Origin of the sequence: Bacillus sp. m3-13, assembly GCF_000175075.1 — a bacterium.
In the GTDB taxonomy this organism is placed as follows: Bacteria; Bacillota; Bacilli; order Bacillales; family Bacillaceae_I; genus Sutcliffiella_A; species Sutcliffiella_A horikoshii_C.
Window position 1 is genome coordinate 57,672 of the sequence record NZ_ACPC01000015.1, and the last position, 57,671, is coordinate 115,342.

General features: G+C 39.1%; 57 protein-coding genes, 1 other RNA gene and 8 pseudogenes (2 of these 66 cut by a window edge). 51 read left to right on the forward strand and 15 right to left on the reverse strand.

Annotated elements, in window-relative coordinates; all coding sequences use genetic code 11:
- The 13 genes and pseudogenes from M313_RS0107095 to M313_RS0107175 form a co-directional block, all read left to right on the forward strand.
- Window positions 1-1,373: the 3' portion of a flippase-like domain-containing protein gene (locus M313_RS0107095; RefSeq protein WP_010193737.1), read on the forward strand. It extends 550 nt beyond the left edge of the window; only the last 1,373 of its 1,923 coding nucleotides appear in the window; the start codon falls outside the window, past its left edge; its stop codon occupies window positions 1,371-1,373.
- A 164-nt stretch (window positions 1,374-1,537) separates the two neighbouring features.
- Window positions 1,538-1,750: a cold-inducible protein YdjO-related protein gene (locus M313_RS0107100; RefSeq protein ID WP_010193739.1), complete on the forward strand. Its 213-nt coding sequence runs from the start codon at window positions 1,538-1,540 to the stop codon at window positions 1,748-1,750.
- Between the two features lie 111 nt (window positions 1,751-1,861).
- Window positions 1,862-4,129 carry a DEAD/DEAH box helicase gene (locus M313_RS0107105; RefSeq protein WP_010193740.1) on the forward strand — a complete coding sequence of 756 codons (2,268 nt, stop codon included), beginning with the start codon at window positions 1,862-1,864 and terminating at the stop codon, window positions 4,127-4,129.
- A gap of 14 nt (window positions 4,130-4,143) precedes the next feature.
- Window positions 4,144-5,412 carry a ribonuclease H-like domain-containing protein gene (locus M313_RS0107110; RefSeq protein ID WP_010193741.1) on the forward strand — a complete coding sequence of 423 codons (1,269 nt, stop codon included), beginning with the start codon at window positions 4,144-4,146 and terminating at the stop codon, window positions 5,410-5,412.
- Between the two features lie 340 nt (window positions 5,413-5,752).
- Complete coding sequence (locus tag M313_RS25080; protein ID WP_010193742.1) at window positions 5,753-6,190, forward strand: spore coat protein; 438 nt, start codon at window positions 5,753-5,755, stop codon at window positions 6,188-6,190.
- A gap of 150 nt (window positions 6,191-6,340) precedes the next feature.
- On the forward strand, window positions 6,341-6,907 hold the full coding sequence (locus M313_RS0107120; RefSeq protein ID WP_010193743.1) for an SLOG family protein: 567 nt from the start codon (window positions 6,341-6,343) through the stop codon (window positions 6,905-6,907).
- A 71-nt stretch (window positions 6,908-6,978) separates the two neighbouring features.
- Complete coding sequence (gene gpsB / locus M313_RS0107125) at window positions 6,979-7,284, forward strand: cell division regulator GpsB (protein ID WP_010193744.1); 306 nt, start codon at window positions 6,979-6,981, stop codon at window positions 7,282-7,284.
- A gap of 62 nt (window positions 7,285-7,346) precedes the next feature.
- An RNA gene (rnpB, locus tag M313_RS25085) (RNase P RNA component class B) lies at window positions 7,347-7,737 on the forward strand.
- Between the two features lie 153 nt (window positions 7,738-7,890).
- Window positions 7,891-9,034: pseudogene (locus tag M313_RS22935) on the forward strand (THUMP domain-containing class I SAM-dependent RNA methyltransferase).
- Between the two features lie 87 nt (window positions 9,035-9,121).
- Complete coding sequence (locus M313_RS26045; protein WP_010193746.1) at window positions 9,122-9,286, forward strand: hypothetical protein; 165 nt, start codon at window positions 9,122-9,124, stop codon at window positions 9,284-9,286.
- 101 nt (window positions 9,287-9,387) lie between these two features.
- Entirely contained in the window at window positions 9,388-9,582 is a 195-nt protein-coding gene (locus M313_RS0107140) for a hypothetical protein (RefSeq protein ID WP_010193747.1), read from the forward strand.
- 807 nt (window positions 9,583-10,389) lie between these two features.
- A complete protein-coding gene (locus tag M313_RS0107170) occupies window positions 10,390-12,309 on the forward strand; it encodes an ATP-dependent DNA helicase (protein ID WP_010193753.1) in 1,920 nt (639 codons plus the stop codon).
- Window positions 12,310-12,453: 144 nt separating this feature from the next.
- Window positions 12,454-13,971: a carboxypeptidase M32 gene (locus tag M313_RS0107175; protein ID WP_010193754.1), complete on the forward strand. Its 1,518-nt coding sequence runs from the start codon at window positions 12,454-12,456 to the stop codon at window positions 13,969-13,971.
- A gap of 78 nt (window positions 13,972-14,049) precedes the next feature.
- Here M313_RS0107175 and M313_RS0107180 read toward each other — a convergent pair whose 3' ends face one another.
- Window positions 14,050-14,508: a chemotaxis protein CheX gene (locus tag M313_RS0107180; RefSeq protein ID WP_010193755.1), complete on the reverse strand. Its 459-nt coding sequence runs from the start codon at window positions 14,506-14,508 to the stop codon at window positions 14,050-14,052.
- A 169-nt stretch (window positions 14,509-14,677) separates the two neighbouring features.
- Between M313_RS0107180 and M313_RS0107185 the strand changes: the two genes are divergently transcribed.
- From M313_RS0107185 to M313_RS0107225, 9 genes and pseudogenes are all read left to right on the forward strand, one after another.
- Window positions 14,678-15,211 carry a GNAT family N-acetyltransferase gene (locus M313_RS0107185; RefSeq protein WP_010193757.1) on the forward strand — a complete coding sequence of 178 codons (534 nt, stop codon included), beginning with the start codon at window positions 14,678-14,680 and terminating at the stop codon, window positions 15,209-15,211.
- Between the two features lie 217 nt (window positions 15,212-15,428).
- Window positions 15,429-16,508 (forward strand): type III polyketide synthase, encoded by a 1,080-nt coding sequence (locus M313_RS0107190; protein WP_010193758.1) that lies wholly within the window; start codon window positions 15,429-15,431, stop codon window positions 16,506-16,508.
- A 19-nt stretch (window positions 16,509-16,527) separates the two neighbouring features.
- Window positions 16,528-17,087, forward strand: a pseudogene (locus tag M313_RS22940) (isoprenylcysteine carboxyl methyltransferase family protein).
- 338 nt (window positions 17,088-17,425) lie between these two features.
- Window positions 17,426-21,139 carry a dynamin family protein gene (locus M313_RS0107200; protein ID WP_234946550.1) on the forward strand — a complete coding sequence of 1,238 codons (3,714 nt, stop codon included), beginning with the start codon at window positions 17,426-17,428 and terminating at the stop codon, window positions 21,137-21,139.
- Between the two features lie 12 nt (window positions 21,140-21,151).
- Complete coding sequence (locus M313_RS24535) at window positions 21,152-21,898, forward strand: nucleotidyltransferase domain-containing protein (protein ID WP_010193764.1); 747 nt, start codon at window positions 21,152-21,154, stop codon at window positions 21,896-21,898.
- A 197-nt stretch (window positions 21,899-22,095) separates the two neighbouring features.
- Window positions 22,096-22,353 (forward strand): DUF2533 family protein, encoded by a 258-nt coding sequence (locus M313_RS0107210; protein WP_010193765.1) that lies wholly within the window; start codon window positions 22,096-22,098, stop codon window positions 22,351-22,353.
- Between the two features lie 17 nt (window positions 22,354-22,370).
- Complete coding sequence (locus tag M313_RS0107215; protein WP_010193766.1) at window positions 22,371-23,210, forward strand: sulfurtransferase; 840 nt, start codon at window positions 22,371-22,373, stop codon at window positions 23,208-23,210.
- A 73-nt stretch (window positions 23,211-23,283) separates the two neighbouring features.
- Window positions 23,284-23,418, forward strand: coding sequence for a protein YpzF (ypzF, locus tag M313_RS26600; RefSeq protein ID WP_010193767.1), 135 nt, complete (start codon window positions 23,284-23,286; stop codon window positions 23,416-23,418).
- 319 nt (window positions 23,419-23,737) lie between these two features.
- Window positions 23,738-24,607, forward strand: a complete 870-nt coding sequence (locus tag M313_RS0107225; RefSeq protein WP_010193768.1) for a 5'-3' exonuclease — start codon at window positions 23,738-23,740, stop codon at window positions 24,605-24,607.
- 29 nt (window positions 24,608-24,636) lie between these two features.
- Here the strand turns inward: M313_RS0107225 and sspL are convergent, their stop codons facing one another.
- Window positions 24,637-24,777, reverse strand: a complete 141-nt coding sequence (sspL, locus tag M313_RS0107230) for a small, acid-soluble spore protein L (RefSeq protein WP_010193769.1) — start codon at window positions 24,775-24,777, stop codon at window positions 24,637-24,639.
- A gap of 96 nt (window positions 24,778-24,873) precedes the next feature.
- Here sspL and M313_RS22950 point away from each other — a divergent pair.
- Window positions 24,874-25,392, forward strand: a pseudogene (locus M313_RS22950) (divergent PAP2 family protein).
- Between the two features lie 36 nt (window positions 25,393-25,428).
- The gene (locus M313_RS0107240; RefSeq protein ID WP_010193771.1) at window positions 25,429-25,701 is read left to right on the forward strand and encodes a DUF6123 family protein; all 273 of its coding nucleotides are present in this window, start codon (window positions 25,429-25,431) and stop codon (window positions 25,699-25,701) included.
- A 626-nt stretch (window positions 25,702-26,327) separates the two neighbouring features.
- Here M313_RS0107240 and M313_RS22955 read toward each other — a convergent pair.
- A pseudogene (locus M313_RS22955) lies at window positions 26,328-26,723 on the reverse strand (reverse transcriptase-like protein).
- Between the two features lie 169 nt (window positions 26,724-26,892).
- Here M313_RS22955 and M313_RS0107255 point away from each other — a divergent pair.
- Window positions 26,893-27,546 carry a reverse transcriptase-like protein gene (locus tag M313_RS0107255; protein WP_010193775.1) on the forward strand — a complete coding sequence of 218 codons (654 nt, stop codon included), beginning with the start codon at window positions 26,893-26,895 and terminating at the stop codon, window positions 27,544-27,546.
- Window positions 27,547-27,569: 23 nt separating this feature from the next.
- A complete protein-coding gene (locus M313_RS0107260) occupies window positions 27,570-27,758 on the forward strand; it encodes a zinc-finger domain-containing protein (RefSeq protein WP_010193776.1) in 189 nt (62 codons plus the stop codon).
- 62 nt (window positions 27,759-27,820) lie between these two features.
- On the opposite strand, the gene M313_RS0107265 is transcribed toward M313_RS0107260, so the two are convergent.
- Entirely contained in the window at window positions 27,821-28,102 is a 282-nt protein-coding gene (locus M313_RS0107265) for a DUF2564 family protein (protein ID WP_010193777.1), read from the reverse strand.
- Window positions 28,103-28,226: 124 nt separating this feature from the next.
- A complete protein-coding gene (gene cspD / locus M313_RS0107270) occupies window positions 28,227-28,427 on the reverse strand; it encodes a cold-shock protein CspD (RefSeq protein WP_010193778.1) in 201 nt (66 codons plus the stop codon).
- A gap of 197 nt (window positions 28,428-28,624) precedes the next feature.
- Here cspD and M313_RS0107275 point away from each other — a divergent pair, with 197 nt between their 5' ends.
- From M313_RS0107275 to M313_RS0107290, 4 genes are all read left to right on the forward strand, one after another.
- On the forward strand, window positions 28,625-28,870 hold the full coding sequence (locus M313_RS0107275) for a hypothetical protein (RefSeq protein WP_010193779.1): 246 nt from the start codon (window positions 28,625-28,627) through the stop codon (window positions 28,868-28,870).
- 103 nt (window positions 28,871-28,973) lie between these two features.
- A complete protein-coding gene (locus M313_RS0107280; protein WP_010193780.1) occupies window positions 28,974-31,145 on the forward strand; it encodes a DNA topoisomerase III in 2,172 nt (723 codons plus the stop codon).
- A 101-nt stretch (window positions 31,146-31,246) separates the two neighbouring features.
- Entirely contained in the window at window positions 31,247-31,966 is a 720-nt protein-coding gene (locus M313_RS0107285; RefSeq protein WP_010193781.1) for an ABC transporter ATP-binding protein, read from the forward strand.
- Complete coding sequence (locus tag M313_RS0107290; RefSeq protein ID WP_010193782.1) at window positions 31,963-32,715, forward strand: ABC transporter permease; 753 nt, start codon at window positions 31,963-31,965, stop codon at window positions 32,713-32,715. Before M313_RS0107285 ends, M313_RS0107290 begins: the two co-directional genes overlap by 4 nt.
- Window positions 32,716-32,909: 194 nt before the next feature.
- On the opposite strand, the gene M313_RS0107295 is transcribed toward M313_RS0107290, so the two are convergent.
- The 6 genes and pseudogenes from M313_RS0107295 to M313_RS22965 form a co-directional block, all read right to left on the reverse strand.
- Window positions 32,910-33,713 (reverse strand): ABC transporter permease, encoded by an 804-nt coding sequence (locus tag M313_RS0107295; RefSeq protein ID WP_010193783.1) that lies wholly within the window; start codon window positions 33,711-33,713, stop codon window positions 32,910-32,912.
- Between the two features lie 3 nt (window positions 33,714-33,716).
- The gene (locus M313_RS26315) at window positions 33,717-33,905 is read right to left on the reverse strand and encodes an ABC-2 family transporter protein (RefSeq protein WP_010193786.1); all 189 of its coding nucleotides are present in this window, start codon (window positions 33,903-33,905) and stop codon (window positions 33,717-33,719) included.
- 317 nt (window positions 33,906-34,222) lie between these two features.
- A complete protein-coding gene (locus tag M313_RS26320; RefSeq protein WP_010193789.1) occupies window positions 34,223-34,513 on the reverse strand; it encodes a hypothetical protein in 291 nt (96 codons plus the stop codon).
- Window positions 34,476-35,504: an ABC transporter ATP-binding protein gene (locus M313_RS0107305; protein WP_010193790.1), complete on the reverse strand. Its 1,029-nt coding sequence runs from the start codon at window positions 35,502-35,504 to the stop codon at window positions 34,476-34,478. The genes M313_RS26320 and M313_RS0107305 overlap by 38 nt, the downstream gene beginning before the upstream one ends.
- Before the next feature lie 306 nt (window positions 35,505-35,810).
- Complete coding sequence (locus M313_RS0107310) at window positions 35,811-36,449, reverse strand: FMN-binding negative transcriptional regulator (protein WP_010193791.1); 639 nt, start codon at window positions 36,447-36,449, stop codon at window positions 35,811-35,813.
- Between the two features lie 279 nt (window positions 36,450-36,728).
- Window positions 36,729-36,954 (reverse strand): annotated as a pseudogene (locus M313_RS22965) (DUF3892 domain-containing protein).
- 106 nt (window positions 36,955-37,060) lie between these two features.
- On the opposite strand from M313_RS22965, the pseudogene M313_RS26935 reads away from it, so the two are divergent.
- Window positions 37,061-37,744, forward strand: a pseudogene (locus M313_RS26935) (class I SAM-dependent methyltransferase).
- 118 nt (window positions 37,745-37,862) lie between these two features.
- On the forward strand, window positions 37,863-38,003 hold the full coding sequence (locus tag M313_RS25095) for a DUF3934 family protein (protein ID WP_010193796.1): 141 nt from the start codon (window positions 37,863-37,865) through the stop codon (window positions 38,001-38,003).
- A 43-nt stretch (window positions 38,004-38,046) separates the two neighbouring features.
- On the opposite strand, the pseudogene M313_RS25765 reads toward M313_RS25095, so the two are convergent.
- Window positions 38,047-39,228: pseudogene (locus M313_RS25765) on the reverse strand (MGDG synthase family glycosyltransferase).
- A 204-nt stretch (window positions 39,229-39,432) separates the two neighbouring features.
- Here M313_RS25765 and M313_RS22980 point away from each other — a divergent pair.
- The 4 genes and pseudogenes from M313_RS22980 to M313_RS0107350 all read left to right on the forward strand — a co-directional run bounded on the left by M313_RS22980 (window position 39,433) and on the right by M313_RS0107350 (window position 43,576).
- Window positions 39,433-41,126: pseudogene (locus tag M313_RS22980) on the forward strand (formate--tetrahydrofolate ligase).
- 19 nt (window positions 41,127-41,145) lie between these two features.
- On the forward strand, window positions 41,146-41,679 hold the full coding sequence (locus M313_RS0107340) for a glutathione peroxidase (RefSeq protein ID WP_050780664.1): 534 nt from the start codon (window positions 41,146-41,148) through the stop codon (window positions 41,677-41,679).
- Window positions 41,680-41,831: 152 nt separating this feature from the next.
- Complete coding sequence (locus tag M313_RS0107345; RefSeq protein ID WP_010193803.1) at window positions 41,832-42,689, forward strand: amidohydrolase family protein; 858 nt, start codon at window positions 41,832-41,834, stop codon at window positions 42,687-42,689.
- 44 nt (window positions 42,690-42,733) lie between these two features.
- Window positions 42,734-43,576, forward strand: a complete 843-nt coding sequence (locus M313_RS0107350; protein ID WP_010193804.1) for a DegV family protein — start codon at window positions 42,734-42,736, stop codon at window positions 43,574-43,576.
- A 3-nt stretch (window positions 43,577-43,579) separates the two neighbouring features.
- Here the strand turns inward: M313_RS0107350 and M313_RS0107355 are convergent, their stop codons facing one another.
- The gene (locus tag M313_RS0107355; protein ID WP_010193806.1) at window positions 43,580-43,831 is read right to left on the reverse strand and encodes a hypothetical protein; all 252 of its coding nucleotides are present in this window, start codon (window positions 43,829-43,831) and stop codon (window positions 43,580-43,582) included.
- A gap of 595 nt (window positions 43,832-44,426) precedes the next feature.
- On the opposite strand from M313_RS0107355, the gene M313_RS0107365 reads away from it, so the two are divergent.
- From M313_RS0107365 to M313_RS25770, 15 genes are all read left to right on the forward strand, one after another.
- Window positions 44,427-45,056 (forward strand): HD domain-containing protein, encoded by a 630-nt coding sequence (locus M313_RS0107365; RefSeq protein ID WP_010193809.1) that lies wholly within the window; start codon window positions 44,427-44,429, stop codon window positions 45,054-45,056.
- 4 nt (window positions 45,057-45,060) lie between these two features.
- Entirely contained in the window at window positions 45,061-46,968 is a 1,908-nt protein-coding gene (locus tag M313_RS0107370) for an ABC-F family ATP-binding cassette domain-containing protein (protein ID WP_010193811.1), read from the forward strand.
- 21 nt (window positions 46,969-46,989) lie between these two features.
- Window positions 46,990-48,111 carry a conserved virulence factor C family protein gene (locus M313_RS0107375; protein ID WP_010193812.1) on the forward strand — a complete coding sequence of 374 codons (1,122 nt, stop codon included), beginning with the start codon at window positions 46,990-46,992 and terminating at the stop codon, window positions 48,109-48,111.
- Window positions 48,112-48,289: 178 nt separating this feature from the next.
- A complete protein-coding gene (locus tag M313_RS0107380) occupies window positions 48,290-48,724 on the forward strand; it encodes a BrxA/BrxB family bacilliredoxin (RefSeq protein WP_010193813.1) in 435 nt (144 codons plus the stop codon).
- 58 nt (window positions 48,725-48,782) lie between these two features.
- Window positions 48,783-49,556: a class I SAM-dependent methyltransferase gene (locus M313_RS0107385; protein ID WP_010193814.1), complete on the forward strand. Its 774-nt coding sequence runs from the start codon at window positions 48,783-48,785 to the stop codon at window positions 49,554-49,556.
- 398 nt (window positions 49,557-49,954) lie between these two features.
- Entirely contained in the window at window positions 49,955-50,536 is a 582-nt protein-coding gene (locus M313_RS0107390) for a YpjP family protein (protein ID WP_029326383.1), read from the forward strand.
- Window positions 50,537-50,555: 19 nt separating this feature from the next.
- Entirely contained in the window at window positions 50,556-51,086 is a 531-nt protein-coding gene (locus M313_RS0107395) for a phosphatidylglycerophosphatase A family protein (protein WP_010193816.1), read from the forward strand.
- 489 nt (window positions 51,087-51,575) lie between these two features.
- The gene (locus tag M313_RS22985) at window positions 51,576-52,325 is read left to right on the forward strand and encodes an anthrax toxin lethal factor-related metalloendopeptidase (RefSeq protein ID WP_010193817.1); all 750 of its coding nucleotides are present in this window, start codon (window positions 51,576-51,578) and stop codon (window positions 52,323-52,325) included.
- A gap of 107 nt (window positions 52,326-52,432) precedes the next feature.
- Window positions 52,433-53,227, forward strand: coding sequence for a thymidylate synthase (locus M313_RS0107405; RefSeq protein ID WP_010193819.1), 795 nt, complete (start codon window positions 52,433-52,435; stop codon window positions 53,225-53,227).
- Complete coding sequence (locus M313_RS0107410; protein WP_010193820.1) at window positions 53,224-53,718, forward strand: dihydrofolate reductase; 495 nt, start codon at window positions 53,224-53,226, stop codon at window positions 53,716-53,718. The genes M313_RS0107405 and M313_RS0107410 overlap by 4 nt, the downstream gene beginning before the upstream one ends.
- Window positions 53,719-53,742: 24 nt before the next feature.
- A complete protein-coding gene (locus M313_RS0107415; protein WP_010193821.1) occupies window positions 53,743-54,450 on the forward strand; it encodes a lysophospholipid acyltransferase family protein in 708 nt (235 codons plus the stop codon).
- A 78-nt stretch (window positions 54,451-54,528) separates the two neighbouring features.
- Window positions 54,529-55,194: an SOS response-associated peptidase gene (locus M313_RS0107420; protein WP_010193822.1), complete on the forward strand. Its 666-nt coding sequence runs from the start codon at window positions 54,529-54,531 to the stop codon at window positions 55,192-55,194.
- Between the two features lie 91 nt (window positions 55,195-55,285).
- Window positions 55,286-55,537 (forward strand): DUF2535 family protein, encoded by a 252-nt coding sequence (locus tag M313_RS0107425; RefSeq protein ID WP_010193823.1) that lies wholly within the window; start codon window positions 55,286-55,288, stop codon window positions 55,535-55,537.
- A gap of 124 nt (window positions 55,538-55,661) precedes the next feature.
- Entirely contained in the window at window positions 55,662-56,504 is an 843-nt protein-coding gene (locus M313_RS0107430; protein WP_010193824.1) for a DegV family protein, read from the forward strand.
- 95 nt (window positions 56,505-56,599) lie between these two features.
- Entirely contained in the window at window positions 56,600-56,737 is a 138-nt protein-coding gene (locus M313_RS25770) for a hypothetical protein (protein WP_157182431.1), read from the forward strand.
- Window positions 56,738-56,952: 215 nt separating this feature from the next.
- Here the strand turns inward: M313_RS25770 and M313_RS0107435 are convergent, their stop codons facing one another.
- Entirely contained in the window at window positions 56,953-57,468 is a 516-nt protein-coding gene (locus M313_RS0107435) for a PCYCGC motif-containing (lipo)protein (protein ID WP_029326384.1), read from the reverse strand.
- A 121-nt stretch (window positions 57,469-57,589) separates the two neighbouring features.
- A protein-coding gene (locus M313_RS0107440) for a hypothetical protein (RefSeq protein WP_083800888.1) crosses the window boundary here: on the reverse strand, window positions 57,590-57,671 show its 3' portion. It continues 179 nt past the right edge of the window; the window shows 82 of its 261 coding nt (coding positions 180-261); its start codon lies off the right edge, out of view — the gene reads right to left on this strand; its stop codon occupies window positions 57,590-57,592.

The following is a 57,671-nucleotide window of genomic DNA, read 5'->3' on the forward strand; positions in this document are numbered from 1 at the left end:
ATTTTACGAAAAGCTTGAATATAAGACAACAGTTAATCCTGATAGGCATTTCTTTTTTGGAATGGTTTTTTGCAGGAATCGTGTTCTGGCAGACTTCCGTTTTGTTGAATGTAGATGTTCCAGTTCTCATTACTTTCACCATATTCTTCATGGCAGCCATTGCAGGTGTATTAAGCACAGTACCAGGTGGAGTAGGTGCATTTGACTTTGTTGTTCTTGTGGGGTTTGCTTCTTTTGGAGTATATGAGGAAAAACTGGTCGCACTGCTTCTTTTGTATCGGTTAGTATATTATGTTGCACCTTTTCTCATAAGTTCAGTTGTTTTTTTCACTTTCATGTTCAAGGAGAAAGCATGGAAATCACTTTTACCAGAAGGGCGCTCCTGGTCGATAGTATGCCATCGAATTCTTTCCATTTGGGTACTTATTGTGGGAGCATTGTTAGTCTTGTTTCCGGTCATTCCTGCTATTGTGCGCAAAATTACCATTGCTAATGAATTCTTATCCATGGAGATGATGCAAGTCTCCCATCAGTTTTCTATTACTATTGGGATCACCTTACTTGTTTTGGCCAGAGCTATTGAAGATAAGGTAAAGAGGGCGTATTATTTTACATTTTTCATTCTTGCTTTCGGAACACTAGTTAGCTTTTCGAAAGGATTTCATTTCTGGGAAGCGGTTCTTTTCCTTGTCGCGATGCTACTATTGTATTTTTCAAGAAGGCTTTTTTATAGAAAAAGCAGTCAATATACCTTTGTAAAAGGACTTATTGACGGGGTTATCCTTTTGGCAATCGCTTTGATTTATGTCATTGTGGGTTCTCTACAGATCTCGTATATTCAACGGATTGTACCGAAGAGATTACAAGACCTATTTTCTCTTGATACACAATCGCTGTGGCAAGACGTAGGTTTTGGGGTGCTGTTGGCAATTGCACTTATTTATTTTGGTTTGTTCTTTAAAAGATGGAAGGAATCTGGTTCTTTGTTTCAGACTGTTCCAGAGAGTGATGAGCATATTGCGCAACCTCTACTCAACAATAAACCTATCTATTTCTACTCCTCTGATCAAGGAAATATCTATTATCAAAAATGTATGGACAATCTTATTGTGATGGAAAGGATAGATTGTGAACCGGATTCACATTTACAAAGTGTTTTTCTGTGTCAAAAGTTTGAAAATGAGATGGATAGATACGGTTTTACCGTTATTATACCGAGTGTTAAAGAAGAGGAGGTTTCTTCTTTTCGTGATGCGGGGTTTCAGATTATCGAAGAAGACGAAAAAATCTATGCTTTATCGAATAATGTTCCGCAAATTGTCGCAAAAACGAATATAAAATGGTTAAATCGTATGGTGAATAAAATGGCCTGAAGCATGCTTTTTTACTAGATATATGTTATAATTTTATGGAAGAGATTGTATGACGAGGATGCTTTTTTTATTTTTTTCTTATTTTTTCCTCGTATATTGGCATACTAAGAGTATATTAGTGAGGATAAACTGCGCCCCACCTCAAAAGATAGGAGAGTGGTACTATGGCTTTTGGAAGAAGAGAAGTTGAAGAGATCGTTACCGAGGAAACGAAAGTATGGGTTTGTGAATCAGAGGATTGCAATGGCTGGATGAGAGATAATTTCAAAAACAGTGAAAGCGACATTCCGACATGTCCTTTATGCCACAGCAGCATGACACAATCCACCAAAGTGCTAGCAGTCATCAATAACTACAGTCAAAATCAGAAGATGTAAATATAGTCAAAAGAAACCAAGTACCTTACATGTGCTTGGTTTTTCTTTTTGGACTTTACGAACCGAACGCTTATTCGCTAAAATAGAGAATAGACAATGAGGTGAGTTGTAATGAAATGGAGAAAAACAATATATGAAGTTATTGATTGGATGAAAAGTGAGGAATCAATAGCAAAAAATATCGTACATTGGGAAACAGTTCCACCAAAAGAAGCACAAACTGTTCCGTTTCCTGCCCAAATAGACAAACGTTTGTTGAACTCCTTGACTGAAAGAGGAATCAACTCTTTATATACCCATCAAGCAGCAGCATTTGAGGCTGCAACCAATAAAAAGCATTTTGTTGCTGTCACCCCGACAGCCTCAGGAAAAACTTTATGCTATAACTTGCCAGTACTTCAGAAAATTGAGCAAAACAATGATGCACGAGCACTATACTTGTTCCCTACAAAAGCACTTGCGCAAGATCAAAAGAGTGAATTGAACGAAATTATTACGCAAATGGGTGTGCCGATTAACAGTTATACATATGATGGAGACACGGCCCCTACTATCAGACAAAAGGTAAGAAAAGCAGGGCATATAGTTATTACTAATCCTGACATGCTTCATTCTGCTATCCTTCCACATCATACAAAATGGGTCTCCCTTTTCGAAAATTTGGAATACATCGTGATAGACGAATTGCATACGTATAGAGGTGTGTTTGGAAGCCATGTAGCAAATGTCATTAGAAGGTTGAAACGGATTTGTAAGTTTTATGGAAGCAGCCCTACATTCATATGTACATCTGCAACGATAGCGAATCCGAAAGAACTCGCTCAGGAGCTCACTGGAGAGTCCTTTGAACTAATTAATAATAACGGAGCTCCATCCAGTAAAAAGCATATCGTCTTTTATAACCCTCCAATCGTTAATAAACCGCTTAATATCCGGAGGAGCGCAACGCTAGAGGTAAGAAAGCTAGCTGCAGAGTTTCTTCAAGAGAAAATTCAAACCATCGTCTTTGCCAAAAGCAGGGTGCGAGTAGAAATTTTATTAACATACCTTAAAGAGCTGGTTAAAAATCAACTTGGCGAAAAGTCTATTCAAGGTTACAGGGGAGGATACCTTCCAACCCAACGGCGAGCGATCGAAAAAGGTTTAAGAAACGGTGAGATATACGGTGTAGTAAGTACAAACGCGTTGGAGCTTGGTGTGGATATCGGCCAATTGCAGGTTTGTATCATGACAGGATACCCCGGAACGATTGCAAGTGCTTGGCAGCAGGCGGGCCGTGCCGGACGCAGGCAGGGGGAAGCGGTGATTGTTATGGTGGCGAGCTCTAATCCCTTAGATCAATACGTTATTCAACACCCGGAGTTTTTTCTGAAAAGCAATCCAGAATCAGCCAGGATCAATCCAAACAACCTTGTTATCCTTGTAGATCATATAAAGTGTGCTGCATATGAGTTGCCTTTTAAAGAAGGCGATACCTTTGATGGTGTGGAACTGGAGGATATTTTAGATTATTTGACAGAAGAAAGAGTACTCCACGAAAACGGAGGGAAATGGCACTGGATGAATGATGCCTTTCCGGCACATAACATCAGTTTGCGTTCTGCCTCTCAGGAAAATGTCATTATCATTGACCAATCATCAGAACCTGCAAACAAGGTGATTGGGGAAATGGACCGTTTCAGTTCAATGACTCTTCTTCATGATGAAGCGATATACTTGCATCAGGGTGTACAATACCAAGTAGAGAAGCTTGATTGGGAAGAGAAAAAAGCATTTGTAAGAGAAGTAAATGTCGACTATTTTACCGATGCAAATCTCGCTGTTTCCCTTGATGTACTTGAGGTGGACAAACAGACCGATTACCAAGCAGGCACCATTTCGTTTGGGGATGTATCAGTCCGTGCGATGGCGACTATTTTCAAAAAGATTAAATTTGAAACGCATGAAAACATCGGGTCTGGGCCCATTTACCTCCCAGAAGAAGAGCTGCAGACAAGTGCAACATGGATTACGCTTGAAGAAGAGATTACAGAGCGTTTAAAAGGTGATGATTTAGAAAAAAGTCTATTAGGCATTGCTCATGCTCTGAAACACGTAACTCCGCTGTTATTGATGTGTGAACCGATGGATATGCAAGTTGTCCCTCAAGTCAAATCGACTCACGATGAGAAGCCTGTGGTCTATTTTTATGATCGCTATCCTGGAGGAGTCGGGTTAAGTGAAAAAGCGTACGACTATATAGACCAGCTGCTTACTAGAGCAGGTGAACTAATAGGAAACTGTCCATGTCGCTCTGGTTGCCCCTCATGCATAGGTGCAGATTACCCTGATGAAGACTCTAAAGAATTGGCGCTCTCTCTGCTTCAAAAGCTTGTGTAAAGGGGGATAAGCATATGAGCATGAAAAATAAATTAAACAGAATGAAACAGCATCTTCAATCGAAACCTTCTGAAGCAAGGCTTGAAGAAGGAGAAAAAGAAAAGGTGAAGAAGCTGCCAGAGACCTCTGTTATCGATATCCCCAACTTAAAAGAATGGGAAGCCTATGGCGTTAAACCATACTATGCAAATGGTGAGTACTGTCTTATACGGGAAGTCGAGTACGATTTAGATTATAAGCACGGTACGTATCGGTTAGGGGATCTGTTGCCTGTTATGGATGAGTGGCAAAAATGTGAAGTAGAGCATCCGTTGTCTGCAAAAGGTCATCAGGCAAAAGATCTTTTTTTCTTTGATACAGAAACAACTGGGCTCAGTGGTGGCACAGGTACAACTATTTTCTTGCTAGGATATGCAAGAGTGTTACCAGATAAGGTAATAGTCAAGCAACACCTATTACCTGGACCGGGAAATGAAGTTGCCCTTTATCAGAGCTTTCTTGAGGAAGTCGATTATACGACGCTTGTAACTTACAATGGCAAGGCATTTGACTGGCCTCAAGTAAAAACACGGCATACTCTTATAAGAGAACATGTCCCGAAACTGCCGGCCTTTGGACATTATGACCTTTTACACGCGTCAAGAAGACTATGGAAGAATAAATTAGAATCAGTGAGACTTGCGAATGTAGAAAAAGAAATCCTAGAAATTGAGCGGCAAGACGATATCCCTGGATATTTGGCACCGATGATATATTTTGATTTTGTAAAAACACATGAAATGCAAGGGATAAAAGGAGTAATGAAGCACAATGAATGGGATGTCTTGACCCTGATTACCTTGTATGCGCATCTGTCTTCGCTCCTGTTAGTGGATAACAAGCAAAGAGATAAAATGGAAGAGTATGAAATAGGGCGTTGGTATGACGTATTGGGAGAGAAGGAAGCGGCTAAAGCATTATATACCAATATTTCTGACTCTTCTCCCCCAGCCACCTTTAATTTAGGTATGTTAAAGAAAAAGGAACAGAACTATAAAGAGGCAAAAATATTATTTCAAAAATGTTTTGCGGATGAGAATAATCTATATAAGGAAACAGCCGGAATAGAAATTGCTAAAATACTTGAGCATAAAGAAAAAGACTACACTCTTGCTTTATTTTATGCGGAGAAATCACTCGAATTTTATAAGTCATCTAATAATAAAACTTCAAAAAATAAAAGTGCAATGTTAGCTGATTTTGAAAAAAGAATTAAGCGTCTTAAAAATAAATCAAGAAATTGAAAATATTTTCACATTTTGTCTAAATTTCTGCAAAACATATATTGTCAACGTGCTTTTTACCATGTAAAATTAACTATTGTGAATGACAAAATTACTATTAGTTATATGGGAGAGAGAGCACGTTGTCTAGATTTATTTTATGTTTGTTTTTTGTTGTTATCGGTCTTACGTTATTTGGACTTTCCAATTTAAAGGATAATATCTACACGATTTTACTATAAAAATGGTAGGGAAATGTATTTAAATTAAGAAAATAGGTGTTTGTATTAGTACATGTATCTCACTTCTTTCATAGTTTGTTAATGTAAAGAGAAAAACAAATTGAAAGGAGATCGAAAGTATGTACAACTGCAGACCTAACATGATGGGACCAAACTCGATGGGACCAATTGTCCATCCTACAAAATGTTGTGTAAAAAATCTTTATTCTACTACTGAGGTTCCTCACATTCATCCTTCACACACAACATATGTAAACAACCAACAGTTCCAACACAAACACTATTTCCCGCACACAGATTCCATGGTAGATTCTGTGTCACACCAACACTTCAACTGTGGCCCAGGTGGCCCTGGAATGGGTGGAGCACCGGGTCAAGTAATGGGTGCACAAACCGGCCCTGGATATGGTCAAATGGGAATGCCTGGTCAAGTGATGGGAGCACAAACCAACGCTGGATACGGTCAGATGGGAATGCCTGGCCAAGTAATGGGAGCACAACAAGGTCCTGGAATGGGCCATGGCGGAATGCCTGGTAAATGCGGCTATGGAAGATAAGCAAGTTTATACTTGCTTTGCATGATAAATGTCGAAAGAGAACTGGCTTTAAGTCAGTTCTTTTTCATTACATAAAGAGTCTTACTTAACATATTGGTTAACACTTGCGCTTTTCCGGCTTTCTATTTATTATTTTAAGTAGAGGTGCTTATGAAAGTATTAGTAATTACAGGGTATAAACCCCAGGAACTGCAGATATTTAAAAAGGATGATCCTGCCATCCACTACATTAAAAGAGCGATTCAGAAACGCTTGACTGCTTTACTAGAAGAGCATAATGAGTTAGAATGGGTTGTCATTAGCGGGCAGTTGGGTGTGGAACTTTGGGCTGCAGAAGTTGTTTATGACCTGCAAGCAGAATTTCCAGATTTAAAACTTGCCGTTTTTACACCATTTTTGGAACAGGAAGAAAAATGGAGCGAACAAAATAAGGAGTATTATGAGTCTATTTTGTCGCAAGCTAATCATATTGACTCTATTACCAAAAAGAAATATGAATCCCCACTTCAACTGAGATTAAAAAATCAGTTTGTTGTGGATAAATCGGACGCCTTATTGGTGGTTTACGATGAAGAGGGCCCGGGTAGTCCTCAATATATAATAGACATGGCACATAAAAAGTCAACTCAGACAGATTATCCTATATATACAATTGACAGCTATGAACTTCAACTAGTCGTTGAAGAAGAACAGTTCAATAACAATCAAGAGTGGTAAGAATGGAAAATAGAGAAATTGAGAAGTGACCCATCAACTAATGTGGGCACTCGCATAGAGGTGAGGAACTTATGCTATCAGATAAAATTAAATTAACGTCAAAAGAAATTCTAGAAAAAGAGTTCAAATCAGGCATGAGAGGCTATAAAGCAGAAGATGTGGACAAATTCTTAGATGTTGTCATTAAGGATTATGAAACCTTTTATCAAGAATATGACTTGCTTGTTCAAGAAAATGCGAGACTTAAACGCCAAGTGGAAGAAGCGGGGAAAAAACCCCAGCCTTCTAACACCAACAGCGGATCTACAAATTTTGATATCCTAAGAAGGTTATCAAATTTAGAAAAGCATGTATTCGGCAGTAAATTATACGACTGACAGTAATTTACAGTTGCAATCATCGCTTAAATTTACTATACTATATCTTGCTGACATCAATAGTGATTGGGTAACCGCTACAGTTTCGGCTGTAGAGGAAAGTCCATGCTCGCACAGGCTGAGATGCTTGTAGTGTTCGTGCCTAGCGAAAAAATAAGCTAGGGTAGCTTGGTTTTTGGACGAAGCTAACGGCAGGGAACGCACCTAAGTCTTCTTAGATATGGTGTTAATACCTTGAAAGTGCCACAGTGACGTAGTCTTACAAGAAATTGTAAGAGTGGAACGAGGTAAACCCCTCGAGCGAGAAACCCAAATAATGGTAGGGGCACCTTCTCTAAGGAATCCAACGATGAGAGGGACAGAAACTTTAAGTTTCTGTAGACAGATGGTTACCACCTGCGTACAAGGAGCGATCCGTTTGCAGTACAAAGGAACAGAACATGGCTTACAGATCACTATTGATTGAATGTCACATCCAACTATGATTATGTAACATAAGCTCTCCTGTTGCCAGGAGAGCTTTATTTGATAGATGGGATATGGGTCGAAGATTTTGTGATAATAATACATAAGAGAATTTGAATAAGAGTTAGGGTGAATCATACAATGAAAAACTACACATTAATTGCAACCGCGGCAATGGGATTAGAGTCGCTAGTGGCAAAAGAAGTAAGAGATTTAGGATATGAATGTACGGTTGACAACGGCAAGGTCATCTTTAAGGGAGATGCTTTGGCCATTTGCCGGGCAAACCTGTGGTTACGGACAGCAGACAGAATCAAAGTAGTGGTAGGTGAATTCAAAGCGACCACCTTTGAAGAACTTTTTGAAAAGACAAAAGCATTGCCTTGGGGGGATTACTTACCTGAAGATGCCGAATTCCCGGTTATCGGTAAGTCAGTAAAATCCAAGCTCTTTAGTGTTCCAGATTGCCAAGCTATCGTAAAAAAAGCTGTTGTGGAAAAGATGAAATCGCATTACAAGATACAGTCTGCATGGTTAGATGAAAAAGGGGCCGTTTACAAAATTGAGGTTGCCCTGCTGAAAGATGTAGCGCAAATTACGATTGACGCCTCTGGAATCGGTTTGCATAAACGCGGATATCGTGCAGATCAAGGGGAGGCGCCATTAAAAGAAACATTGGCAGCAGCATTGGTAATGTTGACAAATTGGCATCCTGATAAGCCGTTTGCAGACCCTTTTTGCGGTTCCGGTACAATTCCAATAGAAGCAGCTCTCATTGGGCAAAACATTGCTCCAGGCTTCAACCGCGACTTTGTCTCAGAAGACTGGCATTGGATTGGGGATGACCTTTGGAGTCAGGCTCGCGAGGAAATGGAAGATAAAGCAAACTATGACCAGCCGCTAGATATTGCAGGATATGATATCGATCACCGCATGATTTCTATTGCTAAAGAAAACGCATTTGAAGCAGGTCTTGGAGAATTAATTGATTTCAAACAAATGCAAGTAAGAGATTTCACCACAAGAAAAGAGTATGGTGTCATTATCGGAAACCCTCCATATGGGGAGCGTCTAGGAGAGCGACCGGAAGTGGAAAAGATGTATCGCGAGATGGGGAAGGCATTCTCTGAACTAGATACTTGGTCTGTTTATATGCTGACATCTCATGAAGGATTTGAAAGCTTCTATGGAAAAGAAAGCGACCAAGAAACGTAAGTTATTTAATGGTTTCATCAAAACCGACTTTTATCAATACTGGGGTAAGCGTCCACCTAGAAAAGGGTGAAAAACGTTTATCCCCATCAGGTAGAGGGAATTACTCCTAAAAAGGAGTGATAGTGTTGAGAGACCAAACGAAAAGAAAAAACTCTACTTGAGAGAAACGAGAAAGACAAAGCTTTTAAAGGAAAACAAAAAGAATCAGAAAAACCGAGATCAACTTGTCATGCCGATTGATGAACTTCCTCTTGAAGATATTAAATATGAGAAAGAGGAAGAACGCGACAAGAAGGGTTTCCAAAGATCGTTCTTCAAGTAATGACGATTAAACAATATATAAATTCACTAAACAGCCTAGATGAATAAACTTTAGAAATTGGGCATAGAATACTCCTATGAATACTGTTTGGAGGGATTTCTATGCCTTTGCATGTGAATGATCTTATGAGGATCTCCAAAGCATTGGAAAGTAGCTATCAGCGCCTTGCAAGTGAAAACCTGCTAGATAATCATGAATGTGTAGAACGAATGAATGCTGCACGTGATGAATATACAAAAGCTATGCTGTACGCCACCCTGCTTGATGATGAGATCATCCATATTACAAAGAACTAAGCGGAAAACCTCCTTTTGGGAGGTTTTTTACTTTGGTTGGAGTAAGGGATGAAGACCTTGTTGAAGCAGGAGACGAGTTGTAGAAGTCTTGATGGAGCGAATGAAGACCTTGTTGAAGCAGGAAACGAGGGAGAGAAGTCTTCATGGAGCGAATGAAGACATCAGTGAAGCAGGAAACGAAGGAGAGATGTCTTCATGGAGCGAATGAAGACATCAGTGAAGCAGGAAACGAGTAAGAGAAGTCTTCATGGAGCGAATGAAGACTTCAGTGATGCAGGAAACGAGTAAGAGAAGTTTTCATGGAGCGAATGAAGACATCAGTGAAGCAGGAAACGAGTAAGAGAAGTCTTCATGAAGCGAATGAAGACATCAGTGAAGCAGGAAACGAAGGAGAGATGTCTTCATGGAGCGAATGAAGACATCAGTGAAGCAGGAAACGAGTAAGAGAAGTCTTCATGAAGCGAATGAAGACATCAGTGAAGCAGGAAACGAGTAAGAGAAGTCCTCATGAAGCGAATGAAGACATCAGTGAAGCCGGAAACGAAAGAGAGAAGTCTTCATGAAGCGAATGAAGACATCAGTGAAGCGGAAAATGAGGTAGAGAAGTCTTCATGAAGCGAATGAAGACATCAGTGAAGCGGTAAATGAGGTAGAGAAGTCCTCATGAAGCGAATGAAGACTTCAGTGAAGCGGAAAACGAGGGAGAGAAGTCTTCATAATGAAGACTCCCAATACCCCAACTTGACAAGCACCCTCTAATTAATAGATAATGACTAGATGCAAACTTTTTCTCGGAGGTACATAGAAATGAACAATCGTCTGCCATTTACAATGAACAAAGGGGATGCTTTTTTTGATCGCCTGAACGAATGGATTGGGGATGTGTTTTACGACATCCTACCTGAAGCTGGATTTGAATTGCGTGATGAACAGATTTTTATGGCTTTCCAACTGGAGAGGGCGTTTAAAGAGAAAAAAGTGATTTTCTCGGAAGCCGGTGTTGGAACTGGGAAGACGATGGTGTACCTTTTATATGCAATCTGTTATGCAAGGTATATGGGGAAGCCTGCTATCATAACCTGTGCTGATGAGTCTTTGATTGAGCAGCTTGTCAAAAAAGAAGGAGACATAGCAAAACTCTCTAAGGTCTTAGACATTACAATGGATGTACGTCTAGCCAAATCTCCAGAACAATACCTGTGTTTAAACAAATTAGATTATGCCGTTAATAAATATGATAACGACAACATAGATGAAGTGTATGATGCACTTCCAAACTTTGTGACGAAACCTGCTGCGATGCAATCTTTTCATCCTTATGGAGATCGAAAAGATTATGCAAAGTTGAATGACGAAGAATGGGACATGGTTGGATGGGACACGTTCCAGGATTGTTTCAGCTGCGACAAACGCCATCGTTGTGGACAAACTCTCTCCCGCGATCATTACAGAAAATCAACAGATCTGATTATCTGCTCACATGATTTCTACATGGAACATGTTTGGACATTTGAAAAAAGGAAAAGGGAAGGTCAGCTTCCTCTATTGCCAGAAGCATCAAGTGTCGTTTTTGATGAAGGACATTTACTGGAGTTTGCTGCCCAAAAGGCATTAACCTACAAAATTAAAAATCAACAAGTCGAAGAAATTCTTACCCGTTTATTAGGGAACGATTTAAGGGAAGAGTTTGCTTACTTAGTAGAGGATTCTTTACAGGCAAACGATGTGTTTTTTGATATGTTGGAAGAAAATCTGACAAACATAGAGGGCTCTGACCGTAAAGATATCACGATGGATACCCGTCTTGTGAAAGGTGCCAAAGATCTTCTGGCAAAAATAGAAGAGATAGGGAATCAGCTTGTATTTGAAGGAGAACTCCATACGGTAGATCATTACCAGCTGCATATTGTGGAGGAATACTTGGATTCTATTGAATTTTTATTAAAGTTGCTTTTATCGAAAGAAGATGTGATCGCTTGGGCGGAACATGCAAATAAGGATCTGACACTTGTGGTAATGCCAAAAACAGTCGAAGAAGTACTGAGGGAAAATGTCTTTTCTAAGAAAATTCCTTTTATTTTCTCTTCTGCAACCTTATCTGACAATGAGAACTTTAGTTATCTGGCGTCTTCACTGGGCATAGAAGATTATCTATCCTTTTCCATTAATTCGCCATTTGATTATGAGGAAAATATGAAACTTTCATTAACGGTTGAAGAGGATTTTCAGACGAAATTCAATAAGACAAGGGAATCCATCGACCGAAATGGCGGAAGAACGTTAGTCTTATTTTCCACCAAAGAGGAATTAATAAAATTCAAAGCCGAAAATGCCGACAATACTGATTATCCTTTTCTCTATGAAGGTGAAAAGGAAATCAGTGTATTGGTTTCTGAATTCCAAAATGAAGAAAGTGCGGTTCTCTGTGCTTATCATCTATGGGAAGGGTTGGATATACCTGGACCTTCCTTGTCTAATGTTGTAATTTGGTCTTTGCCATTCCCGCCAAATGATCCGGTTTTTGCGGCTAAGCGAAAAGGACTTGAGGATCCATATATGCAACTTGATGTTCCTTATATGTTACTTCGTCTTCGTCAAGGAATGGGCCGCCTTATCCGTACGACAGATGATAGTGGAGAAATTACCGTCTATCTGCCATCTGGATTGCCGGAAGCTGTACGTGCAAAAATTGAAGGTGTCTTACCGACCAGCCCAGTTACACAATAATTCACAAACACCAAAAGCACCGAAGCTAAATTCGGTGCTTTTTCCATTCTCCCTAAAACCTGTTGCCAACTAGTGAGAAAATTGTGTATTCTTAACAGTAGCTTTATTTTTATTTTGAAGTTAGAGATATAGGGGGAGATACATATGATAGAAATCAGCAAAGTAAAAGAAGAATATTTAAATCATATCAACAAAATGGATAGTTATAATGAAGCACTGTCTCTTATATTCTGGGACCTCAGAACAGGTGCCCCTAAAAAAGGAGTAGATCGTCGATCAGACGTTATCGGTATTCTGTCCTCAGAAGTATTCAACATGTCCACATCAGAAGAAATGGCAAGCTACCTAACCCAACTTCTGAATGAAGAGACTTTTAACGAACTGGATGACATTACAAAAGCCTCTCTTTTAGAAAGCAAAAAGAACTATGACCGCAATAAAAAAGTTCCAGCAAAAGAATACCAAGAATATGTAGTGCTATCAACCAAAGCAGAATCCGTTTGGGAAGAAGCAAAAGAAAAATCGGATTTCTCTCTTTTACAACCGTATTTAGAAAAACTGGTTGCTTTCAATAAAAAATTCATAGAGTACTGGGGCCATGAAGGAAACAAATATAATACATTATTGGATATGTACGAACCGGGAATCACAGTGGATAAATTGGATGAGGTGTTTGCTAAACTAAAAGAAAGAATTGTGCCTCTCGTTCAAAATATTGCAGATTCCTCCGTTCAACCAAGGGCAAATGAATTGTTGGTACCATTTCCAAAAGACAAGCAACGCGATTTCAGTTTAGAGATATTAAAGGAGTTATCGTATGACTTTGATGCAGGTAGACTGGATGAAACCGTCCATCCTTTCGCAATTGGATTGAACCCTGGAGACGTACGTGTTACGACTAAATATGACGAAGAGGATTTCCGAACGGCTGTTTTTGGAACCATTCACGAATGTGGACATGCGTTGTATGAGCAGAATATTTCCAAAGAACTTCAAGGAACAGGATTATGCACTGGAACATCTATGGGGATTCACGAATCACAATCCTTATTTTATGAGAACTTTGTAGGCCGTCATGAAAACTTCTGGAAACGTCACTATGAGAGCCTACAACGTTATGCGGGCGGCAAGTTTGATGAGATCAGCCTAGAGGAATTCTACCTTGCAATTAACGAATCTAAACCGTCATTGATAAGAATTGAAGCAGATGAATTAACGTATTCTTTACACATTATGATTCGTTATGAATTGGAAAAAGCGCTCTTTAATGATGAGTTGGAAGTGGAGGACCTTCCAAAGGCTTGGAATGAAAAATATCAGAGTTATCTTGGTATCACCCCTCCAAATGATGCCAAAGGTGTATTACAAGATGTGCATTGGTCTGGTGGAAGTTTCGGATATTTCCCTTCCTATGCATTAGGTTATATGTACGCAGCTCAATTTAAACAAGCAATACTTAAAGATTTGCCTAACTATGATGAGCTGTTAGCAAACGGAGATCTTGGACCGGTGAAAGATTGGCTAACAGAAAAAGTACATCAACACGGTAAATTGAAAAAGCCATTGGAGATTTTGAAGGATGTAACAGGGGAAGAGTTAAATGCGGACTACCTCATAAAGTATCTCGAAGATAAGTATAATAAAATTTATCAATTAACATGATAGATAACCGAAGGACCGGGGGTTAAACTCTGGTCTTTTTTTATACAAAAAAACCCGCCATATTGGAGGGTCCAATTATCACGAAGCTTCTTCCAACTCCATAATGATCTGCATGTGCAGTGTATCTTTTAAATAAACTGGGGTATGTATCCGGTGCATTAAATGAAACTCCTTTTGTTGTTCGCTCAATACGTTAGGAGGTGTGATGTCCATATTGATTCCGCTACCCGCGACTTTTGATGAAAGGGTTCCGGCAATCATATTACCAAGCTCTCCTGTAAATGATTGAAGCATTTCACCTTCTAGCTGCATGCCAAACATCATTTCTCCGATGTGCTGAAAAGCATGTTGGTCTCCTTGGATAATCAACTGACCACGAATGTCACCGGTTAGCATGATAAGCACACCGTAGGTAACATTTGTTAGGTTTTCCGTATATAAACGAGGTTGATCAAAGGTGAACTCTATTGGGATAACCATCTTAAACGAGTCTAAAGTCCTGTAAAAAATCTGTGTTAAGCTCTCTGAAAGGGACATTTGGCACCTCCTAGGATTCTTCTGAATAGTACAAATTAATCATACCATACTTCCTATTCTATTTTTCAACAAATTTCAGCAATTTCATGGTTGATAAAGAGTTTTTTGTTGAAGAATAAAGATAAATGAAGTAGGATGTAGTACCTAAAGAGTTTATAGGAGGAACATCATGTTAGATTTACGTTTTGAATTTACAGCTAAAGATGAGTCGACCGTCATTTTGCGGCCGGTGGAAGAATCAGATGCAGGAGATATTGTGACAGCAGTGGAGAGTATTATTGCTGCGGGTCAATACATACAAAAGGATGTCCCTCGAACTCCAGAGGAAGAAAAACTTTTCATTCGTGATATGAAGAAAAAGGAAAATATGTATATCGGAGTAGAACGTAATGGAAGAGTGGTCGGGATAGCCCGTGTAATACGGGGGGAAATACAAATGAAGCGGCATACAGGTTTATTTCGGACGTGGCTCGCTGAAGAAGCACAAGGACTAGGCATTGGGAAAAAAATCATGGATTATACGGATATGTGGTGTGAACAACATATCAGGAAATTATCATTAACCGTCTTCTCATCTAATCAAGTGGCTTATCAACTTTATAAAAAATATGGATTTCACGAAGAAGGAAATCAAAAAGAACAAGCCTTTATTAATGGAGAGTATGTTGATGAGCTTTGGATGGCAAAGTTCTACAAAAAGTGATTTCCAATTATTTATAGTGATAATTTTAGCGGTATTCGTTATAATAAAATTGCACAACACAACAACTCCTTTAAAACGACATGTACCTTCCCGGATTAGTTTGGGAAGGTTTTTTTGTTTTCCTCAGTGTTTTCCCTCTAAGATAGTAAACCTTTTGGTATAAATATATAAATTTTGGAAAAAGTAACAGTACCAATCCGGATGAGGTGCTCGAATTATGCCAAAAATATTGTCTGTTGGAACGTCCATTCCCAAATATCCAATCCAACAAGATACGGTAGTTGAATTTGCTAAAGAACTATTCCAAGAGTCTTTTAAAGATATTAATCGCCTCCTTACTGTCTTTCAGAATGGCCAAATAGAAAAACGGCATTTTGCGAGAGATGTTGAGTGGTTCAGGGAACCGCATACATTGCAAGAGAAAAATGATATATACATAACAGAGGCAGTTGCGTATGGAGCAGAGGCAATAAATGCATGTTTACACAACACTGCTACACTCTCACAAACCATAGCATATGAAGATATTGAAGCTATTTTTTATATATCTACTACTGGAATGTCCACACCAAGCATTGAAGCTAGAATCATGAATATCCTTCCGTTTTCACCATACACAAAAAGAATACCAATCTGGGGACTTGGTTGTGCTGGCGGAGCTGCGGGACTTTCTAGAGCATATGAATATTGTCTAGCCTTTCCAAAAGCCAAGGTACTTGTATTATGTGTGGAACTTTGCAGTCTTACCTTTCAGAAAAATGACCGTTCGAAAAGCAATCTAGTAGGAACCTCCCTTTTTGCAGATGGCATTGCCTGTGTACTCATGGTTGGAGATGAGGTGCAGATAGATAGTAAAGGGCCTTATCCTAAAGTGCTAGGAAGTCAGTCTACGTTGATGGAGAATTCAGAAGACGTGATGGGCTGGGAGATTAAGAATGAAGGACTGTATGTCGTATTCTCCAGAGATATCCCTGTTATCATCTCAAACTGGCTGGCACCTAATGTCACAAGGATCCTAGATAACCATCACGTAAAACTAGAAGAACTGGACCATTTTGTTTTACATCCTGGTGGAAAAAAGGTATTGGAAGCATACCAATCGTGTTTAGGGTTAGAGGCAGAAAAGCTGGATACCTCCTTACAGGTGTTAAAAGAATACGGCAATATGTCTTCTGCAACTGTCCTGTATGTGTTAAAGGAAATCATGGAAAAGAGTCCGGAAAAAGGGGAGAAAGGGATTGCAGCTGCACTTGGACCGGGTTTCAGTTCCGAAATGTTATTACTAGAATGGGAGTGAGGTACCATGATTTTCGCATTTGTTTTTTGCTTTTATCGTCACACAAAGGGTGGTGGAACTTGGTATTGCAAGGAAAAAATGAAAAATGGTTTAGATCAATGGGTGCTAAAGAATACGGCAAAGAGCATTACAAATACATGGTCAGTCTGCATGTTACTTTTTTAACTTTGTTTTTTATTGGAGGTCATATTGTTCGACCGAACACTAAGTCCTTTTTGGCCGGCAATCCTCAGTCTGTTTATCATGACACAATCCCTTCGAGTATGGTCTATACAGTCACTAGGTAAGTATTGGAACACAAAGGTACTGATCTTGCCAGATGCATCCATAGTGAAAACAGGCCCTTACAAGTTTTTACGCCATCCTAACTATACGATTGTCGTGTTAGAAATTCTGTTAATACCCTTAATGTTCCATGCACTTTACACTGCCATTGCTTTTACCATTCTAAACGCTTGGATATTAAGTGTACGGATTCCCCTTGAAGAAAGGGCATTAGCTGAATTGACAACCAACTATGCCACATATATGGAGGACCGAAATCGGTTTTCTCCAACTTTTCAGAAAGAATCTGAATGAAAGTCATTGTCAATTGGATTATAAGCTGATATGATTATGATAATAATTATCACTATCAACGAGGGGGACATACCAACATGACATTATTGTTGATTGGTACGACTGTGGTAGCATATTCGGTTTTAATGAAAGTTGTTTTACAGCATACATGTGAGCCAAGATCAATAAAATAATACATACAGGGTCTGCTACATTCATACATGTAGGAGGCCCTTTTTTTATAAAATTGCCTAATCGAAACCATGCACAAGTTTCTTGAACAAAAATATTAATAAATAAGGTGTCTTATGTGGGAAAATACTGCAACATCAAGTAAAATAGACTTAAGAAGCGGAGAAATGATACACACAACTAAGGGGACAGTAGAAATGGGATCAAACAATCCAAAACAGCAGATTCAGCAGCAAGTACAGGAGACAAGTCAACTCCAAATAAAATTGCAGCTAGTGCTAGATAAGCTGCACCATCGCGGTGATCAAAAAAGTGCCAGAAAAGTGGCAGAACTTTTACATAAACATACAACAAAGGAATTAAGTATAGCTTTTTGCGGACATTTTTCAGCCGGGAAGTCATCCTTTATCAATGAGATATTGGAGGAGGCAATTCTGCCGGCCAGTCCTATTCCAACTTCCGCCAATGTTGTCCAAATAAAAAATGGGGAAGAGCTTGCCCATGTTCATTTTTTTGAGGGAGAATCACTCGAGATTCTACCGCCAGTCTCATTTGAACATGTTAAAGCGTATTGTAAAAACGGAGACCAAGTAGAAGCCGTTGAGTATCAATATCCGTTTGAAAAACTTCCTTCTGATATGGTCATTTTAGACACTCCAGGGGTGGATTCTACAGATGATGCGCACCGCATTTCCACAGAATCAGCCTTGCATTTGGCAGACGTCATTTTTTATGTGATGGATTACAATCACGTCCAGTCTGAGGTAAACCTCAAGTTTATTAAAGAACTTCAAGACAAGGAAAAAAAGATCTATTTAATTGTTAATCAAATTGATAAGCATCGGGAAGAAGAAATCCCGTTTGCCACATACAATGAGAGAATAATGGAGTCTTTTGGGGATTGGGGGATTATACCTGCAAGCATCTATTTTACGAGCTTAAAAGAAACCAGCCATCCTCTTAACGATCTTTCGATTGTAAAAGAAACGCTTCAAATCCTTAGACAAGACAAGTTGGATATCCTGCCAAAAACGATCGAGCGAGCGCTCATTCAAGTAATGGATGAACATAAAGAATGGCAACTCGATCAAAGGGCAGAGGAAATGGAGCGCCATGAGCATACCATTCACTCTGTAGGGGACCTGCCAAAATATGTTGGTGAAACGTTAAGAATTAAAAAAGATAAACTAACGACCATCCATACTGAAACAGCTGAAGCGAAAGAGGATTTTATCAATCAAACAAAGCGGATCTTGGAAAATGCCAATATCACACCATTTGAGATGAGGGAGCTGGCTGAACGCTATCTCGAATCGCAACAAAAAGGGTTTAAGGTGGGCCTTCTGTTTGCAGGAAAGAAAACGCAAGAAGAGCGTGAATTAAGAAGTGCCGTTTTTCGAAGTGATTTAGGCGAGCGTGTGAAAACACAGGTGGAAAAGTTCATTCATGAACATATTATTACCTTTCTAAAAGATCAAAACTTTTATACACCCGCGACTTTTGATAAAGTTCAAGAGCTGACTGTTCCTATTTCGGAAGAGTTTGTTGCCAGCCATGTAAAACCTGGTGCTGGCCATACCGGCAATGCCGTATTGCATTATACTAAAGATTTAGCTCATTCCATCAAGTTAGAATACCAAAAACGAGTACAAAGACTGATGGAAGATTACTTTGAGAGACTGGAAGAGCAAATGCAAGAAAGCACAAAAGAATTAACGGTGGAAGTGGAGAAATTAGAAGCAGTACATCATGCCCAAGAAGCGATAACAATGCTTCATATGGAACTTGAACAGCAATACGAAGAGCTTAACAGTATTTTAGTTAAGACCATAGCGACTTTAGGTCAAACTGAAACAGAAAACCTTATTACCAAATATCTGAACCGTTCTTATAAAAAAGTTCGCGGAGATGAATTGCCTTCCTCGATAAGTAAGCAAAAAGAGGACGTTCAAAAACAAGAAGGCACTCAAGATTCATTAAACCAGAATGACCCCGTAAAATTAGTAAAGGGACTTAATGAGACAGCAAGCTCTTTAAAGGGGATACACGGGTTTCAAACGATTGTTAATGACTTGAAAAAAAGAGCAGGGAAAATCGAAAACCAGACCTTTACAGTTGCGTTATTTGGTGCATTCAGTGCAGGTAAATCTTCTCTTGCTAATGCTTTATTCGGAGAAAAGGTGCTGCCTGTTTCCCCAAATCCAACAACTGCATCCATCAACAAAATCTCTCCTGTAACGAAGGATCATCCTCATGGAACGGTTTGTGTACAAATGAAGACAACAGAACAACTGGTTCAGGATGTCAAACAGGCTTTACAGATTTTCAATATGGAAGTTTTGGGTCTTGAAAAAGCCGTTCCGGCAATCAAGAGCATGATATCTAAAAATGAGCATCTTGAGCTGGATGCCAACAAGAAGACACATTTTCATTTTCTAAAGGCCTTCTTAACAGGTTGGGAGGAAATGAAAACGAAATTGGGAACGCTCCAACAAGTGACACTAGATGAGTTTGAAGCTTATGTCGCACAAGAAGAGAAATCCTGTTTTGTGGAATGGATTGAAGTGTTTTATGACTGCCCATTTACAAGACAGGGGCTGACATTGGTGGATACACCTGGAGCGGACTCTATCAATGCTAGGCATACCGATGTTTCGTTTGATTATATTAAGAATGCTGATGCGATTCTCTTTGTCACCTATTACCAGCATGCTTTTTCAAAAGCAGACAGGGAATTCTTGATTCAACTTGGCAGGGTAAAAGACGCTTTTGCCATGGATAAGATGTTCTTTCTTGTTAATGCAGCAGATCTTGCAAATAATGAGGAAGAACTTGAACTCGTATGTGACTATGTGGAAGATCAATTGACTGCTTATGGAATTCGTCATCCAAGATTGTATCCAGTTTCAAGTCTGCTTGCACTGAAGGAAAAAGAAAACCGCACATTTGAACATCCATTTTTAGAAAGCTCTTTGATGATTGATTTTGAAAATGCATTTTCAGACTTCATTCAGTCTGACTTGGTTGAGATGAGTCTCCATGCAGCTCAATCGGATCTGAACCGAGCAGTGGCTTTGTTTGAACATTTTGTCCAACAGGCTAAACTTGGGTCTGAGGAAAAGGAAAAATTACAACTTCAGTATAGCACTAACAAAGTCAAGCTAGCAGGTTACATTGAAGGGTACGCAACGGAAAGTTTTTATACGTTGCTTGAGCAAGAGGTTAACGAATTAGTTTATTACATTAAGCAACGAACATTATTACGATTTTCTGATTTCTTTAAAGAAAGTTTCAACCCTGCAGTGATCAGGGAGGACGGACGGAATATGAAGGAACAACTTATCCGTTGCCTGAATGAACTTGTAACAGACATTTTTCACAATCTTTCCCAAGAAGTCAGAGCAACTACTGTGCGGACAGAGAACTTTATCCGTAAGAGCTTGAACTCCTGGCAAAAGGAGTTGGAAGCGGAGGCACAAAAGCTGGAATCTCAACTTTCCCTGCGTATGTTGGAGGCAGAGGAGTTTACACCTTTTAAAGTGGAAAGTTCTTTTCCTTCCATCTCTACAAAACTCGAGAAACAAACTTTAGGCCACTACCGAAATTCGAAAGCATTTTTCGAGAAAAACGAAAAACAAAAGATGGCCCAGTTCCTAGAGGATCAACTGTCTCCTTTAATGGACTTTTACTTAAAGGAAAGTTCACAGGAACTAACTCATCATTATAAAGTAGAACTGGAGAATTCTCTTGATGAAGTCAAAAAGTATATCTTGAGACAGCTTGAGGACTATTATGAAGGAATGCAGTCAGCACTTGAACAAGAACAGGACATTCCTCAATTAGAACGTGTTCTACAACAAATACAACAGAATAAAAATTAAGGAGGAGAACAGGTGAACCGGGTAGAGGATAGACTGACAAGTTTAGAATTAAAACATAATGTGAAGATCCTTTATGCTTGTGAAGCGGGTAGTAGGGCATATGGTCTTGCTACTGAAAGCAGTGATTTTGATATCAGGTTCATCTATATTGCTCCCCTTAAAGATTACCTTTCTTTGAGGAAGAAGGAAGATACCATTTCCCAAGAAGATGACATGTACGACATTCAGGGCTGGGACCTGAAGAAGGCATTGTTATTGGCTGGCAAATCCAATCCCTCTTTATATGAATGGATGCTATCTCCTATTGTATATAGGGAGTTGGATGTTGCCATGCTTCCTTTAAATGACATAATTTTAAAAGATTACTCCAGAAAAGTCCTTGCATTTCATTATGCGAACATGGCAAAGAACAATCTTCATGCATGGAGAAAAAAGAATGTCGCTTCTCACCTTGTTCATGCCGTCCGGGCCTCTTTGATGTTAGAGCAGGTTATACACAATGAAGAGTTCGCAACCATCGAATTTCAACATCTTATTAAAAATAGCAACACATTTACCAATGAAGAATTATCTCTTTTATTTAGCTTGAAGACTGGAGAAGAAGTAACCGATATTCCACTCATTTCACAACTTTTTGCAAAGGTAAGTAATTTTATTACTGCTTCTGAAGAGTTAATGGTCCACCTAGAAGAAGGAAAGGTGAAACTCTCCGTATTAGAGGGATTTTTTTTTCAACAGTTAGGAATAGAAGGTGAGTGAGATCACAAAAGTTAACAGATTTCATGCTTGTGCTACCTGTAAACATTATCAAGTGATAAAATTAGATACTCATTCCACTTACCGTTGCAGTAGACTTGGTTTTGAAACAAAGCCGCATTATAAATTTGATTGTTGGCAACCGAAAGAGAACATAATACAATTAATGAAAAAAGAACAGATACATTGGAGGAACAACCATGAGCGTACATAAAGCGATAAGTGAACATTCAAGAAAACAAAATCAAGTAGTCATGAATTTTTTACAACTTGAGCATCAAAGAGAAGCATACATAGAAGAGGCCATCGTACTTTGCCGTCAAAAGAAACCATATACAACCGAAAAAATTAACGAGGTAACCAAAAGAATAAACGAACTTGCTCGAAAAGGAATTGCACCTCAAAGACAACTGGTAACTAAAGAAATGGTAGAGGAATTTGTTTCTAGAAGTAACTAACATGCGGAGGGGAAAGCATGAAACATATTGTATCGGTAAATTGGGTGATGGAGCACTTAAACCATCTCACGGTCATTGATTGTCGCTTCCATCTTCCCGCACCTGATAAGGGCCGTGCGGAATATAACGATCATCACATCCCAGGGGCACATTATATGGACTTAAATAAAGATTTATCCAGTGCAATCGGTAAACATGGGGGCAGACATCCGCTACCAGATTTCCAGGAACTTCATTCTAAGCTAGAAAATATTGGGGTCCATGATGGTGGCAAGGTACTTATTTATGATGACCAGAACGGTGCGATGGCCTCAAGGCTGTGGTTTTTGCTAAAAGTTTTAGGTCATGAGGATGTTTGGATTATGAATGGTGGCTACAGTCAATGGATGAAGCAAGGTTATCCTGTAACAGCTGAAGTGCCTAGACAAGAAAAGCGTGGTACTTTTACGTTTAAAGTGGTAGAAGATTTGATAACTGGGATGGATGATGTCAAATCTCAACTATCTGCCTTTGAAAGTGGTGCCGCATACCTTCTTGATGCAAGAGAGCCTAACCGTTACAAGGGAGTAGAAGAACCAATTGATAAGGTTGCCGGTCACATTCCTGGAGCTCTTAACTTTTTCTGGATGGAGAATATAGAGAATGGAATTTGGAAAAATACGGAAGAGTTGAAAGAAAGATTTTCTAATCTTGATCCATCTAAGGAAATTATCGTCTACTGCGGTTCCGGTGTCACTGCCTGCCCGACTTTTCTGGCCCTTACAGAAGCAGGTTATGAAAAAGTAAAGCTTTATGCCGGTAGCTGGAGTGACTGGATAAGTTACACAGACAACCCAATTTCTAAAATAAAGAACTAAATTTACCCTCACTGAAATGGTTTCCTCTTGCACAAACTATAAGAGATTCACCATATGAAGGAGGAGATTTAGAATGGGACGTACGAAAAAAGGAAATGCCAATGCACAGCGTAACAACAACGCTAAACAAAAAGGCAATATGGATTCAGAGTTTGCTTCTTATGCGGAATACGAAGCAGCCAAAATGACAAATAAGAAGAACCAATAGTTTCTAAGTAATAAAACGCTGTCCAAAGGTCTCTTATTTGACTTTGGGCAGTTTTTTTATTAAATGGAACAGTGTTTCAGGTAATATTTGCTTTGCACCTACATAAATCCTTTGAAAACTAAGGAAATAAATGGATTTTCGATAAATTCGAGTGATTTTTTGACTAATTGAAAGGGATTTTTTGATTAATTCACCTGCTTATATGACTAATTCAGTATTTTTTTTGACTATTTGTCCTTTACCGTCTATCTATGAGTACCTGTCCACATACCCTGATTTATGCTATAATCAGAAACGGAATAAGAGAGGGAGTGTTCTTTTGAAAAAAGTATTACTGATAGATGGAATGGCTTTATTATTCCGTTCTTTTTTCGCAACCAGTGTTTATAATCGCTTCATGTATACATCCAACGGAATCCCAACGAATGCTATTCAGGGATTTGTTAAACATATGATTACTTCCATGGAAACGTTCGAGCCGACACATGTTGTCTGCTGCTGGGACATGGGAAGCAAGACGTTTCGCACAGAAATGTTTGATGACTATAAAGCAAACAGACCAGCTCCTCCACAAGAGTTGATTCCTCAATTTGATCTAGTTAAAGAAGTGGTAGAGGCGTTCGACATTCCAAATATCGGACTTGCAGGCTTTGAAGCAGATGACTGCTTAGGAACCCTTGCAGAACTTTATCGAGAAGAAGCGGAAGTCATCATTCTGACTGGTGACCAAGACGTTTTGCAGTTGATCAAACCAAATATTAAAGTAGCGTTGTTAATGAAAGGTTATGGCAACTATGAAGTTTTAGACGAAAATGGCTTCTATGAGAAAAAAGGCCTTACACCGCAACAACTCATTGACCTTAAAGCCATTATGGGGGACAGCAGTGATAACTACCCTGGAGTTAAAGGTGTTGGAGAAAAGACTGCTACAAAATTGTTGATGGAGTATCAGACAGTAGACGGGATCTTAGAAAACCTGTCAGCTCTTACGAAAAGTCAACGTCAGAAATTTGAAGACAGCTTGGAATTGTTGCACCTGTCAAGGGAACTTGCAACAATTAAGTGTGATGTACCGGTTTATTGCGAATTACATGATGCCACCATCACGATTGATCGAAACAAGGTCGCTAGTAAATTCGATGAGCTGGAATTCAAGAACTTACATGGGTTTATAGATAAAGTTTGTTAAGAGAAGATGAGCAAGTCATCTTCTCTTTTTTAACGTTTTGTATTATCTTTTTTCGCTTTATTTTCAAGCTTAGAATTTACTTCCTGCGCAAATTCCGCATCTTGACCGTAACCTTGAGGGTTAACTCCAGGTGCTTTTTTACCTCTGTTGGCAGACTTATTTCTACTCATGCTTCTCACCTCCGTTAGTAGTTTTCCTTTTTCAGCTAAAAATTATGTTGCATTGTGAAGTTCAGATTTACTCAAACTACACAAGAGGTGATTAGTTTGAACCGACCACTTAAAATTGCTTTAAGTGCAATTACGTTGGCACAATTCCTTAAGATTCCAATAAAATTTTTTTAGAACAGGCAAATGGGAATGGAGTACTTTCTTTGAAACAGGAGGAATGCCAAGTTCACATTCTGCTGGTGTATCTGCATTAGCCACCATTATTGCTTTAAAAAGGGGGATTTAAAACAATCGATTTTGCGCTTTCCACCATATTCGGCCTCATCGTAATGTATGATGCACAAGGAGTCAGAAGACAAACAGGTGAAATTACTCTTGCGGTAAATGATCTTGCTGAAAAGCTGGATAGACTTGAGGGAAAACCTGATGAGAATGTGCATGATAAATTGGAAAAGCGTCTGAAAGAACGGGTTGGGGCATCAACCGGAGGAAGTAGTTGGTGGGGCTTTATTCGGAATTGCTCTCGCTTTTTTAGGAATGCGCCTGTTGCCTAAAAAAGAAAAAATTGGAACTTTGGGACAAACTTTGATGGGCAAACGACAAATTTTGCGGTAAAATTGAGGAAGGGGACGAACAAAAGGATGGATAGACATGAACAAATCATGGAGTACAGAAGATTACCTTCAACAACTTACCGCAAAAGGCTTTAAATTCGGAGAAGATTCTCTTGGTTTTATAGAATTTGGAAAGCACTATACAGATAGCTCAGACTACTTAGTAAACATAGCCATTGAGATTACGCTAAAAGCCCAAAAGCAATTTGATGGAAGTTTCTTTGTATCATTTTTGGAGATGATCAAACAGGAACAAGTCCATACTAAGCATGCTGCTTTTGAATTGGCTAAGGAAAAGAAGATTATTTAGAGGACTTTCCTGATTTTGTTGGGAAAGTTTTTTGGTTGTAACGGGAGTTAATTGAATGACTTATTCTATATGCCCGAAGCAGTTAGGAAAAAGGTTGTTTGGTAAAATAGGGGGGTTCTATACACCTGAAGCAGCATGGTAAAAGGCTGTTTGGTAAGATAGAGGGGTTCTATACGCCCGAAACAGCTCGGAAAAGGCTGTTTGGTAAGATAGAGGGGTTCTATACGCCCGAAGCAGCATGGTAAAAGGCTGTTTGGTAAGATAGAGGGGTTCTATACGCCCGAAACAGCTCGGAAAAAGGCTGTTTGGTAAGATAGAGGGGTTTTATACGCCCGAAGCAACTCGCCAGAACCCAAAACGGTAACAGAGAAGCCGTCTCAACGCCGGAAGCAGCTCGCCAGAAACCTAAAACGGTAACAGAGAAGCCGTCTCAACGCCTGAAGCAACTCGCCAAAACCCAAAACGGTACCAGAGAAGCCGTCTCAACGCCCGAAGCAGCTCGCCAAAAACCCAAAAAGGTACCAGAGAAGCCGTCTCAACGCCGGAAGCAGCTCGCCAAAAACCCAAAACGGTAAGAGAGAAGCCGTCTCAACGCCTGAAGCAACTCCCCAGAACCCACCATACTATCACTTATTATTAAGCTGAATCGCCTTCCTCGACAACTCATCAGCCACTTTATTCTCTTTGCTCGGTACCCATTTTATAAAAAAATAAATCAAGCTGATCGGACAGGCGCAAAGCTTCCTCCAACAGCACACGGTATTGTTGCTTTTTTGCAAAGCGCTTTTCCATCGCACTCTCCACCGCTTGAGAGTCTGTTCGAAAAGAAAACAATTTGATAGCCTTGTTTCGTGCAAATTTTCAACGCTTCAATCAACGCATGAAATTCTGCTTCATGATTCGACATCATTCCAAGTGGAATACTGTATTGTTCAGCCCGTCCCATGCCCTTTAATAAATATACCAGCTCCAGAAGGACCGGGATCCCCTGCGCTTGCCCCGTCAATATATACTTCAATCATTGCATTCGCCTACCTATTAAATAAGTGTTACACGAACATATTTCGATATGTCCTGTGATAAGATAAGAATACACAATAATAACAAAGTATTAAAGCCATAATACCCATACTTTTTACGTCTAAGGGGTATAAGTAAGAATTACTTAGTAGTAAAGGGGATACCCAAAAAATGAAATTAACTTTAGAATGGCACTACCACACTCCAAAACATATTGAAACCACTTTTAGAAGTGAAGAACTGGATATTAGGCTCGCTCTTAGGCTTGCTGAAGATATAGAAAAGACGGGAAGAGTAAAACGTCTATCTTTTTTTGATCAGGATGGGTCAGAGTGGACCAAAAAAGAAATAAACAAATGGATTAAGCAGAGTGAAATAGGTATTTCGGATGTTGTCGCCTTTTTTGATGGAGGATACGACGTTGATACCAAACTGGCGGGAATCGGAAATGTGGTTTATTATAATCAAAATAGAAAAGACTACAGATACAGAATTAATGCAAGGCTTGAAGAATTGGAATCGAACAATGAAGCGGAGTATGCAGCGTTCTATTTTCTGGTCCAACAATTGGAACAACTTGAAATCCGTGCGATGGAAGTTACCTTTAAGGGCGACTCCCTTGTCGTTTTAAATCAACTTTCGGGAGAATGGCCGTGTTATGATGAACTATTCAACCGTTGGCTTGATAAGATAGAAGAGAAGTTGAAAGAACTTAAAATCAGGCCAATATATGAGCCTGTCAGCAGAAAAGATAATACAGAGGCACATCAGCTGGCCAAACAGGCATTAGAAGGAACACCAATTGAAAGTAAATTGCAATTGTGAACATATAGGAGTGACACTAAATAATGATTAATCGAAAAAAGATACTTTTGGAAGTTGGTGAAATTTTAGATACGTACTGTACTGAATGCCTGGTTAAGCAAACGTTACGTAAAGACTATGGCAAGACCCATGCTCAATCATTTTGCATCAGTGAATGTACAGTAGGTGCTGAAATCAAGAAATTAGGAGACCAGCTAGTAGAGCGCAAATAATGTAGCGCTTTACTAGCTGGTTTTTTACTGAACAACCACAAAAAAACCGCCCATCCAGGCGGTTATTTTCGTGCTTCAGAAAGCTGATGTTCACATTGGGTAAGAGAAAATTCGCAATTTTGTAGAAAATCCGTATCTAACCCTGTGCCAGCACTTTTAGCTTCGTTAAGTAGTGATCTAGCGTTAGAAATGGCTCTTTCTGCATGATCCATAGCTTCTGGATCAAGGCTCATCGTTGCCGACCCCACCATTTTTTCTGCAGATTGAATCGACACCTGAACTTGAGACAAATCATTATATCCTGTGTGTAATTCTGTGTTGTTGTTATATTGTTGGTTGTCCATTTTTACAGCCTCCTTCTTATTTTAGAATGAGTAAAAGAGGCAAAAGATATTCACATAAAACGAGAGAGACCATCAAACAACTGATGGTCTCTCCCTTTTTTATATATGTTTTTACAACTTTAGATTAAAGTTTTGTAACGTTAGCAGCTTGTGGTCCGCGGTTTCCTTCAACGACTTCAAAAGAAACTTCTTCGCCTTCTTCTAAAGATTTGAAACCATCACCAGTGATTGCAGAGAAATGTACAAATACGTCATCTCCACCTTCTACTTCAATAAAGCCAAAACCTTTTTCGTTGTTGAACCATTTTACTTTACCGTTTTGCATTGTTCTTTTTCCTCCTAAAAATAGCGCACAAAGTGCCGTGAAATTGTATTATCATCACCAATTTCCATTAAAAAAGAAAGCGGTTAAATGACAATTTCAATATACAATATTTCTTCTATTATAGTCAAGGTTTCAAACTTTGTACCTGTTTTATTTTCTTTTTCTTATCATATATATAGGTAAAGGAGGGATAAGCTATGCTGCGGACAAAATTTGAAGGTAGGGAAATGATATTGCGGATTAAAACGAATTTATGTTTGTACTCATTAGACGAAGATACGATTTACAATAGCTTGCGCGAGTCTTTACAAATCATATATTTTATGGATTCCTTCGCACTGCAAATTGGTGAATACCTCGTAGTTGGAGAAACCCAACAAAGTGCCTATCCGTTAATCACTGTCCAGAACATAGTGCCCAGAAAAAATATTGTGACCGTGTAACTATACAAACAAATGTTTTGCTTTTATAATAAATGTAGGAAAAGAGAAGGGAAGCCACACTCTTTTCCTACATTTATTTTAATTGAGTGGAGTGGAAGATGTAGTGAAATTAATAATTGCTGAAAAGCCAGATCAAGGATTAAAGCTTGCTGCTCCATTTTCCTACAAGAAAAAGGATGGCTATGTGGAGATTCCCCCACAACAGATGTTCCCTAAAGGTGCCTTGCTTACATGGGCTGTTGGTCATCTTTGTGAACTGTTATCTCCGGAAGAATACGATAAGGCGTGGAAGCGCTGGTCCCTGCAAACTCTCCCAATCATACCCGAAAAATTCCAACACAAAGTAACCAAATCCAAATGGAAGCAATTTCAAACCGTAAAAAAGTTAGTTCATCATCCTGAGGTGACAGAAGTAATTATGGCAGGTGATGCAGAACGGGAAGGAGAGGCGATTATACGTATCATTCTTCTTGTGAGCAATTGCCATAAACCTTTAAAACGATTGTGGATATCCTCTTTGACTCCAAAGGCCGTCCAAAAAGGGTTTGATAACCTTTTAGAAGAGCATGAAACAAGAAATGTATACTATGAAGCCTTGAGTAGATCCTGTGCGGATTGGCTGGTCGGGATGAATGCTTCACGAGCGTATACGTTGCTCCTACAACAAAAAGGCATATCCGATGTTTTCTCAACCGGAAGAGTACAGACCCCAACCCTTGCGTTGATTGTAAAAAGGGAACTCGAAATCGAAAGCTTTGTCTCAAAGCCGTTTTGGGAAGTGCTCGCGACCTTCAATATGAATGGAAAGAAGTATAAAGGTAAATGGCATAAGGAAGAAGAGTCAAGGCTCGATGATGCGAACTTAGCAGAAAAGATTGTGCAGTTCTGTAAAGGAAAAGAGGCGAAAATTGAAAACATCGAAAAAGAACGGAAAGAATTTCAGCCACCATTTCTCTTTAACCTTTCGTCCTTGCAAGCTACTGCCAATAGTCTTTATAAATTTTCTCCGCAAAAAACATTAGAGGTAGCTCAAAAACTTTATGTGAAAGGTATCATTTCCTATCCTCGTTCTGATTCAAGCTTTGTGACCAAAGAAGAGGCTGGAATGTTTCCTGAAACCTTGCAGAAATTGAGTGCTTTTAACGCATTTAAGGATTACTTTCCTGTTCCATTCTCATCCGTCATGAATAATAAACGAGTAGTAAATGAGAAAAAAGTGACAGATCACTATGCAATTATCCCAACAGAGCAAGTGACAGATCCATCTAAAATGTCACCGGATGAAGAGAAAATTTATTCCCTTATCGTTAAGCGTCTCATCGCTGCACACTATGATAAAGCAATTTTTGACTACACGACGATACATACACTAGTAGACTGTCGCGCCACATTCCTTTCAAAAGGGAAAGAAGAGGTTCAGTCAGGATGGCGAACGGTCATATATGGCAACAAGAAAGAAAAAGAAACAGATGAAGATGAACAAGATCTTCCTTCGTTAGAACAAGGTGAAACAGGAAGTGTACATGACGTGAAAGTGAAAGAAGGGAAGACCCAGCCTCCTAAACGTTATACGGAGGGACAACTCATCACAGTGATGAAAACAGCCGGTAAACATCTAGAAGATGGAGAGCTCACAAAGGTTCTAAATAAAACAGAGGGCCTCGGTACAGAAGCGACACGAGCGGGGATAATCGGCGTACTAAAAGACAGAAAATATATTGATGTCAAACGAAATCAAGTTTTTGCTACAAATAAAGGGAAGCTTCTGATTAAGTCGATCGGATCAAGCATTTTAGCAAGTCCCGAAATGACGGCAAAATGGGAGCAACGACTGCATGAAATAGGCCAAGGTACAGCATCTCCAGAAGAATTTATGGAACAGGCCAAAAAACTGTCCATAAAATTGATAGAGGATGCAAAAAACGAGAGCGGCCAATGGTCTTTTGAAGGAATGGATGTTAGTGAGTTTAAATACTCAAAAGGAAAGCGTAAAGGACGTGGTTCTGCCGGCGTGGGAACAAAGGTGGGTGCGTGTAAAAAGTGCGACGGAGATGTAGTGGACAAGGGGTCATTCTACGGATGTTCAAACTACAATTCAAATAAGTGCAATTTCACCATTTCAAAAACCATACTCGGAAAAACCGTTTCTGCAACAAATGCAAAAAAACTTTTATCAGAAGGAAGAACCGCTGAAATTAAGGGATTTAAAAAAGGTGAAAAAGTATTTAATGCTTCATTGGAATGGAAAGAAGATAAATTGCAATTTGTATTTTAATTTTACAATTTACATGGAAGGTCAAGTGTTAGATGCTCGGCCTTATTTATTTTTAGAAACAAGGGTATAGTATGTGTACCAAAAGGATGGGAGGGGTACCGTTGAAGGATTCTATACGGTTAAAGGACGTGCAGTACAGAACTGAGGGAAAACTTATTCTTAAAGGCATTTCTGGAAACATTTCTGAAGGGGAAATCACTACCTTTGTCGGACCCTCTGGGGCTGGTAAAACCACTTTGTTGAAAATGCTTAACGGTCTTTTGACTCCTACATCAGGGGAGATCATAATAAATGGCAAAGACCTCGATAAATACGAACCCACTGAGCTACGCAAGCGGGTTGGAATCGCCCTTCAAAGTGCTCCAATGGTTGACGGAGAAGTCTTTGATAACCTTTCTTTACCTTTGCGGCTGCAAGAGCGCTCTCTTGAAGAGGAAGAGGCGGTCAGCATATTAAATGTAGTAGGACTGGAAGAAAGCCAATTACATCAGAATGTGAAAGATCTATCAGGCGGACAAAGACAAAAGTTATCCATTGCAAGGACACTTGTGAATCGTCCGAACGTGTTACTATTGGATGAGATAACTTCTTCTTTAGATCAAACTTCACAAAGAGAAATTGATGAATTAATTCAAAGAGTAAGCAAAAAGTACGGCACTACTATAATATGGATTACCCATAATTTAAATCAGGCTCTAACAGTCGGAACCTATACATGGATCTTAATGGACGGAGAACTAATAGAAGCAGGGAAAAGTCAGGATATCCAAAACTCAACGAACGATCGTGTACAAGCATTTCTTAAGGGGGAGTTGAAATGAACTCCTTTACGCTCGCAATAGCCCTTATTTTTGTTCTTATACCAATCGTCCTTTCTAAAACATTCAGACTAGATCTAGAAAAAGATACGATTATCGCTGTAATTAGGTCTGTTATACAGCTTTTTATCGTCGGGTATCTACTGACGTTCGTTTTTGAATCAGAAGGATATTTCTTTATCATTTTAATGGTACTGATAATAATTGGGGCTGCCGTTCAAAACGTTGCTAGAAAAAAGACTCCGATTAAAGGGATTGCTTGGAAGGTAGCTATCACATTTATTTTTATTGAAGTACTGACACAAGGTATATTAATTGGATTCAATATTATTCCGGCAACTGCACAGTATATCATTCCGATAAGCGGCATGATTATCGGTAATTCTATGGTGCTTGGCATTCTTTTTCTCAATAGATTCCTTTCTGAGATTGAAGCAAGAGAGGATGAAGTTGACCTGATTCTTTCCCTTGGTGGGACTACCAAACAGGCCATACATACTCAATTGATACAGGCAGTTAAAGCCAGCATGATTCCAACGATTGAAAGTCAGAAAACGATTGGACTTGTTCAGCTTCCGGGAATGATGAGTGGTCAGATTATCGCTGGAGCAAGCCCCATTCAAGCCGTTCAATTTCAATTATTAATTGTATTTCTATTACTTACAACAGCCTCTGTAACCAGCATCATGCTGGGATTATTGTCATACCCCACACTGTTTAACAATAGAAAGCAACTTATGAGGTTGAGGTAAAATAAACGTTAAAAAAGCCACTTCATCTGGAGTGGCTTTTTTAAGGATATAAAAGTATTAGAAACAGTTGATTTCCGTTCCAGGCGCTTCGCTTGCCTGCGGGTCTCCCCCGTCCCTTCCTCCCGCGGAAAGCGAAGCCATTTGCGGAAAGGAACAGCGATGATACACAAATAACTAATTTTTTGCCTTTTTCTTTAACTCCCTGTACTAGTAAATGCTCGGATTCCTTTGTTCCAGAACCAGTAGGCAATGACAAAGGAAAGCACGGCAATACCGGGGGTGATGAGGGCCATCGCAACCATGGATTCTCTTTCGAAAAAGTAGGTTGCCGGGTAGTAAGCAGTAAATCCATATGGAATCAGCCAAGTAATGATCAAAGTGACAGCCTTTGGATAGATGGTCAAAGGGTATCTGGCAAACTCGCTTAACTGGAACACAGAAACGACAATAGGAAGACTGTCTACCATCCAAAATGAAAATGTTATGAAAAACAGATTAATGGCTACAAATAAGATACCACTTGAAATAATGAAAACAAATAATAATAGCAGACTCTGAATCGTCCATTCAATCTCCAAATTTACACTAGCAATCGTCAAAACAATGCCACCTATAATTAATTGTCCAAACCCGTCCTGCTGCACCCTTTCCGCTACAATTTGAAAAAGGGGGTTAACAGGTCTCAGCAGTAGCCTGTCAAAGTTACCGGATCTTATATACTGCCATCCAAGCGTCCATAAATTGTCAAAGAAAATATGATGGATGGAGCGACCTAAAAAGGCAATGGCATAGATGAAAAGAATTTCATAAAATGTCCAGCCTTTTAGGACTTCTATGTGATCAAACACAATCTTCAAGAAAAAGAGTGCTGTGAATTGTTGGACCATGACCGAGAACAAGCCGATGAAGAAGTCTGCTTTATACTCCATCATCACCTTTAAGTGATTGCTAAAGTATTTTCCGTATAAGAAAGTATATCGTATACACTTTTTCCACATAGGCTATCCTCCAAACACAGTTACTTTTTTTACTGCTTGAGTCCAAACAACTCGAACAACGACAAATAAGACGGCAAGCCAAAATAATTGGGTTGCAAAGGCAATCAAGGCATCAGGACCCATGTTTATTTGACCTGTGTAAATTGCTACAGGTACGAAGATCATGGACTGAAAAGGAAGGAAGCTGCTCACTTCCTGAAACCCAACCCGGAAAAAGGGTTAGTGGTATGAGGGCTCCTGAAAAGAACTTAACGATAGCTTCACGTAATACTCTCACTCCCCACACATTGACTGTCCAAAAAAGCTAACACGCCAATAATAAGGTCAATTTGTGTACCGATTAATATCCCAACAAGCATGCTAGCCAAAAAACAAAATGGCCACCTCGAAGGAAACAGGAGCTTGTATTCCTATGAAAATGATGGCAACAAGAAAAAATAGGGATGGTCGTACGAACAAAGCTGTTTGCCTTAGAGCCGAGGTCCATAAATATTAACTTAGTCAGGTAATCATAAGGCTTTAATAACTCCAACGCAATATCGCCATTTTTTAATATTTCTTGCCATCTCATTTCCTGCACCTGATACATAGTTTTCTAGCATCATCGCAATCACTACATATGTAATCATCGATTCAAAGGAAATGGAGGAAATCTCTGTTCGGTTTTGGAAGACAGCCACCCAGAAAAAGTACATAATGACCAATCGGAGCAAAGTAGAGACAACATCCGCCCAGTACCAAGCGAGATAGGCGGTCTCAACTTTAATTTGAGACTTTAACAGCTCCAAGTACTTCCGCATGTTCAGGCCCCCGTTCATAAATTTCCTGTACTACTTTCTCGATGCCAAGTTCTGTTATCGTAAAATCTTGAACGAGGTAATCTCTCATAATTTCTTTCATGATTTCGCTGCCAGAAATAACCGTATTGTTAAAATGGAGCAAATAGTGATTTTTTTCCTCCGGTATTTCTAGGTGTACAGAAGTCTTCAAGGTTGATGGAAGGGTGAAAATATCATTAGAATCAATTTCAAGCTTGATTGTCCGGTTAAATCTTGTCTGCTGCTTAAGAGACAGAAGGCTTCCATCATAAATGACACTTCCTTTATCAATAATGATGATCCGATGACAAAGTTCCTCAATATCTTGCATATCATGGGTGGTTAAAATGACCGTGGTTTGGTGCTCTTTGTTCATTTGTTTAATAAATTGACGAATCTTTATCTTTACAGAAGCATCCAAGCCAATGGTGGGTTCATCTAGATATACAACAGATGGGTTGTGTAAAAAGGCTGCTGCAAGCTCACAACGCATTTTTTGGCCTAAAGAAAGCTGTCTAACGGGAATCGGCAAAAGCGCTTCCAAATCTAATACTTCCTTAAATTTTGCAAGGTTTCTTTCAAACACATCCTGTGGAACTTCGTATATATGTTTTAATAGTTCAAGAGATTCTTGAACGGGAATGTCCCAAAATAACTGTGTCCGTTGTCCGAAAACAGCCCCGATGTTTTTAGCATTTCTGGTTCTGTCTGAATAAGGGGTAATCCCATTTACTATGACAGACCCTTCGTCTGGTGTAAGAATACCGCTTATCATTTTTATGGTGGTGGATTTCCCGGCTCCATTAGACCCGATGTATCCTACAATCTCACCTTTAGGGATGGTGAAGCTAATATCGTTTACTGCGGTCTTATTTATATATTTTCTTTTAAATAAAGCTTTTACCGCACCAGATAATCCTGGATCTCTTTCGAACAACCGGTAATGCTTACTGATATTTTTCACTTCAATCATGTTGTTTTCTACCTCCTGATCCTTTCCAAATGAAAGCACTAACAAAAGACTATTATAAACACTTTAAGGGGGATATGGAAGATATTTCTTTTATGTGATGTAGAAAAAAATTCATATAAACACCGCTGTTGATTTCCGCAAATGGCTCGCTTTCCTCGGGGAGTTGCTGGAGCCTCCTCGGCTATGCCTGCGGGGTCTCCACCTAACTCTATCTCCCTCAGGAGTCTACGCCTTTTGCTCCAATCAACAGCTAAAGTTCACTTTATTGGGGAAAATTCTCAACAAAAAAGATGATCTGAATGTAGATCATTCTTTCTTGTTGAGTTGAAGGTCCAATTCTAATTCCATTAATCTAGCAATTTCTTTTGAGTCATAGTGTGGTTGTTTTTTCAATTGTTGAACAACCCGTTCTTTTTTTTCTGTTGAATGATGTTGGTTCAATTTCCATTTACCTTGAAGGTTTTGCACTCTGATTCTCAATCCTACAATTCCACCTAACATACTTTCGACAGTTTCTAAGTTATCTTCTAATCTCCATGGATTTTCCATCCCTTTTTCATAGAAATCTGTTGCTTCTTTCAAAATATGTAAGAGCGACTGATCGTCTTGGAGAATTTCTACTTTACCACTTGCATGTGCGCTTAAATAATTCCAAGTGGAAACAGTATTCTCTTCTTGATACCAGGAAGCAGAAATATAGGCATGAGGTCCGTTAAATACAACTAGTGCATCTTTTGAGTCAAGCGTTTTCCACTGAGGATTTGCCTTTGCCATATGGGAAAGTAGTGTAATACTGCCGTCCTCTTCAGTAGATATGATGAATGGCAAATGTGTGGCAGTTGGCACACCATCATGTTGCGAGAATAATACTCCAAAGCTGTTTGCTCGGATAAATTGAACGATATCGTTTGTTTCTTCCTTTCTAAATTGCTTAGGTATATACATGTTGCAAGCTCCTTTACAGTTTCAATAGAATTACTCTTAATGAAAGTATATAGGATTTTCTGGGTATGTGGAGAAAAAATAAGAGAGCTGCCTAAATGACAGCTCCCGAGTGTTATAGTTCCGTCTTATCTTTTTGATCTTTATTACGCTTATTGCCTTTGCTGTTATCGCCGGCAACTTTTTCGCTTCCGGACGTAAAGCTGCTTGTAGGACTGTTCTGATTTTGGCTGCCGCCTTTGTTATTATTTTTTGGTCATGGTTATTGGCTCCTTCTGATCTTTAGAATAACGGTAAGTTATCCAAGTTGTTTGTTGGATATCCGTCGGCGTTTCCTCTTATATACATCTCGCCGTCCTTACCTTTAAATACATTTGCTCCAAGGACAATGCCTTGATTTACATCGCTTATAGCTTCTTGATAGGAGAGAACTCTGCCGCTGGATGTTTTTGAACCCTGTGATATCACCATCGCCATTTTTCTGAACTGCTACAAATGTTTCGCTCAAAGTAGATCCTCCTTTCTCTATACGATTGTAGCGTTTCCTTGTAGAATAAAATTATTCGGTTGCTGAGAAGTTAGTGGCAATTTCAAATGGGGGAGGGTTCGGTCATATGAAGAAGTTCAATTGGAATGAAGAAACAGAGAAGGTTTGGAATGAGAGAGCAGATTTTTGGCATGAAAACAGTGAAAATATGTGGTTAAACGGTAGCAGGAAAAACAATCATTCCTTTTATAAAAGAAGAGGTTAACTCAGGAAGCTCATGTTTTGGATGCAGGGTGTGGAGATGGTTTTGGTTCCTTCTTGCTGGCTGAGAACGGCTACCATGTAACAGGAGTTGATATAGCAGAAGCCATGATTGAAAGAGCTATGCATAAACGGGTACATACGAATATCAAATTTCAAAAGGCAAGTTTTGACGGAGCTGCCACTAAAGAATCAGTCGATGGATGCAGTGATGGCCATTAATTCTATTGAATGGGTAGAGCAGCCTCTTCAAGTGTTAAATGAATTTCAAAAAGTGTTAAAGCCAGGAGGAAAATTGTTTCTGGGGTTATTGGGGCCAACTGCCGGACCAAGGGCACATAGCTACCAAAGGCTGTATGGGAAAGAAGCAATCTGCAACACCATGATGCCCTGGGAGTTCGAAAGGCTTGCTCTTGAAAACGGATGGGAACTTATGGACGGGATGCCCGTATATAAGGAAGAAGCGAAAAAACTGGATACCACTAATTTACCTCGCTTTTTAAAGCAAGCGTTAACGTTTATGTGGGTGTTTGAATTCCAGAAAAAATAAAGGGCAGTGTATAGTACGCTACCTACATAAAAACCCTTTGCTTAATCACTCTAATGTAGTAAGCTAGATGTTTAACGAATTCATAAACTTAGTTGTTATATATATAGGAGTGAAACAAATGAGTAGTAGTAAGAGCAAGGGCGGAGGAACTGGCCGCGGAACAGGCAAGAAGGGCTGGAGCCGCTGGCAAAAAGCAGCTAACAAAGCCAAAAGTAACAAACCCTACAAGAGTAAAGGTGCAAAAAACAAAAGGCAATAGTGAATCGGAATAAAATAAATGAATAGCTTGGAAGCGATAATTATCAGCTTCCAAGTCTTTTTTTCTGTGATTTAACGGTAGCGGGAGAATGTATTCGTGAGATATTCTCACTTTCTTTGAGAATATCAGTCATAATCACCTCTTGAGATGATGGTAGATACAGTTTTCTAATGGATGAATGAAGAGATGATTGTTTCTGTTTTGTTTTTAAGTAATGAATCGATACTAAAGAAGCAATTCTTCGTGATTTTTAGCGATCAAGGCTGCTTCCCTTTTCTGAAAAAAATAGTGCATTTTTCCTTTTCCTGACCGGGAACAGGCTTAATAAAGAATGAGAGGGGTTCCGGTGGCGGTAGCCTCAGTGAGGGTAATGCCACCAGGTTTCGTAACCATAACATTTGCAAGCCTGTTCAACTCATCAATTCTCTCTATATATCCGAAGCAATGGAACCTATCATCATACCTATTATTTAAATGTGCCAACTCGTTTCTTAATGAAAGGTTCTTGCCACATACTACCGCCAATTGATGGTCGGTGGTTAGCAAAAGTGTTTCACAAATTTCTTTCATATTCTTCAGCACACCATGTGCTCCTGCAATAAGGAGGATTAAGTCTTTCTCAGGGCTTTATTTTATACTTTTCATAAAGAGCACTTTTATCATACGATTCGGAAAAGGCGGATCGGATGGGGATGCCACTTACCAAAACTTTGGATACAGGGACGCCTCGTGAGTGAATCTTTGCTTTCAATTCATTGCTGGCCACATAATATTTATCAATATCATCATGGAGCCAAAGACTGTGTAGGCAATAATCAGTAATGATATTAAAGGTGGGTATAACCATTCCTGTCCGACGACGGAACTCAGGTACGGCGTTAATGGGAAAGGTATTTATTAATATATCCGGTTGTTCTGTTTGAATTAGGGAAGTGAGTCGTTTAAATCCGTACTGGTAATACCAACGAAGCATCTTTTTATTTTGAATGATATCTGTTCCGTAATAAAAAAGCTTATAGAATTGCTTCCCATACGTAAAACTTTTGGTATATAGCTTTTCCGTAACTTCTGAGATGAATGGATGTGATTCTGCATAAAGGTTGCAAATTTTTACATTTGTTAACCCCTTGTCTACACACTCTTGATATAGAGAATTAGCTACCTGCAGATGGCCGTTTCCATAAGAAGCAGTCAAAATAATAATCTTTAGCCCTTTTTTCCTCATATTTAAGCCTCCTATCCATAATACCTACAAAGAAATTCTAGCAACCTTTTGTTTTCTATAAATTAAAGTTTTTCAAATTTTTTGTAAATTTTTCAAATAATAAATATAAGAGCAGGACCAATCCATAATTTTCAGGAATAGTGGTACAATAATAGCATTGTAAAAATACAAAAAAGTCTATCATTTAAAACGGGGGAATGAAAGATGAAGCATACCAAGACAGCAGTGCCAAGCGATATTGAAATCGCCCAGCAAGCTTCTATGAAAAAGATTATGGACATTGCAAGTCTGCTCGATATTGAAGAAGATGAAATAGAACTATATGGTAAGTACAAAGCAAAGCTCTCTCTTGATATTACAAAGCGTTTACATAATAAAGAAAATGGTAAAGTAATTCTTGTAACAGCGATAAATCCGACACCTGCTGGAGAAGGAAAATCCACAGTTACAGTTGGACTCGGTCAGGCACTGAACAAGCTAGGAAAGAAGACAATTATCGCAATGCGCGAACCTTCTCTTGGACCTACGATGGGAATGAAGGGGGGAGCAACTGGGGGAGGATACTCCCAGGTGTTACCTATGGAAGATATCAATCTTCACTTCACAGGGGATATTCATGCGATTACGACGGCAAATAATGCACTTGCTGCAATGATTGATAACCACATCCATCAAGGAAATGACTTGAAAATTGATACAAGAAGAATTACTTGGAAAAGGGTCCTTGACCTTAATGACCGTGCGCTGAGAAAAGTAGTCATCGGTATGGGAGGGCCAACACAAGGGGGTTCCTAGAGAAGATGGCTTTGATATTACCGTTGCTTCTGAAATTATGGCCGTATTCTGTTTAGCAAAAGATGTTGCCGACTTGAAAGAGAGACTTGCTAGAATTGTCATCGGATACGACATAGAGAAAAAACCAAGTGACGGTAAAAGATTTAAAAGTTGAAGGTGCTTTGACGTTACTTCTTAAAGACGCTTGCATGCCAAACCTTGTACAGACAATGGAGCATACGCCAGCCATTATCCATGGAGGTCCTTTTGCCAACATAGCTCATGGATGTAATAGTGTGATTGCGACGCAAATGGCCGCAAAACTAGGGGATTACGTAGTCACAGAAGCAGGGTTCGGAGCAGATCTTGGGGCGGAAAAATTCCTGCACATTAAAACGCCTGCGCTTGGCTTCAATCCCGAGGCAGTAGTAATTGTAGCTACAATCCGTGCAATTAAGATGCATGGAGGCATGTCAAAAGATCAATTAAAAGAAGAGAACCTGGAAGCTTTGAGTATAGGGATTGAAAATGTAAAAAAACATGTGGAAACAGTAGAAAAGTTTGGCCTGCCATATGTGATAGCTCTTAATGAATTTATTACAGATACTGCTGCTGAAATAGAGTTTGTGAAAAACTGGTGTCAAAAAAATAATATTCCTATGGCTCTTACCCAAGTATGGGAACAGGGTGGAGATGGAGGGCTAGAGTTAGCGCAAATGGTACTCGAACAAATGGAGACTAAAAAGCCTGCCTTTACCCCGCTCTATCAATCAGAGGATACACTTGAACAAAAGCTTGAGGCAATTGTCAAAAATGTATACGGCGGGTCAGGTGTGGAGTTGTTGCCGGCGGCCCAGAAACAACTTCAGCAAATAGTTGGAGAAGGATGGGGCCACTTGCCGGTTTGTATGGCAAAAACTCAATACTCTCTAACTGATGACGCCAAAAAATTAGGAAGACCAGAGAACTTCACCGTTACTATTAGAGAACTGAAACCTTCTGTTGGCGCAGGTTTCATCGTTGCTTTAACAGGGAACATCATGACGATGCCTGGACTGCCGAAAGAACCGGCTGCTCTGAAAATGGATGTTGATGAACAAGGGAAAGCGGTAGGCTTGTTCTAAGTGAATGAACACACAAATAATGGACAGAGCATACACCTTGAGCCATAATGAAAAGAAAAATGAGGTGAATGCATTGACAACAATCTATGATTTTTCTGCACCAGATATTAAAGGAAACGAAGTACCACTTTCGGAATATAAAGATTACGTTCTATTGATTGTTAATACAGCAAGCAAATGTGGTTTCACACCACAATTTGAAGAGTTAGAGGAGCTTTACAAAGAATACAAGGACAAAAAGTTTATGGTACTTGGCTTTCCGTGTAACCAGTTTGGAAACCAGGAGCCTGGAAAAGAAGAAGACATAAATGAATTTTGTCAGTTGAATTATGGTGTCTCCTTCCCAATGTTCTCTAAGGTGGATGTGAATGGGGACGATGCTCACCCGCTTTTTGATTATTTAAAAGAAAATGCAAAAGGATTGTTGGGATCCAAAGCAGTAAAATGGAATTTCACAAAATTTTTAGTAGACAGAGAAGGAAATGTAGTGGAGCGCTTTGCATCGGCAACTTCTCCATCAAAAATGAAAAATGATATTGAAAAATTACTATAATAAATTCCCATCTTTTTTTATATCCTTTAGAATAAGTTTACAGTAAGAAAGCTACTATAAAAGCAAACCCTTTTCTAAAAAACAGAGAAGGGTTTTTCTTTATTGTTATAGAATAAATAATAATATCACTATTCAAAGAAAGGAGTAACCTATTGAAGATTATAGATGCCCATGTCCATTTTTCTAAAATAAATAGCTTTCAGCACACTGCGGATAACATATCCCGACTCTCCTATACATACAATGGACTTCTTAAGGAATGGAAAGAAAATAATGTGGTAGGAGCTGTGGCAATGGGAGTCACAGAGACAGAACCAAATGCATTCCCTGATTATAAAAGTAACACACCGATGGGATTAAACTTGGCAAACTCCATTCCTTCAACCATGGGCTATTGTCCCGGGATAAACCCCTATAAATTACAGGAGGAAAATTTACAAAGCTTAGAAAGGGATATTCAGAAGCCAAATGTGGTCGGGATGAAAATATACCTGGGTTACTACCCCTTCTACGCATATGATAAAGTTTATTCCCCGGTATATCGATTGGCTGCCAAATATAATTTACCGGTTGTGTTCCACACAGGGGATACCTATTCAGAAAGAGGACTATTAAAGTATTCTCATCCTTTGACTTTAGATGAGGTAGCGGTGTTTAACAGGGATGTGACTTTTGTGATGGCACATTTCGGGGATCCATGGGTGTTGGATGGGGCTGAAGTCGTCTATAAAAATAAAAATATGTATGCCGATCTTTCCGGCTTAATAGTTGGAACAAATCAGGAAATTAACCGCCACAAGAAAACGAGATTTCTACAACATCTCTTACACGCACTAGATTATTGCGACCATTATGAAAAGTTGATGTTCGGTACTGATTGGCCACTTATTTCGGTCGAAGCGTATCTCTCATTTATAAAAGAAATCATCCCAAAGGAGTACCATCAAGCGGTTTTCCATGACACTGCCCTAAAGGTATTCCCGCGGTTGCAAGAATTATTATCAGAATAGTAGAATAAAATAGGAAAAAAGATAGAGGACAGGGGGAGTTATTAATGGAGAAAATAGCGTGGGTTACAGATAGCACAGCTTTTTTGGACGAGATGTTGACAAATCATCCTGATGTTTACAGCATTCCGATGGTGGTCTACTTTGAAGAAGAGGAGTTTCTTGATGGTGTGACACTATCTTTAGAGGACTTTTATACAAAACTTGAGGCCAGTAACACTCCACCCAAAACATCGCAACCTTCTGTAGGTGCATTTGTTGAGTTGTACAATAAATTGGCAGAATCATACGACCGAATCATTTCCGTACATTTATCCAGTCATCTGAGCGGGACCGTGTCATCTAGTACACAGGCAGGAGAGCTTGTGGATATTCCCGTTCATACCATAGATTCCAGAGTCATCTCCTTTCCATTATCGGCAATGGTGAAAAAGGGAATTGAGGCGCAAGAAGAAGGGAAATCACATGAAGAGATTGTAGAGTATTTAAATGAATTAGCCACTAAATGTGATATATACGTTTTAATAGGCAGTTTGGAACAATTGCATCGAAGCGGCCGAATGTCTGGTGTTCAAAAACTGTTAGGCAGTCTGCTTCAAATAAAGCCGATCATCCAAATTAAAGATGGAAAATTGGATGTCGCGGAAAAAGTCCGCACACAGAAGAAAGCGCTATTAAAAATAGTGGATTTTTTAGACGAAGCACATGCTAGATCAACTATTACAGAACTGTTTGTCCTTCATGGAACAAATACAGAGGAAGCGGACGCGCTAGTGGACAACCTGAGAGGAAAATATCCTGAAATTCCAATCAATCGTTTTCCGTTATCTACGGCCATCGCTGTACACGCTGGGGTTAATACAATCGGAATTTCCTGGTATAACGAATAAAAATCAGCGATATTGAAGGACATATTGAATTTGCTCATTATCAAGAGGGTAGGCTCCAATTAAGGCATATCCAATACTAAAGTACCTGGACAACGTTTCAGCGCAGCTGTTAGCAGTTGGTTCGGATGGGGCGTGGTCACTCTTGGTTACCGCTACCACTTGATTGGTTATATAATTGCATCTTATAAGGACAATATGAGTCCCAAACCAGGCAGTTCCAATCTGAGTACGGTTCATAATCCAAGGGAAATTCATATCTTTCTCCTTTCTAGCTAATGCGCAACGTCTGCTAACCCAGACATTGCCGTTAGCTTTTTTTGATGATAAGCGAGTTTATAATCCAGTTGATTTCCGTTCCAGGCGCTTCGCTTGCCTGCGGGCGGTCCGTGAGCCTCCTCGGCCTTCGCCTGCGGGGTCTCACCTGTCCCTTCCTCCCGCGGGCGTCTGCGCGCCTTCCACTGCAATCAACAAGGGTGCTTCATTCAACTAAGGTTGATAAGAAATTCTCTAATTTATTTGTCTGAAAAAGCAGAAACATTTTTCAACATATTTACTAGCTGTGGATTGGAGCAAATGGCAAAGACTCCAGCGGGGGAGTAACGGTAGATTGAGACCCCGCAACGAAGTGAGGAGGCTCAAGCACCGTCCCGCGGAAAGCGAAGCCATTTGCGGAAATCAACAGCGGTGTATAACCAACAACTAAAAGTAATAAAGCACACTCAGCCCATTTTATGAAAGTGATGCCCCATATGTTACACTTATGAAATGACATTCATTGCGAAATGGTATAGATATTGACTTTTACATGTTAAAATGAAAAGGAATCAAACGAATAAGGGAGTTACATTTAGTGATACATAAAGTAGAAAAATACGTAGAATCGATATTTAACAACGACAGTACAGGACATGACTGGTTTCATATCCAAAGAGTCCGAAGACTTGCCTTACATATCGGCGAAAAAGAGAAAGCAAATCTTCTAATGGTAGAGATCATTGCACTTTTGCATGATGTACTGGATGACAAAATAACAGCAAATAAAGACAAAGCAAAAGAAGAAATAGCTGCACTATTGTCTGAACTGCCATTAACAAAATTACATATAGATGAAATTCTTTATACCATAGAAAACATTGGGTTCAAAGGTGGTAATGGGGTTGTACTGGAATCTCTTGAGGGGAAAATTGTCCAAGATGCGGATAGACTTGATGCATTGGGTGCCATCGGGGCTGCCCGGACTTTCATGTACTCTGGGGCAAAAGGACAGGCGATGTACGATCCTCGGATAGAGGCCAGAACATCTATGACCTATGAGGAGTATCGTGGGGAAAAGTCTACCGCTATTAATCACTTCCATGAAAAGTTGTTTCTATTAAAAGATACACTTCAAACGGAAGAAGCGAAAAAGATAGCGTTAGAACGTCATGAATTCATGAAGAAATTTGTAGATCAATTTATGAAAGAATGGAATGAGATATAACAAGATGAAAATGTTGATTGGGGAAGATTTATCAAAAACATATGTGGAAAAAGTACTGCTTCGTAACACTTCTTTCAGTATCCAAGAAAAAGAAAGAGTCGGTCTGATAGGTGTAAATGGTACAGGGAAATCCACCTTATTAAAAATCATCGCTGGACAAGAAACTCCTGATTCAGGAACCATCACCACTTCCAATGACTATACAATTGGGTTTCTGTCACAACAGCCTGAATTGAATGAGTCTTTTTCCGTGATGGAACAAATCTTTAGCAAAGTCTCGAACACAAACAATGTTATTAGACAATATGAGAAGTGTTTAATGCAAATCCAAGCAGACCCTTTGAATGAAAAACTTCAGGATCAACTTGCCAAGCTACAGTCCCAAATGGACCAGCTCCAAGCATGGGATGCAAGCTCAAATGCTAAGGCCATTCTCAATAAACTCGGTATTACGGATACTAATCAACAAATTTCAAACCTATCAGGCGGGCAAAAAAAACGTGTAGCCCTATCTCAAACATTGGTGGAAGCTGCTGATCTGCTAATTTTGGATGAGCCTACTAACCACCTGGATTTCGAGGCGATTGAATGGCTGGAAGATTACTTGAGTAAATATCAAGGCGCAGTTCTTCTTGTAACGCATGACCGCTATTTTCTTGATAAGGTAACGAACAAAATATTTGAGTTGCATAATGGAACCATTTATACTTATTCGGGAAATTATGGAGATTACCTGGAAGCAAAAGCGATTAGGCAGGAAGAAGAGCTTAAAGTGGAAGCAAAACAGAAGAGCCTCTATCGTCAAGAGTTGGAATGGATGCGAAAAGGAGCAAAAGCCAGAACGACGAAACAAAAAGCAAGAATCAAGCGTTTTGAGGACCTGGATGAGAAAGTATCCTCTTCATCTTCAACAGGTGAATTAGAACTTCTAACAGGCTCTGCAAGACTCGGAAAAAAAGTAATGGAAATAGAAGATGTTTCCCTTCAATTTGGTAGCAAGGTTCTTCTTAAAAATGTTAACTTACCGATAAAGCAGAAAGATAGAGTGGGGATTGTCGGACCAAATGGGGTGGGGAAATCTACTCTTTTAAATATCTTTGCTCAAAAAATCGCACCTGACCATGGGAAAGTGGATGTTGGATTGACGGTTAAACTTGGTTACTACACCCAAGAGCAACAAGAAATGAATCTTGAACAAAGAATGATAGAATATGTAAAAGAAGAAGCGGAAGTCATTAAAGGCGAAGACGGGCAACACATCAGTGCTTCACAGTTACTGGAGCGTTTTCTTTTTGCTCCGCACTCCCATGGGACTCCGATTCGGAAACTTTCAGGCGGCGAAAGAAAAAGGTTATACTTATTGAGAATACTTATGTCTCAGCCTAATGTATTGTTGCTTGATGAACCGACCAATGATTTGGATACAGAGACATTAACCATTTTAGAGGGTTATTTAGAAGAATTCCCTGGTGTTGTAATAACAGTTTCCCATGATCGCTATTTCTTAGATAAAGTCGTTGAAGAACTGTTTATTCTTGAAGGTGACGGTAACGTTAAAAGAATTTTCGGTGAGTACTCTGACTATGTTCATGATCAACAACAAAAACGTAAAGAGCAAAAACAGTTAGAGCAAGCAAGAAAAGAAACACAAACTGTAACGCGTCAAAAACAAAAAACCTTGAAATTGTCCTACCAGGAACAAAAAGACTGGGAGACGATTGAAGAACGAATTATGGAGCTTGAGGAAAAGCTTGAAACCATCGAGACAGAGATTGCCACTGCAGGAAGCGATTATGAAAAGGTCAGCAAGTGGCTTGCAGAGCAAGACCAAACCAACCAACTGTTGGAAGAGGCCATGAACAGATGGGAAGAGCTATCTGAAAAAGTCGAAAAAATTAAAGAGCAATCATAAGTAAAGAAGGGGTGTTTTTTCTTGAATATACAATCCATTGAACCAACTCCAAGTCCTAACACAATGAAAGTTATACTTAGTGAGGAACTTCCGGCCGGTTCAAGAAACAATTATACTAAAGACAATAGCGACCAAGCGCCAGAAATTATCCAGGATATACTGGGAATAGAAGGTGTAAAAGGGGTTTACCATGTAGCGGATTTCCTTGCTGTAGAAAGGAATGCCCGCTTTGATTGGAAAGTGATACTTTCAGAAGTAAGGGCTGCTTTTGGAGAAACGGAAGAAAACCAAGACACAGAAGATCAAAGGTCACTAGAAGGTTTTGGCGAAGTGAAAGTCTTTGTTCAAATGTTCCAAGGAATTCCAATGCAAGTGAAACTAACGGACGGCGATCAGGAAAAACGAGTCGGTTTACCCGAAAGGTTCATGAAAGCTATTCTTTCCGCACAAGAAAAGCAAGATAATGTGGTGCTTGAACGTGAATGGAAAGAACACGGTGTCCGCTATGGGGATCTGGAAGCAGTTGGTACAGAGATAGTCGAAGAGCTTTCTGCCACATTCACAGACGAGCGTTTGGAAAAAATGTTAAAACAAGAAGACAATACAGATAAATCGAATACAATAAAATCGAAAGAGCGTTATAAAGTAACATTGGAGATGCTAGATGACCCTGATTGGTCTAAACGTTTTGCTGCTCTAGATCAAATGGATCCAAAACCAGATGACATCCCGGTACTGGCAAAAGCCCTAGAAGACGAAAAGGGTTCTATACGCAGGTTGGCAACTGTATATTTTGGAATGCTTGAAGAATCGGATATACTACCTTACTTGTCAAAAGCCTTGAAAGACAAGTCTGTAACAGTTAGAAGAACAGCAGGAGACTGTATGTCAGACCTTGGTGAGAAAGCAGCCATGCCAGCCATGATAGAAGCCTTGAAAGATAAAAACAAATTAGTTCGTTGGAGAGCGGCCATGTTCCTTTACGAAGTCGGAGACGAATCTGCGCTTCCTGCACTCCGAGAAGTAGAAAACGACCCAGAATTTGAAGTGAGCATGCAAGTGAAAATGGCCATCCAACGCATTGAAGGCGGAGAAGAAGCAAAAGGCTCTGTCTGGAAACAAATGACCGAAAGAAATAACTAACTAAGTACTTTAGGTACCATAGCAGTTGATTGGAGCAAAAGGCGAAGACTCCTGAGGGAGATAGCGCTAGGTGGAGAGCCCGCAACGAAGTGAGGAGGCTCCAGCAGCGCCCTTAGGAAAGCGAAGCCATTTTCGGAAAACAACTGCGGTGTACCAATCATAAAAGGAGGAAATTAACATGTCGATGGCATATGAAGAATATATGAAACAAATAGTAAAACCAATGAGAGATGAACTTACAAGAGCAGGATTCCAAGAACTGACCACAAGCGATGAAGTCGAAGAATACTTCAACAAAGCAGAAGGAACAACACTTGTAGTGGTAAACTCCGTTTGCGGCTGTGCAGCAGGATTGGCACGTCCAGCAGCAACACAATCCATTATTCAAGCCGACAAAACACCAGATCACCTAGTAACGGTTTTCGCTGGCCAAGATAAAGAAGCTACTTCCAAAATGCGGGAGATATTTGGAGATATTCCACCTTCTTCACCTTCCATGGCATTGTTACAAGGGAATGAAGTCGTACATTTCATCCATCGCCATGATATTGAAGCAAACACAATGGAAAATATCATGACCAATCTTCAAGGAGCTTTTCATCAATATTGTTAATTCGCAAGGATGTGTGTAGGTATGATACTGCGCACATCCTTTTATAAAGGAGAAAATTATGATTGTAACAACCGCGGGGAGAACAAACGAAGAAATGATTCAAACTGCAAAGCATATCTCACAAGACCTTGGGTGTAAGTACATAGAAAGAAATAAAAAATCAGTTCTTACTTTATTCAATGAATATAATCAAGATGTCTTAGTTATAGGGAAAAATCGTTATGAATGGTATCCCTTGAATATATCAGAACCTATATTTTTTCATCCAAATTCAGCTGGCTTTCGAGTTAAAAGGTGGCTTCAAGGAGAAATAGAGCCGTTTTTAGAAGCAACAGAGTTACAGGAAGGAATGAGTTTTCTTGATTGCACACTTGGCCTCGCATCAGACAGTATCATGGCAAGCTTGGCAACAGGTGAACAAGGAAAAGTGTGGGGAATAGAAGGGAATGAGGTTCTTGCTTATCTAGTAGATAAAGGGCTCGCTGCTTGGGAATCAGAAAATAGGACGGTAGAAGAGGCAATGAGACGCATTAAAGTCTTACATGGTAAACATCAAGACCTTTTATCAACACTGCAAGATAACAGCTTCGATGTTGTATATTTTGACCCCATGTTTGATATCGAGATCGAAGAATCTAATGGAATAGCACCCTTAAGAAATATTGCAGTAAAAGAGACTTTAAACAAACAAACGCTGCAGGAAGCAATAAGGGTTGCAAAAAAGAGAGTAGTATTGAAAGACCACTGGCAAAGCGAAAAGTTTGTACAATATGGATTTACCGTCTTAAAAAGAAAAACTGCTAAATTCCACTTTGGCTATCTAGAGTGTTAGCTTGGAAATAAAAAAACCTCGTGTTGAGAATATCTCAACACGAGTTTTTATTTTATCACATCAGTCAGCAAAACATAAATAAATTAATGCACCTAAAGTAACAAAGCTTGATACCAAAATCGCAATATCTGCCATGAGTTTAACCTCCAATATGTACTATTCATTAATATTAACAAATAAACACAAATAAATGAATAATAATTACATCATTTTTACTAATTTCAAAAGATTATTGCTGATTCCGTAACAAAAATTAACTAGATGTAAGACATGCAAGCTTAGAAATGAAAAGTTAACGCAAAATTGATAAAATTTTCTTACTTTTGTGATATACTAGTTTTACATAATACTAGAGAAATTAATAGAATGGGGATATACAGATGGAAAGGAAGACTGTCATGCCGAAATGGCTCAAGAAATCGTTAGTGGTCCTAATTACAGCGCTTACGTTCGGTACAGTATCGCCACCTGCCTATTTGACTATAGACGATCAAAAGGATGATTCGTCGTTTGGCGATGTAACAAACAAAAATTATTCAAATGAATTTATTGAACCCTTTGAGCAAAGATTGTCCAAAGATTCTTTCTTGTCATTAGCTACCGAACAGGCTGAACTACAAAGTTTTGAAAAGTTCGGCTCAAGAATCGGTCCGAAAATACAAGATGAATTTAAAGATGTTATTTTTCCTAAAATGGAACAGGTGTTGCAAGATTTAGCAGAAGAACATCCTGAAGAGGATTTAAGTAATTTAATCATTTCTGAAAACCCTACAGGTGGAGACAGCGAAAAGATTTTTCATATTTATCATGCAGTCACAGGAAAGGATCTTATTCGCTTTCATGTTAGAAAGGATCATCCTCCGTTAGATGGATATTATTTTAACTTTCACTACCATACTTATCACGATGAATTTCACGGCCATCATGCCCTAGGCTCTATTTACTGGGCGAAGAACACACCACCTAAATGGTTGAGCTAGAGAGAAAGAGGGGGGCCATATGAGAAAATACACGTTAAAAGAGATGAGAGAAACAACAAAAAAGATGTTAGAAGACAGAGGTGTTACGATTCAGGATATAGCTGAAATTGTTCTTCTTCTTCAAAAAAAATATATTAGTAATGTGACCCTCGAAGATTGTATACATAACGTCGAGAAGGTCTTGGAAAAAAGGGAAATTGTTCATGCAGTATTAACGGGACTGTCGCTTGATATTTTAGCAGAGAAAAAGCTGCTCCCAGATCCCCTTCAATATTTGGTGGAGACAGACGAACCGCTATATGGAATTGATGAAATTATCCCATTATCTATTGTAAACGTATACGGATCGATTGGATTGACGAACTTTGGATTTCTCGATAAAGAGAAATTTGGCATCATAAAGAGGTTGGACGAACACGAAGGGGAAGAAGTTCATACCTTTATGGATGATATAGTATGTGCTCTTGCAGCAGCAGCAGCAAGTCGGATTGCCCACAGGTCCAGAGACATAGAAGAGGCTGAATTAAGTGAAGAGGAAGTAATCGTATAAGTGAACGTGAGAAAAGAGTGGTTCTTTTATAGAATTACTCTTTTTTTTGTTTGTTGATGAAGACCTGAGTGACGGTGAAAAAGGAGTAGAGAAGTCTTCATTGCCGTTATGAAGACCCGAGTGAGAAGGACAAAGGAGTAGAGAAGTCCTCATCGCTTTTATGAAGACCATAGTGACAATAAAAAGCCAAAGAAAAGTCCTCATTGCCGTCAAGAAGAGCCCCGTGACAACGTTAGAGAGTGATACGTAATTGTAAGGTCCTGCCTAAATCTAAAAAATCCGAAACCATGACTTAATTTTGGCAGTTCCTCAAGGATAAGTGCTTTTTTTAAGTAGACTGGAAAAAATTAATCACTCATATTAAGAAGAGATTACAAAAATGTCATTCCAATTAAAGCCCAAAATGATATAATACTATTATAATAGAATTGAATTTTCTGATAATTACTTACTCAACAAGATCAAGACAGCTAGAGAAGGTGAGGAAAGATGAAACGACGATTATTTGCCATAGTATTATTGATTACATTTACTATTATACCGATATATTGGAAAGCCTATGCTAGTTTGGACGCCATTCCACTTACAGAATATAAGTCCACTGAACTTGATTCCCATCTTATAGGTATAGCTAATCGAGCTACTATAAATCAACTAATATACCTTCCTCCAGGAAATTTTCCAGAAGAAGAAGCAGCAAACATGATTCGCCATGTTTCCAACATACCAGCCCACATTTTGTCCGTATTGGTTCAGCAAAATGTTCATTTGTATTTATTTAATGGAAATCTTACGGATGTGGAAGGGTTTGAACATTTACATGGGGTAAAGCCCAGGGGGTATTCCGATCAGGGCTCAAACTGGGAAGATGTTCCCGGCATTGGGGGTTCCAAACTTGTATTAGCTAAAATTGGACATAGTAATAAAGGATATGGGCATGGTTCTGTAAATTTAGAACTTCATGAACTTGCACATTCCATTGACCGTTATGTCTTTGGGAATGTTCGCTTTAACCAGATTTTTATTAAAGCATGGAAAAGTGAGGTTGCTGCCATGTTTCCAAACAGAAGCTATTTTCACACTTTCCCAGAAGAATATTTTGCAGAGACATTTGCCATGTACTACTTAAATGATGTGTCAAGACTTGAATTAGCGAAACGCGCACCACACACATTCCTGTTTTTTCAGAACATGGAAAAACTCCCAGTAACCAGAAACCTAATATCCAACACTTATTAGAAAAGCATTCCTTGGAATGTTTTTTCTTTTTGTCTTAGTAGTAAAATCGTATGTCTTTTATGATAGAATGTACTAAGAATAAAGACAGTCCAAGAGGTGAAGAAAGAATGAAACAATATCTGGATTTATGCAAACACATATTACATAACGGTACAGAAAAAGAAGACCGGACAGGCACCGGAACGATTAGCACTTTTGGGTATCAAATGAGATTTGACCTGCAAGAAGGGTTTCCATTAGTAACAACCAAAAAACTACACGTAAAATCAATCATTCATGAACTACTATGGTTCTTAAATGGAGATACAAATATAAAATACTTACAAGATAATGGGGTAAGAATCTGGAATGAGTGGGCAGATGAAAACGGAGACCTTGGTCCGGTTTATGGATACCAATGGAGATCATGGCCAACACCAGATGGAGAAAGCATTGACCAGATAGCTAAACTGATTGAACAAATTAAACATAACCCAGATTCAAGAAGACTGATTGTCTCTGCATGGAATGTTGCGAATGTCGACTCTATGGCATTACCGCCTTGTCATACTATGTTTCAATTTTACGTAGCTAACGGTAAATTATCTTGTCAACTGTACCAAAGGTCGGCGGATGTATTCCTTGGCGTCCCTTTTAATATTGCTTCCTATGCGTTGCTCACCATGATGGTTGCGCAAGTTTGTGAATTAGAGCCAGGTGAATTCATTCATACATTAGGGGATGCTCATATTTATTCCAATCATATTGAACAAGTTAATTTACAATTAGGGCGTGAACCTAAAAAATTGCCAAAAATGAAATTGAACAAAGAAGTCACGTCAATCTTTGATTTCAAATATGAAGATTTTACACTTGTAGACTACGACGCGCACCCTCATATTAAAGGGGTCGTCAGTGTATGATTTCCATTATTGTAGCTACAGATAGAAACAATTTAATAGGTAAAGACAATGATCTTCCATGGAGAATTCCAGCAGATTTAGCTTACTTTAAGAAGGTCACCATGGGCAGCATCATTGTGATGGGTAGGAAGACGTATGAGTCCATCGGAAAACCGCTGCCATATAGAAGGAATATCATTTTATCCAGGCAAGACTTTCATGCAGAGGGCTGTGAAACTCTTCATTCTTTAGAGGAAGTTCAGCAATTGAATAAAGACGGTGAGGAGCTCTTTATTATAGGCGGAGCGCATATTTTTAAGGAAGCACTCCCTATAGCAGACTTTTTATATTTAACATATATAGATGAAGAATTTGTAGGGGATACGTATTTTCCTGAAATAAATGAACAAGATTGGGAATTGCTCTCTTCCGAAAAAGGGATAAAGGATGAAAAAAATCCTTATGATTATTATTTTAAAAAGTATAAGAGAATAGGTTTATCAGACAAATAGATGTGGTTTTAGGGAGAGAAGGAAATGTTACGTACGATATGGTGGTTTGCTTATTTTTTCGGTTATTTAATTTACAGTTTGCCGACAATTAAAAAAGTCCAAAAAATAGACACTCCAATGACAGTGGAAGAAAAAGATACTCTAATGCATCAAAAACCCAAGCACTGGGCTAAGACATTGGTGAAACTTACTGGTTCTAAAGTAGAGGTAATAGGTCAAGAGAAAATTCCTCAGGGTCCTGTACTTTTTGTCAGTAATCATCAAGGGAATTTCGATGTTCCCATTTTAATTGGCTTTTTAGAAAAGCCACTTGGTTTCATTTCCAAGGTTGAAGTAAAAAAGATTCCGCTCATATCAAGATGGATGGAAGCAATGAACTGTGTGTTCATCGATCGCAAGGATAGAAGAAAAGCGGTCCAGTCTATAAAAGATGGAATTGCGACTTTGAAAAAGGGACATTCATTGGTCATTTTTCCTGAAGGAACGAGAAGCAAAGGGGATGAAATGGGAGAATTCAAAAAAGGTGGCTTACGTCTGGCAACAGACAGCAAAGTACCCGTTGTTCCTATCACGATTTCAGGATCCTATAAAATAATGGAAGAAAGCAAATTCGGTTTCCAACCTGCTAAAGTCAAAGTAACGGTACACGACCCGATCTTTCTGCCACAAGATGAAAAAGTCGACGGCAATCAGTTAGGCATTGAAATTCAAGAAAGAATCAAACAGGGATGATAATTAACTGAAGCCACTACAAAAGTAGTGGCTTTTCTTGTAAAATGAAAACACCAATTAAAAGGAAGTGTTCAAATAATGTGTGGCAGATTTTCCTTAACAACAGAAATACATAAGTTAGAAGAACGCTTTTTTCTTGAGAATGCAAACAACCTTGAATATCAAATAAGCTACAATATTGCTCCAGGTCAGCCCATATCGGCTATAGTACAAGGAGAATTCAAAAACAGAGCAGGCTATCTTCATTGGGGTTTGGTGCCGAGTTTTGCTAAAGATAAAAAAATTGGGTACAAGATGATTAATGCCCGTGCAGAAACACTTCATGAAAAAGTAAGTTTTCGAAAGCTGTTGGAAAGAAAAAGATGTATCATACCAGCAGATGGGTTCTATGAATGGAAAAAGCAAAACGGTGAAAAGAAACCCATAAGGTTCACACAAACTAATGAACAGCCTTTTGCATTTGCTGGACTATGGGACCGATGGGTTACAAAGGATGAAGAAATGGTGAGCTGTACATTAGTAACCACAAGACCAAATAAACTTGTCGAAGGTGTCCATGACAGAATGCCTGTGATATTAAAAGAAGAACATGAAAGAATTTGGCTTTCTAGGCAAGAGCTCACAAGGAGTGAGATAAGCGATATGTTGCAACCCTTTGAGGCTGATCATATGCAAGCTTATGAAGTTTCCGCTGTCGTTAACTCTCCAAAAAACAATGGTCCTGAATGTATAGAGTCTATATAAAATTGTTTTATTTTGTCTAATGAAAGTTGACACTAATTTTAATCTTTGGGGTATAATCATAATAAACGGGTGAAAAAAGAGGATTGATATTTTGCTATGGAAAAGCCTAGAGTTCACGATTAATAAGGGACAGAAGGTAAAAGTCATTGAAATTCCAGTATTGGAGGACGATAGCACTTATCATTTTATGGTTCGAGTAAGATTGGAGAGGTTTATAAAAACAATCCTGTCTGAGAAGGAGCCAAAGCAAATCTATTCTTTCAAGGATTACTTACGAACAGTGTTGAAATGGCCTGATTATTGTAAAGTTGTCAAAACAGATATATTAAAAAATAATGCTTAAACTCACGTTAATGTGATAATATTAATACAGGGCCGATACCCTGTATTTTTTTTGTTTTTAAGTTTGAACAAGCCCGCTTCAAAGGTATAATAGTAAAAAGGATATAATTGGGGAAGTGAATTTAATGACAAATGTAAAGATAGTGACAGATTCAACTGTTGATATTGATCAGTCCATCATTGAAGAATTAAACATAGAAATTGTTCCGTTATCCATTACGATTGACGGGGAATCATACATAGACCGATTTGGAATTAAACCTGACGAATTTATGGATAAAATGAAACATTCTACTGAACTGCCAAAAAGTTCTCAACCTGCTGTGGGTACTTTTGTAGATGTATACAACCGTTTAGGTGAAGATGGTAGCAAAATCCTATCCATACATATGACCGGAGGCATGAGCGGGACGGTAGGTTCTGCTGAAAGCGCCGCTAGTATTAGCGACAGTGATGTAACAGTAATAGATTCAAGGTTCATTTCTTTTGCTTTATCTTTTCAGGTAGTGGCTGCAGCAAAAATGGCCAAAGAGGGTAAGGATCTGCAAGAAATTTTGAACAAGTTAAATGATGTGCGTTCCAATACGGATTTATTCATTATGGTAGACACATTAGACAATCTAGTGAAGGGTGGCCGAATCGGAAGAGGAAAGGCTCTAATTGGGTCATTGTTGAACATCAAGCCGATTGCCTCTCTAGCAGATGGGGTTTATACGCCGGTTACAAAAGTTAGAAGCCAGTCACAAGTAATTAAGTTTTTTACCAAACAATTTAAGGAAGATATTGCAGGTAAAGTGGTTAAAGGTGTGGGAATTGCCCATGCGGGATCATTAAAACAAGCACAAGTGTTAAAAGATGCTCTTTATGAGGCTTCAGGGTTTGAAGATATTCAAATTGCTTATACTACTCCTGTAATCTCTACACACACAGGACCAGGTGCAATGGCATTGATGTATTATGCTGAATAGAAAAAAAGGTTACGGAAATGTCGACATTTCCGTAACCTTTTATTTTTTCTTTAGGAAATTATCAAAAGTATGAACACCTCGGTGGTGACAAGAAATTGGAAAAAGAAAAGATACTCATCGGCGTTATGAAGACATCAATGACGAGAAATCAGGAGAAGAGAAGTCCTCATCGTCATTATGAAGACATCAGTGACGAGAAATCAGGAGAAGAGAAGTCCTCATCGTCGTTATGAAGTCATCAATGACGAGAATTCAGGAGAAGAGAGGTCCTCATCCCCAATATGAAGCCCTTGGTGACAAGGAGTTTTATTGAAATAGTCAAATCAAATATGAGCGCAAAGGGAATATCCTGCCAAGGTCAATATTTTAAAACTATGCGAAAACCGAGAAAACGTCCCAAGAGATTATGATCTTGGAACGTAGTATAAGCTCGCGTTAGCAATATTGTTTATCCGTTCTCAGGTTCTGGTGTTGGAGTAGGCGTGGAATAACCTTCTTTATAAGCTTCGTCAATCATATGCCTAATTTCTTTTACACTCTTCCCTTTGCTATATTCCATCACGGAAGTAGCAGCAATCTCTAAACAGACTCCACATCTGGTTCCATGGTCGTCCCACACAAGTGAACCATCTTCTTTGTTTTCGTAGACAAAGCAATTATAACTGCTTTTGTGTCCAGCAGAAGTGCCACATCCGCAATAACATGGAATATATTCAAGTACTTCCTTATGCTGTGCTGCTGCGGAATAGATAAGTTGCATATCCTCAGGCTTGTCCTTCAAAAAAGCAGGAAGTTCTTTAACTGAAGCTGTTTCTTCCCTAAGGTCTCCTTGGAAAAAGGATGGCTTTTCATTATGATGGTGTTCTTCTTCATTATGTTGTGCAGCGTTATTTTGTGTTTCCGTATTGGAACAACCTACGGTAAGAACCAACATACAAGAAGCAACTAATGCCAATTTTTTCATAAAACACACCTCGTTCACATAAACTGTACAAATATACTATACCATAGAGGAGTACAGAAAAATCTAACACAATTGTGAACGAGGGCAAACGGACTTTCATAATTCCGTTATGATAATATTTTTACCAGAATAATAGACCGCCTAAAACGACACCAGTCACGAATGCAAGAGGGACTGCTACAGGATTGTATCCATATCCTCCG

Excerpts from the sequence above, each read along its gene's own strand:
- M313_RS0107100 (WP_010193739.1), top strand. The coding sequence starts at position 1,538 with ATGGCTTTTGGAAGAAGAGAAGTTGAAGAGATCGTTACCGAGGAAACG.
- M313_RS0107105 (WP_010193740.1), top strand. The coding sequence starts at position 1,862 with ATGAAATGGAGAAAAACAATATATGAAGTTATTGATTGGATGAAAAGT.
- M313_RS0107110 (WP_010193741.1), top strand. The coding sequence starts at position 4,144 with ATGAGCATGAAAAATAAATTAAACAGAATGAAACAGCATCTTCAATCG.
- M313_RS25080 (WP_010193742.1), top strand. The coding sequence starts at position 5,753 with ATGTACAACTGCAGACCTAACATGATGGGACCAAACTCGATGGGACCA.
- M313_RS0107120 (WP_010193743.1), top strand. The coding sequence starts at position 6,341 with ATGAAAGTATTAGTAATTACAGGGTATAAACCCCAGGAACTGCAGATA.
- gpsB (WP_010193744.1), top strand. The coding sequence starts at position 6,979 with ATGCTATCAGATAAAATTAAATTAACGTCAAAAGAAATTCTAGAAAAA.
- M313_RS0107140 (WP_010193747.1), top strand. The coding sequence starts at position 9,388 with ATGCCTTTGCATGTGAATGATCTTATGAGGATCTCCAAAGCATTGGAA.
- M313_RS0107170 (WP_010193753.1), top strand. The coding sequence starts at position 10,390 with ATGAACAATCGTCTGCCATTTACAATGAACAAAGGGGATGCTTTTTTT.
- M313_RS0107175 (WP_010193754.1), top strand. The coding sequence starts at position 12,454 with ATGATAGAAATCAGCAAAGTAAAAGAAGAATATTTAAATCATATCAAC.
- M313_RS0107180 (WP_010193755.1), bottom strand. The coding sequence starts at position 14,508 with ATGTCCCTTTCAGAGAGCTTAACACAGATTTTTTACAGGACTTTAGAC.
- M313_RS0107185 (WP_010193757.1), top strand. The coding sequence starts at position 14,678 with ATGTTAGATTTACGTTTTGAATTTACAGCTAAAGATGAGTCGACCGTC.
- M313_RS0107190 (WP_010193758.1), top strand. The coding sequence starts at position 15,429 with ATGCCAAAAATATTGTCTGTTGGAACGTCCATTCCCAAATATCCAATC.
- M313_RS0107200 (WP_234946550.1), top strand. The coding sequence starts at position 17,426 with ATGATACACACAACTAAGGGGACAGTAGAAATGGGATCAAACAATCCA.
- M313_RS0107210 (WP_010193765.1), top strand. The coding sequence starts at position 22,096 with ATGAGCGTACATAAAGCGATAAGTGAACATTCAAGAAAACAAAATCAA.
- M313_RS0107215 (WP_010193766.1), top strand. The coding sequence starts at position 22,371 with ATGAAACATATTGTATCGGTAAATTGGGTGATGGAGCACTTAAACCAT.
- ypzF (WP_010193767.1), top strand. The coding sequence starts at position 23,284 with ATGGGACGTACGAAAAAAGGAAATGCCAATGCACAGCGTAACAACAAC.
- sspL (WP_010193769.1), bottom strand. The coding sequence starts at position 24,777 with ATGAGTAGAAATAAGTCTGCCAACAGAGGTAAAAAAGCACCTGGAGTT.
- M313_RS0107240 (WP_010193771.1), top strand. The coding sequence starts at position 25,429 with ATGAACAAATCATGGAGTACAGAAGATTACCTTCAACAACTTACCGCA.
- M313_RS0107255 (WP_010193775.1), top strand. The coding sequence starts at position 26,893 with ATGAAATTAACTTTAGAATGGCACTACCACACTCCAAAACATATTGAA.
- M313_RS0107260 (WP_010193776.1), top strand. The coding sequence starts at position 27,570 with ATGATTAATCGAAAAAAGATACTTTTGGAAGTTGGTGAAATTTTAGAT.
- M313_RS0107265 (WP_010193777.1), bottom strand. The coding sequence starts at position 28,102 with ATGGACAACCAACAATATAACAACAACACAGAATTACACACAGGATAT.
- cspD (WP_010193778.1), bottom strand. The coding sequence starts at position 28,427 with ATGCAAAACGGTAAAGTAAAATGGTTCAACAACGAAAAAGGTTTTGGC.
- M313_RS0107275 (WP_010193779.1), top strand. The coding sequence starts at position 28,625 with ATGCTGCGGACAAAATTTGAAGGTAGGGAAATGATATTGCGGATTAAA.
- M313_RS0107290 (WP_010193782.1), top strand. The coding sequence starts at position 31,963 with ATGAACTCCTTTACGCTCGCAATAGCCCTTATTTTTGTTCTTATACCA.
- M313_RS0107295 (WP_010193783.1), bottom strand. The coding sequence starts at position 33,713 with ATGTGGAAAAAGTGTATACGATATACTTTCTTATACGGAAAATACTTT.
- M313_RS26320 (WP_010193789.1), bottom strand. The coding sequence starts at position 34,513 with ATGCGGAAGTACTTGGAGCTGTTAAAGTCTCAAATTAAAGTTGAGACC.
- M313_RS0107305 (WP_010193790.1), bottom strand. The coding sequence starts at position 35,504 with ATGATTGAAGTGAAAAATATCAGTAAGCATTACCGGTTGTTCGAAAGA.
- M313_RS0107310 (WP_010193791.1), bottom strand. The coding sequence starts at position 36,449 with ATGTATATACCTAAGCAATTTAGAAAGGAAGAAACAAACGATATCGTT.
- M313_RS25095 (WP_010193796.1), top strand. The coding sequence starts at position 37,863 with ATGAGTAGTAGTAAGAGCAAGGGCGGAGGAACTGGCCGCGGAACAGGC.
- M313_RS0107340 (WP_050780664.1), top strand. The coding sequence starts at position 41,146 with ATGGACAGAGCATACACCTTGAGCCATAATGAAAAGAAAAATGAGGTG.
- M313_RS0107350 (WP_010193804.1), top strand. The coding sequence starts at position 42,734 with ATGGAGAAAATAGCGTGGGTTACAGATAGCACAGCTTTTTTGGACGAG.
- M313_RS0107355 (WP_010193806.1), bottom strand. The coding sequence starts at position 43,831 with ATGAATTTCCCTTGGATTATGAACCGTACTCAGATTGGAACTGCCTGG.
- M313_RS0107370 (WP_010193811.1), top strand. The coding sequence starts at position 45,061 with ATGAAAATGTTGATTGGGGAAGATTTATCAAAAACATATGTGGAAAAA.
- M313_RS0107380 (WP_010193813.1), top strand. The coding sequence starts at position 48,290 with ATGTCGATGGCATATGAAGAATATATGAAACAAATAGTAAAACCAATG.
- M313_RS0107385 (WP_010193814.1), top strand. The coding sequence starts at position 48,783 with ATGATTGTAACAACCGCGGGGAGAACAAACGAAGAAATGATTCAAACT.
- M313_RS0107390 (WP_029326383.1), top strand. The coding sequence starts at position 49,955 with ATGCCGAAATGGCTCAAGAAATCGTTAGTGGTCCTAATTACAGCGCTT.
- M313_RS0107395 (WP_010193816.1), top strand. The coding sequence starts at position 50,556 with ATGAGAAAATACACGTTAAAAGAGATGAGAGAAACAACAAAAAAGATG.
- M313_RS22985 (WP_010193817.1), top strand. The coding sequence starts at position 51,576 with ATGAAACGACGATTATTTGCCATAGTATTATTGATTACATTTACTATT.
- M313_RS0107405 (WP_010193819.1), top strand. The coding sequence starts at position 52,433 with ATGAAACAATATCTGGATTTATGCAAACACATATTACATAACGGTACA.
- M313_RS0107410 (WP_010193820.1), top strand. The coding sequence starts at position 53,224 with ATGATTTCCATTATTGTAGCTACAGATAGAAACAATTTAATAGGTAAA.
- M313_RS0107415 (WP_010193821.1), top strand. The coding sequence starts at position 53,743 with ATGTTACGTACGATATGGTGGTTTGCTTATTTTTTCGGTTATTTAATT.
- M313_RS0107420 (WP_010193822.1), top strand. The coding sequence starts at position 54,529 with ATGTGTGGCAGATTTTCCTTAACAACAGAAATACATAAGTTAGAAGAA.
- M313_RS0107430 (WP_010193824.1), top strand. The coding sequence starts at position 55,662 with ATGACAAATGTAAAGATAGTGACAGATTCAACTGTTGATATTGATCAG.
- M313_RS0107435 (WP_029326384.1), bottom strand. The coding sequence starts at position 57,468 with ATGAAAAAATTGGCATTAGTTGCTTCTTGTATGTTGGTTCTTACCGTA.